This window comes from Baekduia sp. (genome assembly GCF_035685985.1).
Taxonomy (GTDB): Bacteria; Actinomycetota; Thermoleophilia; order Solirubrobacterales; family Solirubrobacteraceae; genus Baekduia.
This window is the reverse complement of the sequence record NZ_DASRZV010000038.1, coordinates 1-56,517: the sequence shown is the minus strand read 5'-3', so window position 1 is coordinate 56,517 and position 56,517 is coordinate 1. Positions and strand designations below refer to the sequence as shown.

The window sequence follows — 56,517 nt, the reverse complement described above, 5'->3', positions numbered from 1 at the left end:
GGCGCCAGCGGCGCCTTGCGCCCGTTCGGGGACAGCAGCCAGTCGATCGTGTCGCCACGACCGCGATGCGCCCACTTGCGGGCCTCGTGCTCGGTGGCGCCGAACCCGGCGCGCCACAGCGCACGACGCACGTGTGCCTCGTTCCACCCCGCCACTGCACGGCTCACGGTAGCTCGGTTTCGGCGCGCCGGCCCGTCAGCCCTTCGTCAGCGGACCACTTTGCACAGCTTCGAACGCGGATCCGGGGACCTGGTTGAGCGTGTGCAGGTCGTCGTCGTGCCAGCGGCGGTCGGGCGCGCCGGTGACGTACCAGGGCGAGCCGTGGTCGGCGACGATCATCCCGTAGCGCTTCAAGGCCTTCAGGATGACCAGCGCCTGGCCGTGGAAGCGCGAGGTGTCGAACGACGCCTTCAGCCGCAGGCGCAGGCCCATCGGCGGGAGGTCGGGGTCGCTGTCGGAGGACGCGAAGTGGCGCGCGGGCGACACGTAGGCCTTCTGGGTGCGCGGGACGGTGACGCGCAGCGCGTGGGCGATCGCGCCGGGACGCGCGAGGCCGGGCAGGATCGGCAGGCCGGCGGCGTCGGCCGACGTCCAGCCCTTGGGGCGCGGCCTGCCGGTCCTGAGGTCGAACCTGGCGCCGGAGGCCGCGGTCCAGCCGCGCCCGTCGCGGTGGGCGCCGAACAGCTCGTAGAGCGTGCACGTGCCCTGCTGGAGGACGAGCACGTGGCGGTCCGAGCCGCCCTCGACCGGCGCGGTCGGCGGGATCGGGTACGGCCCCTTGTCGCTCTCGTCGCCGTAGTCGGTGAAGCGGATCGGCACCCGCTTCTGCGTGCGCGGCACGATCCGGAACGGGATGCCGTAGGTGCGCGAGGCGAAGTCCGGGTGCAGGTGCGCGGCGAGCCCGATCGAGCGGACGTAGGCGTCGGAGCGCGGGTCGACCGGCGCGCGCGAGATGTCGCGGTTGAACGCGTTGTCGCGCGGGAGGACCGGGCAGCCGCCCAGCGTCGTCCCCGGGCCGGGCGTGCCGATCGCCAGCGCGGCGGCGGCCGCGGTGGCGGCGAGCGCGGGAAGCATGCGCGCACGCTATCGACCCCGCACCGCAACCCTGGACGCCGCGCGTGGTTCGGACTGGAGTCCCCCCGCGCCGTTGCCGATACTCCCGACTGGATGCCCCCTCGCGCCCTCCCCTGCCTGCTCGTGCTCGCCGCGCTGCCCATCGGCGCGTGCGGCAGCGCGTCGTCGAGCGGGACCGTGCGGGCGTGGAAGGTCGAGGATCCCTACCTGCCGCCGCCGGATCCGTCCACGCTGGCCAAGGCGAAGACGGACGCGCCGGCGGCCGAGGCCGAGCCGACGTCCACGCCGACCGTCGCGCGCGGCGACGACGCCCCCGCCATGGGCGCGCCCAGCGACGCGCAGATCGCCGCCGAGCTGAGAGAGGCCTACGGCGGCAAGGGCGGCACGAACCTCGACCAGGCCGCGATCGACGCCAACGGCCTGGCGATCGTCCCCGACACCGCGCCGCGCAAGCTGGTGGCCTTGATGCACGCCGCCAACGACGTCGCCAAGAAGCCCTACGTCTACGGCGGCGGCCACGGCCGCGTCGCGGGCGAGATCTGGACCGACAGCGCCTACGACTGCTCGGGCAGCGTCTCCTACGCGCTCGCCGCCGCCGGCTACCTCAAGGGCCCCGAGACCTCCGGCACGCTGATGTCCTTCGGCAAGCCCGGCCCCGGCAAGTGGGTGACGATCTACGCCAACGCCGGCCACACCTTCATGGTCGTCGCCGGCCTCCGCTTCGACACCTCCGGCCGCCAGAACACCGGCACCCGCTGGCAGCCCGCCAACGCCCGCTCCTACGCGGGCTTCACGGTCCGCCACCCGGTCGGGCTCTAGGCGCGGCGCGCCGCGCCCGGTGGGCGCCGCTACTCGGCCTGGCGGCCGAGGATCGCGACGAAGCGCTCGATGCGGCGGCGCTCCGCCTCGGGCAGGGCGCCGTCGTGCTCGACGAGGAGCGTCATCGGGCCGCGGTCGTGGGCCCAGGTGCGGGCGGTGTCGCCGAAGGTCGGCGCGACCCAGACGAGGGCGAGGCCGGAGGCGAACGCGCGGACGGTCGCCTCGGCGGCGTCGGGCGTCGCCTCGCGGCGCAGCACGGTGACGGCGGGCTGGTCCAGGGCGCGGGCGACCGCGTCGATCGCGGTCAGCTCGCCCGCGTCGAGGGACAGGGCCAGCTCGCCCTGGCGCAGCAGGTCGACGGCCCAGCCGGCGGGAGCGGCTTCGAGCGCGGAGGCCGGGGCGACGAGGCGGAAGACGGGGTCGGTCACGGCGCGAACCGTACCGCCACCGGCCCCCTAGCCCGTCGCCGCCCGGTCGGACGCGGGGCGCGCCGCGCCGTCGAGCGCCGGCGACCGCAGCGCGCGGCGCAGCCGGACGGTCGAGCCGTGCGGCGCCAGCTCCAGCGTGACCTCGTCGGCCAGCGCGCGCATCAGCTCGATGCCGCGGCCGCGGTCGGGGTCCGAGGGCGAGCGGTCGCGCGAGCCGGCGTCGCGGACGGTGATCGAGACCTCGCCGTGGGGATCGACCTCGAGGTCGACGTCGACGGTCGTGCGGGCGAAGTTCGTGCCGTGCTCCAGCGCGTTCTGCCACGCCTCGTTGGCGGCCATCACCAGGTCGTGCACCTCGTCGGGCTCGGCGCCGGTCTCCCGCAGCCAGCGCGCGGTCAGCCGGCGCAGCGACGTCAGCGCGTCGGCGTCCGGCGAGAGCTTCAGCCGCGCGACCGGACCCAGCCGCGCCTCGCCGCGCACCGCGACGAGCGTCACGTCGTCGTCGGCGCGGTCGGCCTCGGTGGCCGCCAGCGCCGCGGCGACCATCGCCTCCGGGCTGCCGCCCCGCGCCACCGCCTCGCGCAGCCGCTCCAGGCCCGCGTCCAGGCGCTCGCCGCGCCGCTCGACCAGCCCGTCGGTGTACACCAGCGCGGTCGTCCCCGGCCGCAGCGACGCGACGCGCTCCTCGTAGCGCCACGTGTCCATCACGCCCAGCGGCGGCCCGGCGCCGTGGACGATCTCGGTCGCGCCGTCCGGACGCACGATCAGCGGCGGCGGATGGCCCGCGTTGACGAAGCGCAGCGTCCCGGAGTCGATCTCCAGGATCGCGAACAACATGGTGGTCATGAGGTCGGCGCCCAGGCCGACGTGGTAGCCGTTCATGCGCTCGACCAGCGCCACCGGCGCGTGGCCCTCCAGCGCGTAGGCGCGCGCGACCGATCGCAGCTCGCCCATCCGCGCCGCGGCGTCCACCCCATGGCCCGCGACATCTCCTACAACAACGCCCAGGCGCCCGCCGGGCAGCGCGATCGCGTCGTACCAGTCGCCGCCCACGCGGGTGCCGCCGCCGCCCGGCGCGATGTGCGCCGCCAGCGAGACGCCGACGATCGACGGCAGCCGGTCGGGCAGCAGCGCGCGCTGGAGCGTCGCGGCGATCTGGCGGTCGCGCTCGTCGGCCACCTGCACCAGCAGCTGCTGCGGCGTGCCGTGCACGTCGCGCACCGACACCACCGTGACGGTCACCGGGAACGGCGTGCCGTCGTCGCCCATCACGTGCGCGGTCCACGGCTCGCCGCCGTCGCCGTGCGTGGCCGCCGCCAGCAGGCGCTCGGCCAGCTGCGGGCGATCGCGCTCGTGCAGGACGTCGTGGACGAGCGTCCGCGCCAGCGCCGCCTCGCCCCGCCCGGTCAGCCGCTCCAGCGCCGGGTTGACCTGGAGCGCCAGGCCGTCGAGGTCGCACAGCGCCATCCCCGACGTCGCCGCCGCGAACGCGTTGCGCACCAGCTCGTCGGAGCGCCGCAGCTGGCGGCGGTGGCGGTCGAGGTCGGCGAAGACCTTCACCTTGGACCGCAGCACCAGCGGGTCGAAGGGCTTGAGCAGGTAGTCGACCGCGCCCGCCTCGTAGCCGGCGAAGACCTCGGCCAGGTCGCTCTCGGCCGCCGTCAGGAAGATGATCGGCACGTCGCGCGACCGGTCGCGGGCCTTGATCAGCTCGGCCGTCTCGATGCCGTCCATGCCGGGCATCTGGACGTCGAGCAGGATCACCGCGAAGTCCTGGGTCAGGACCTCGCGCAGCGCCTGCTCGCCGCTGTCGGCCTCCACGACCTCGACGCGCAGCGGCTCCAGGACGGCCTGGAGCGCGATCCGGTTCTCACGCCGGTCGTCGACGAGCAGCACGCGTGCGGGATCGACCTCGACCATCAGCGATGCAGCCAGACCCGCATCAGCGACAACAACTGCTCGACGTCGACCGGCTTGGTGACGTAGTCCGACGCGCCCGCGCTGATCGACTTGTCGCGGTCGCCCTTCATCGCCTTGGCGGTGAGCTGGATGATCGGCAGCGCGTCGAACCGCGGCATCGCGCGGATCGCTCGGGCCGTCTCGTATCCGTCCATCTCGGGCATCATGACGTCCAGGAGCACGAGGTCGGTATCGGGCTGCTCGCGCAGCCGCTCGATCCCCTCGCGCCCGTTCTCGGCGAACGCCACCTTCATCCCGCGCGTCTCCAGGGCCGACGCGAGCGCGAACACGTTGCGGATGTCGTCGTCGACGATCAGCACGCGCTTGCCGTGGAAGACCTGGTCGGCCGTCCGCAGCTTGGCCAGCAGCTTGCGCGTCGGCTGCGGCAGCTGGGTCTCCAGCCGGTGCAGGAACAGCGCGGTCTCGTCGATCAGGCGATCCGGCGAGGCGGCGGTGCCGACGACCAGCCGCGACGACGCGGCCTCCAGCGCGACGCGCTCCTCGGGCGCCGGCGGCTCGGGGACGTGCAGGACGATCGGCAGCTCGCGCATCGCCGGGTCGGCCTCCAGCGCCAGCAGCACGTCCAGCGGCCACTTCGCCCCGCCGCGGACGACCACGACCGCGCAGTCGGCGCCGTCGGAGCGCAGGCGCGCCGCGGCGTCGTCGGGCCCGACGATCAGCACGTCGACGTCGTCCCCCGCGCCGAGCAGCTCCAGCGTCTCGTCGTCCAGGCCGTCGCCGTCCTGGACGATCGCCAGCCGCTTGACGCTGCGCGCGCTCAGGCGCTCCAGCGCGTTGAGCGCCGCCAGCGCGGCGCCGCCCGGGTGCGTGGGCCCGAGCTTCTCGGTCGTCGCCTCGTCCACGTAGGCCGCGGCGCCCGCGCGCAGCGCGGCCAGCCGCCCGCCCGCCGGGCCCGCGACGACCACCGGCCGGTGGCGCGTCTCCGGATGCGACTTCAGCTGGGCCAGCAGGCGCTCGCCGCGCCCGTCGCCGGCGAACAGCAGGACGACGTCGGGCCGGTACTCGCGCGCCAGCGCCAACCCGAGCGGCGTGCGCCGGGCGACCAGGCCCTTGAAGCCGTGCTCGCGCGCGACGGCCAGCGCGCCGGCCGCGTGGTCGGCGTCGTGGGCGATGACCAGCAGCACGCGGTCGCCGGCGACGATCGAGCCGCGGTCGTCCTCGACGCCGTCGTAGGGCAGCAGCGCCGCGGACTCGGCCGTCGCCTCGGCGGGCGCGGCCAGCGGCGGCTCGGCGGGCGCCTCGATCTGCGCCGCCTCGCCGGTGCGCCGGGACAGCGGCAGGACGAGCGTGAAGCACGAGCCCTCGCCGACCTGCGACGTCACGCGGATCTCGCCGCCCAGCAGGCGCGAGATCTCGCGGCTGATCGACAGGCCCAGGCCCGTGCCGCCGTACTTGCGCGACGTCGTGCCGTCGGCCTGCTGGAAGGCCTCGAAGATCGACGCCAGCTTGTCGGCCGCGATGCCGACGCCGGTGTCGGCCACCGAGAACGAGATCCGCTCGTCGGCGTCGCGCGCCACCTTCAGCGCCACGGTGCCGTTGTGCGTGAACTTGAACGCGTTGGACAACAGGTTGCGCAGCACCTGCTGCAGGCGCTGCTCGTCGGTGACGATCGAGGCCGGCAGCGCGTCGTCCACGTCGATCGTGAAGTCCAGCGACTTCTCCTCGGCCATCGGGCGGAACGAGCGCTCGACGTCCTCGCAGACGTCGGCCAGCGCGACCGGGCCGAGGTCCAGCTCCATCTTGCCCGCCTCGACCTTGGAGAGGTCCAGGATGTCGTTGATGAGCGCGAGCAGGTCGTTGCCCGCGGAGTGGATCGTCGCGGCGAACTCGACCTGCTGCTCGGTGAGGTTGCCGTCGCCGTTGTCGGCCAGCAGCCGCGACAGGATCAGCAGCGAGTTCAGCGGCGTGCGCAGCTCGTGGCTCATGTTGGCCAGGAACTCGGACTTGTACTTGGAGGACAGCGCGAGCTGCGTGGCCTTCTCCTCCAGGCCCGCGCGCGCCGACTCGATCTCGGCGTTCTTGGCCTGCAGCTCGCGGGCCAGCGACTGCGACTGGGCCAACAGCTGCTCGGTGCGCATGTTCGCGCGGATCGTGTTGATGACGACGCCGATCGTCTCGGTGATCTGCTCCAGGAACGCCCGGTTGATCTCGCTGATCGACTGCAGCGACGCCAGCTCGATGACGCCCAGCACCTGCTCCTCGAAGACGACCGGCAACACGATGATGTTGCGCGGCGGCGCGTCGCCGAGGCCGGAGGAGACCTTGATGTAGTCCTTGGGTACGTCCTCGACGACGATCGGCTTGGCCTCGACCGCCACCTGCCCGACGAGGCCCTGGCCGAGCGCGAGCTGGTCGCGGATCGAGCCGCCGTCGCCGCCGTAGGAGGCGACCAGCCGCAGCTCGCGGCGCTCGTCGCCGGGCGCGCCGTTCTCCACCAGGTAGAACGCGCCGTGCTGCGAGGTGACCAGCGGCGTCAGCTCGCTCATGATCAGGCGCGTGACCTGGCCCAGGTCGCCCTGGCCCTGGAGCATGCCGCCCATCCGCGCGAGGTTCGTCTTCAGCCAGTCCTGCTCGACGTTGATCTGCGTCGTCTCGCGCAGGTTGGCGATCATCTGGTTGATGTTGTCCTTCAGCTCGGCGACCTCGCCCTGGGCCTCGACCGTGATCGACCGCGTCAGGTCACCCTGCGTCACCGCCGTGGACACCTCGGCGATCGCGCGCAGCTGCGTCGTCAGCGTCGACGCGAGCTGGTTGACGTTCTCGGTCAGGTCGCGCCAGCGGCCCCGGACGCCCTCGACCTCGGCCTGACCGCCGAGGGATCCCTCGGTACCCACCTCGCGCGCGACACGGGTCACCTCGTCGGCGAAGGACGACAGCTGCGACACCATCGTGTTGATCGTGTCCTTCAGCTCCAGGATCTCGCCGCGCGCGTCGACGGTGATCTTCTGCGACAGGTCGCCGTTGGCCACCGCCGTCGTGACCTGGGCGATGTTGCGCACCTGGCCGGTCAGGTTGTCGGCCATCGAGTTCACCGACTCGGTCAGCGACCGCCACGTGCCCGACACGCCCTCGACCTGCGCCTGGCCGCCGAGCTTGCCCTCCGTGCCGACCTCGCGCGCCACGCGCGTGACCTCCGCCGCGAACGACCGCAGCTGGTCGACCATCGCGTTGACCGTCTCGGCCAGCGCGGCGACCTCGCCCTTGGCCTCGACCGTGATCTTCTTGGACAGGTCGCCGTTGGCCACCGCCGTCGTCACCGTCGCGATCCCGCGCACCTGCTCGGTGAGGTTGGCGGCCATCGAGTTCACCGACTCGGTCAGCGAGCGCCACGTGCCGCTGACGTCCTCGACCTCGGCCTGGCCGCCGAGGCGGCCGTCGGTGCCGACCTCCTTGGCCACGCGCGTCACCTCGGCCGCGAACGACCGCAGCTGGTCGACCATCGTGTTGATGGTGTCCTTCAGCTCCAGGATCTCGCCGCGCGCGTCCACGGTGATCTTCTTGGACAGGTCGCCCTGGGCCACCGCCGTCGTCACCTGGGCGATGTTGCGCACCTGGTGGGTCAAGTTGTCGGCCATGAAGTTGACGTTCTCGGTCAGGTCGCGCCACGTGCCCGAGACGCCCTTGACCTCGGCCTGGCCGCCGAGCTTGCCCTCCGTGCCGACCTCGCGCGCGACGCGCGTGACCTCGTCGGCGAACGACGACAGCTGGTCGACCATCGTGTTCACGGTCCGCTTCAGCTCGAGGACCTCGCCCTTGACGTCCACGGTGACCTCTTGGGTCAGGTCGCCCTTGGCCACCGCCGTCGTCACGCGCGCGATGTCGCGGACCTGGTCGGTCAGGTTGCGCGCCATGACGTTGACGGAGTCCGTGAGGTCCTTCCACGTGCCCGCGACGCCCGGCACGACCGCCTGGCCGCCCAGGCGGCCCTCCGTGCCGACCTCGCGCGCCACGCGCGTGACCTCGTCGGCGAACGAGCGCAGCTGGTCGACCATCGTGTTGATGGTGTCCTTCAACAACAGGATCTCGCCGCGCGCGTCGACCTCGATCTTCTGCGACAGGTCGCCCTGGGCCACCGCCGTCGTCACGAGCGCGATGTTGCGTACCTGACCCGTCAGGTTCTCCGCCATCGAGTTCACCGACTCGGTCAGGTCCTTCCACGTGCCCGACACGCCCGGCACCTCGGCCTGGCCGCCGAGCTTGCCCTCGGTGCCGACCTCGCGCGCCACGCGCGTGACCTGCTCGGCGAAGACCGACAGCGTGTCGGTCATCGCGTTGATCGTGTCGGCGAGCGCCGCGACCTCGCCCTTGGCGTCGACCGTGATCTTCTGCGTCAGGTCGCCCTTGGCGACCGCGCCCGCGACCTGGGCGATGCCGCGCACCTGGTCGGTCAGGTTGCGCGCCATGAAGTTGACGTTCTCGGTCAGGTCGCGCCACGTCCCGGAGACGCCGCGCACCTCGGCCTGGCCGCCGAGCTTGCCGTCCGTGCCGACCTCGCGCGCCACGCGCGTGACCTCGTCGGCGAAGCCGCCGAGCTGGTCGACCATCGTGTTGATGGTGTCCTTCAGCTCCAGGATCTCGCCGCGCGCGTCCACGGTGATCTTCTGGGTCAGGTCGCCGTTGGCGACCGCCGTCGTGACCTGGGCGATGTTGCGGACCTGGCCGGTCAGGTTGTCGGCCATCGAGTTCACCGACTCGGTCAGGTCGGCCCACGTGCCCGACACGCCGGGGACCGCGGCCTGGCCGCCGAGCTTGCCGTCGGTGCCCACCTCGCGCGCGACGCGCGTGACCTCGTCGGCGAACGACGACAGCTGGTCGACCATCGCGTTGACCGTCGTGCCGATGCGGGCGAACTCGCCCTTGACCGGCTGGCCGTCGATCTCCATCGCCATCTTCTGGCTCAGGTCGCCCTCGGCCACCGCGACGATCACGCGCGCGACCTCCGTGGTCGGGCGCACGAGGTCGTCGATCAGGCCGTTGATGATCTGGACGCGGGCCAGGTAGTCGCCCTTGGCGTCCTGCGGCGCCCGCGCGCGCTCGGTCATCCGACCCTCGCGGCCGATCGTGCGGGCGATCCGGCCGAACTCCGCGGTCTGGCCCTCGCTGTGCTCGGCCAGGCGGTTGAACGTGACCTCCAGCTCGCCCAGCAGCCCCTTGCGCTTGGCGGGGAGCCGCTTGGAGAAGTCGCCGTCGGCCGCCGCGCTGAGCGCTTCGAGCAGGCGCCGCAGCGCCGTCGGGTCGAGCTCGCCCTGCTCGTCGTCTCCACGCTTGCGCGAACGTCCCTCGTCGGCAGCCAGGGTCCCGGCCATCGATCCTCCTTGGGTGGGTGGTCGCCGGGCGGTCGGGCGGGGCCCAGACGCACGGCCTTGCGCCGCTACCCAGTCTTGCGGAGGAAGAAACGCCGTGCAGCCCAGATGTCCGTGCGGGCGGGGTTGTGCAACGCGCGCGGCGCTAGCGACGCCCGCCCAGCTCGTCGAGGCGCTGCCGGGCGTCCTCGGCGCGCTCGCCGTGGCGGGCGGCGGCGTCCTGGGCGCGCGTGAAGCGGGCCTCGGCGGCGTCGGCGGCCTGCTCGTGCTGGGCGGCCTCGCGCTCGTGGAGTCGTGCCTGCTCGGCGTGCTCCTCGGCGGCCGCGCGGTGCTCGCGGGCCTCGGAGGCCGCGGAGCCGGCGCGGTCGACGATCGCGTCCTGCTCCTGCCGGTGGCCCTCCAGCTCGCCGGCGATGATCTGGCGCTCGCGGTCGACGCGGGCCCGCTCGGCGGCCTTGCGCCGGGAGGAGACGCCGGCCGCGGCGGCGACCACGAGCAGGACGGCGATGATGATGAGGATCGCGACCATGGCCGCCGGTGTACCCGCGCGATCGCGATCCTGCTCATCGCTCAGCGAATCGCCCGCTCCGTCTCGGGGTCGAAGAGGTGCAGCCGCTCGGTCTGGACGACCGCGCTCAGGCGCTCGCCGGGCCGCACGCGCGTGCCGGGCGGCAGGCGCAGCGTCATCCGCGCGGTGGCGGTCAGCGGGACGTCGGCGGCCAGCTCCTCCTGGTCGGCGGTCAGGACCATGTGCGCGTCGACGTCGGCGTGCACGAGCACGTCGGAGCCCAGCGCCTCGACCAGCGCGACCGTGACGTCCAGCGTGGCGCCGTCGCCCGCCGTGCCGCCGAGCGCCATCGCCTCCGGCCGCAGCCCGAGCACGACCGGGCGGTCGGCGTAGGCGCGCAGCCCCGGCCGGGCCGCGAGCAGCGCGTCGGGCACGCGAAGGCGCTGCCGGCCGACGACGACGTCGAAGGAGCCGTCGCCGGCCGGCGCCGGCCGCGCCTCGAGGAGGTTCATCGCGGGCGAGCCCATGAAGCCGGCCACGAACAGGTCGGCGGGCTCGTCGTAGAGGGTCTGCGGCGCGCCGCACTGCGCCAGGCGCCCGTCGCGCATCACCGCCACGCGATCGCCCATCGTCATCGCCTCGGTCTGGTCGTGCGTGACGTAGACGGTCGTCGTGCCCAGCTCGTGGTGCAGGCCCGCGAGGTAGGCGCGCATCTCGACGCGCAGCTTGGCGTCGAGGTTGCTCAACGGCTCGTCCATCAGGAACGCCGCCGGGTCGCGGACGATCGCCCGTCCGAGCGCGACGCGCTGGCGCTGGCCGCCGGAGAGCTGCCGCGGGCGGCGCTCCAGCAGCGCCTCGATCCCGAGCTTCTCGGCCGCCGCCTGGACGCGCCGGGCGATCTCCTCGCGCGGCGCCTTCTGCATCTTCAGCGCGAAGCCCATGTTCTCGGCCACCGTCATGTGCGGGTACAACGCGTAGGACTGGAAGACCATCGCCAGGTCGCGGTCCTTGGGGTCGAGGTCGTCGACCACGCGATCGCCGATCGTGATGTGGCCGTCGGTGTTGACCTCCAGCCCGGCGAGCATCCGCAAGGCGGTGGACTTGCCCGAGCCCGACGGACCGACCAGCACCATGAACTCGCCGTCGCGGATCTCCAGGTCGAGGTCGCGCACGGCGACCGTTCCGTCGTCGAAGGCCTTGGTGACCCCGTTGAAGCCGATGCTCGCCATGGTCGTCTACGACCCCTTCCGCGCGCGGTCGATGTAGTCCTTGTAGAACAGCGCGCTGGCCTTCGGCGTGCGCGCCTGGGTCTCGAAGTCGACGTGGACGATCCCGAAGCGCTGCGCGTAGCCGTCCTCCCACTCGAAGTTGTCCAGCAGCGACCAGACGAAGTAGCGCGTGACGTCGGCGCCGTCGGCCAGCGCCTCGCCGATCGCGGCCAGGTGGCCGGCCAGGTAGGCGCGCCGCTGCGGGTCCTCGACCACGCCGTCGGCGGGCTCGGCGTCCTCGAAGGCCGAGCCGTTCTCGGTGATCATGATCGGCAGCGACGTGTACTCCTCGCGCACGCGCGCGAGGATCTGCTTGAGCCCGTCCGGGTCGATCTCCCAGCCCATGCCGGTGACCGGCCCGACCGACTCGGCGTCGCGCACGTGCAGCGGGCCGTCGGGCGACGGCTCGACGCGCATCGGGTTGTAGTAGTTGACCCCGAAGAAGTCGCACGGCGCGGCGATCGCCTCCAGGTCGCCGTCGCGCACGGCGTTCAAGGGGCCGACCTCGCGCTCGTAGCGCTCGACCATGTCCTCCGGGTAGGCGCCCTTGAAGACCGGGTCCAGGAACCAGCGGTTGACGTAGCCGTCGCGGACGCGCGCCGCCTCGCGGTGCGCCTCGTCGTCGACGGCGGGCAGCACCGGGAAGAGGTTGAGCGCGATGCCGACCTCGCCGCCGCCGGGCAGGACCGAGCGCAGCGCCTCGGTCGCGCGGCCGTGGGAGAGCAGCAGGTGGTGGCTGACGCGCAGCGCGGTGGCCCAGTCGGTGAGGCCCGGCGCCTTGCGGCCGATCGCGTTGCCCAGGAACGCCGTGCACCACGGCTCGTTCTGGGTGATCCAGCTCGCCACCACGTCGCCCAGCTCGTCGCCGACGACGCGCGCGTACTCCGCGAAGCGCTCGACGGTGTCGCGCCGGTCCCAGCCGCCGCCGTTCTGCAGCGCCTGCGGCAGGTCCCAGTGGTAGAGCGTGGCGACCGGCTCGATCCCGCGCTCGCGCAGGGACTCGGCCAGGCGCTTGTAGAAGTCCAGGCCGCGCCGGTTGACCGTCCCGACGCCGGTGGGCTGGATCCGCGGCCAGGCGATCGAGAACCGGTAGGACTCGACGTGCAGCGAGTCCATCAACTCGACGTCGGAGCGCCAGCGGCGGTAGTGGTCGCAGGCGACGTCGCCGGTGTCGCCGTCGGCCACCTTGCCCGGGGTGTGCGCGAAGCGATCCCAGATCGACTCGCCGCGGCCGTCGGCCAGCGTGGAGCCCTCGATCTGGTAGGCCGCCGTCGCGACGCCGAAGCGGAACCCGGGCGGCGGCGCGAACGGCTCGGCGCCGGCCTCCGCGGTCGTCCCGGCGCGCGCGTCGACTGCGGTCATCCCTTCACCGCCCCGGCCGTCAGGCCCTGCACGAGCCACCGCTGGGTGGCGAAGAAGGCGAGCATGACGGGGATCGTCGATACGACGCCGGCGGCCATGAGCTGTGCGTACTCCTCGGTGTAGTTGCCAATGAAGTTGTGGATCCCGACGGGGATCGTCTCGGCCCGGTCCTGCGTCAGCGCCGTGGCGAACAGCAGCTCGTCCCACGCGAGCAGGAAGGCGTACACGAACGTCGCGACCAGGCCGGGCGCCGCGCTCGGCAGGACGATCCGCCAGAACGCGCCGAAGCGCGTGCAGCCGTCGACCATCGCGGCCTCCTCCAGCTCCGGCGGGATCGCCATGAAGAAGTACCTCATGAACCAGATCGCCACCGGCGTGAAGAACGCGGTGTAGACGAGGATCATCCCGAGCTGCGTGTCGAGCAGGTGGATCGGCGTGTTCTGCTTGAGCCAGATGAACCCCAGGAACACCGGCAGCAGGAACATCGAGCCGGGCACGATCTGCGTGCCGACGACCGCGCCGCCGAACGCCCTCTCGCCGCGGAACCGCAGGCGCGCCAGCGCGTAGCCGGCGCTGGAGGCGAACGCCGTGGCCAGCCCGGCCGACGCGGTGCAGATGATCAGCGAGTTCCTGAGGTACTTGCCGAAGTCCACCGACTTCCACATCTGCGAGAACGCCTTGACCGTCGGGTGCAGCAGGTCGTAGTCGCCGGAGGCCAGCTGCCCGCGCGTCTGCAGGCTGGACGCCACCAGCCACAGGATCGGCGCGAGCATGATCAACAGCACCGCGTAGGTCAGCGCGTTCAGCGACCAGTTGGTCAGCGTGCGTCGCGAGGCCATCAGGCTTCAGCTCCCTGCAGGTCGCGGCGGAACGCCCGGAACCAGACGCCCACCCAGATCAGCATCACCACCATGAGCAGCACCGACGCGGCGGCGCCGAAGCCGAACAGGTTGTTGGAGAACGACTGCCGGACGATCAAGGTCATGATCAGGTCCGCGTCGTTGCCCGGGTTGCTCCCGAGCATCACGTAGGGGATCGTGAACTGGTAGGTGGAGTAGATGACGCCGAACAGGAGCTGGATCGCGATCAGCGGCCGCAGCAGCGGCAGCGTGATGTAGCGGAACCGTCGCCACGGGCCGGCGCCGTCGATGGCGGCCGCCTCGTGCAGCTCCTTGGGCATCGACTCCAGCCCGGCCAGGAAGATCAGCATGGCCAGCGGGATCCCGCGCCAGATCGACGGGATGATGATCGCCAGCAGCGAGTTGTGGCCCAGCAGCCACGTCGGCCGGTCGTGGAGGATCCCGGTGTAGTCGACCAGGATCTTGTTGATGATCCCGGAGTCCGACTGCCACATGAAGCCCCACAGCACCGCGACGACGAAGCTCGGCACGACGTAGGGCGCGAGCATCAGCGTGCGCACGGTGCGCCGCCCCGGGAACTCGCGCGCCATCAGCAGCGCGATGCCCAGGCCGCCCGCCAGCGTGCCGACGTTCACCGCGACCGTGTAGATCGCCGTGTTGCGGACGGCGTCGACGAACCCGGAGTGCAGCGGGTTGGCCGAGTCGAAGAGGATCGCGTTGTAGTTGTGCAGCCCGTTCCACGGCGCGCCGAACAGCTCGCGGAACGTGAAGGTGTTGAGGTTCTTGAAGGACAGCGCGACCCCGGCCAGCGACGGGATCACGTGGACCAGGACCATGAAGGCCAGGGCCGGCGCGATCAGCCAGTAGGCCAGGCGGTGGCCGGAGCCACGCGGGCCGCGGCCGCGTCCGCCGCGGCGGCGACGGCGTCGGGCGGGCTCGGCCTCGGGCGCGGAGCCGACCTCGGTGGGGTTGACGACGGTGCTCATGCGTGGGGAAGCGTCGGGTGCGAGACGCCGACCGTCTCGCACCCGGTGCGCGATTGCGACCTAGGACGTCGCCTGGGACAGGAGGCCGTCGGCCTCCTTGGCGGCCTTGTCGAGCTGGGACTTGATGTCGGCGTCCGACAGCTGGCCCTTGCTCGCCGCCTGGTCGAGGATCTGCCCGAACTGGTTCTTGTAGGCGTTCTCGACCTGGGCCCACTGCGCGATCGGCGCGTAGGAGCGACCCTGGTCCTTGATGGCCGCGTAGAACGCCTCGTGGTCGGCGTCCGCGGTGCCCAGCGCCTCCTGCGGCTTGAGCCGCGCGGGGAACATCCCCATCAGGTTGGCGTAGTCGGTCTGGACCTGGTCCTGGGACAGGTACTTGATCAGCTCCCAGGCCGCGTCCTTGTGCTGGGAGGACTTGAACATCATCAGGTTGGACCCGCCGATGAACGTGTAGCCCTTGTTGCCCTCGCCGCCGGGCATCGGCGCGACCGCGACGTTCTTGCGGGCCGCGGCCGACCAGGTGTCGTCGTCGGCGCGCTTGGAGGCCTGCAGGACCCACGGGCCGCCGATGAAGACGGCCAGGCGGCCGCCCTTGAACTGGTCCTCGACCTGGTTGCCGTCGCGCTCGAGCATCGACTTGTCCCACAGGCCCTCGCCCACGAGGTCGGTGGCGAACTTGACGCCCTGCACGGCCTGCGGCGAGTTGATCGTCGACGTCTTGTTGTCGTCGCTCAGCTCGGTGCCGCCCGCGTCCCAGACCCACGGCATCAGGTTGTGGACCAGGTCATAGGCCTTCTTGCCCGGGCCGCCGAACGGCGAGATCGGCTTGCCGCCGACCTCCTTGACGGCCTTCAGCTTCTCCAGCGTCGCCTTCAGCGCGTCCTGCGAGGCGAACGCGGTCTTGGGGTCGACGCCCGCGGCCTTCAACGCGTCCTTGCGGTAGTAGATCGTGCGGGCCTCGGTGAACCACGGCACGCCCCACACGCCGTCCTGGCCCTCGACCTGCGAGGTCTTCCAGATGCCGGGCGCGTAGGCGGACGCGCCGCCGATGTCGTCGACGCGGCCGCTGAGGTCGTCGAAGCCGCCGAGCGCGGCGAAGAACGGGACCTGCGTCGTGCCGGCCTGCGTGACGTCCGGGCCCTCGCCGCTGACCGCGGCGTTGCGGATCCGGTCCAGCTGGACGTCCCAGCCGACGAGCTCGACCTTGACGTTGATGCCGGTCTGCGCCGTGAACGGCTTGAGGATCCGCTGCGTGTCGGCCACCGGCGAGGGGCCGTTGTTCATGATCCAGAGGCGGACCGTCTGACCCTTGAGGTCCTTGGCCTGCGTGCCCGAGGCGGTGTCCTTGGCCTGGGCCTTGTCGTTGCTGTCGCCGTCGTCGCCGCCACACGCGGCGAGGACGAACGTCAGTGCCATCAGGGCGACCGCCAGCAAAGCGGTCACGCGACTCCTGCGCATCTCTCTCCTCCTGCTCCCCAACAGTTTGACTCTCGAAGTGACTCTTACGAAAACGTTTACGACCCTGCGGACGGGCAAAGCGGGGCTAGGGCGGTCGTGGCAGCACCTCCGCTAGCTCCGGCTCGTAGGCGCCGCGGTGGTCCCGCGGACGACCAGCTCGATCGGCAGCGTGACGGCGGCAGGCGCGTTGGCCGCGTCGCCGTCGATGTGCGCCATCAGCCACCGGGCCGCTGCCGCCCCGAGGCCCTGCTTGTCCTGGGCGAGCGTGGTCAGCCCGGGCTGCAGATGGGCGGCGAGCATGATGTCGTCGAAGCCGACGACGCTGAGGTCGCCGGGGACGCTCAGGCCCGCCTCGGCCGCCGCGCGCAGCGCGCCGACGGCCATGAAGTCCGAGGCCGCGACGATCGCCGTCGGCGGCTCGTCGAGCGCCAGCATCCGCGCGGCGGCGGCGTGGCCGGAGTCGACGTAGAAGTCGCCGCCGAGGACGTACTCGTCGCGGAAGCCCAGGCCGGCCGCGGCCAGGCCCTCGCGGTAGCCCTTCAGGCGCCGCGCGCCGGCGACCGTCTCGACCGGGCCGTGGATCGTCGCGATCCGCGTGTGGCCGAGCCGCGCCAGGTGCTCCACGGCCTGGCGGCTGCCCGCGACGTTGTCGGAGGTGACGAACGCGGTGTCGCGGCCGGTCAGCTCGACGTCGACGCCGATCGTCGGGATCGACGAGGCGCAGAGGCGCCGGACGTCCTCGTCGCGATGCTCGACGCCCATCAGCACGACGCCGTCGACGTTGTGGTGGCGGCAGCGCTTGACGTAGGAGTGCGCGCCGTAGCCGTTGCCGGGGTTCTCGGTCGCGAACAGCAGCAGGTCGTAGCCCGCCGCGCCCGCGGTCTCCTGGACGCCGGCGAGCACCTCGTGGAAGAACGGGTGCTGCAGGTCGGGGTGGCCCTCGCCCGTGTTGAGGAACACGCCGACGACGTGCGAGCGCTGGGTGACCAGCGCGCGGGCCGAGGCCGACGGCGTGTAGTCCAGCTCCTCGGCGAGGCGGATGATCCGCTCGCGGGTCTCGGGCCGCACGTCGGCGTAGCCGTTGAGCGCGCGCGACACGGTGCCGATGGACACGCCGCTCAGGCGGGCCAGCTCGCGGATGGTGGTGCGCTCGGATGGCATGGTCTCTCTCGGTCTGTCGCCGAAAACGTTTTTGGCGACGCCGGGATCCTAACCACACCGGTGAGGGGCTTGTCAAGGGCGACCGGTCACCGCGGCAAGGACATGGTGGCGGAACGCGGCCGCCGCGGGCGTCGGCGCCTCGTGGTCGCGCCACAGCATCGAGACCGGGACGCGCACGCGCGGGTGCAGCGGGCGGACGGCCAGGACCTCGGCGGGGACCCCGCCGACGACCGACGCGGGCATCAGCGTGACGCCGAGCCCGAGCGCGACCAGCTCGCGCAGCGTCTCCAGCTCGTTGGCCTCGGCGATGACGCGCCCATCCGGCGCGACGCGCTCGAGGTTGCGCCGCAGCGCCGAGCCCGCGACGTGGGCGACCAGCGGGCGGTCGGCGAGCGCCGCGTGCGGGACGCGCTTGCGCGCGGCCAGCGGGTCGTCGGGCGCGCAGATCAGCACGAGCTCCTCGTGCAGCAGGTGGCGGCCGGTCAGCGACGGCGCGGTGTCGGCCGGGTCGACGAGCGCGAGCACGAGGTCCAGCGCGCCGTCGGCCAGCTCGTCGAGGAGCGTCGCGGCGACCTCCTCGCGGATCGTGATGTCGATGCCCGGATGCGCGCGGCCGAACTCCGCGATCAGCGCCGCGGGGTGCAGCCCGCCGATCGGCGGGACGCCGCCGATGCGCAGGCGACCGCGGACGAGGCCGTGCAGCGCGTCGAGGTCGGCCGCGATCGCGTCGGCCTCGGCCAGCGCGCGGCGGCCGCGGGCCAGGACCAGCTCGCCGGCCTCGGTGACCTCGACGCGGCGGGTCGTGCGGCGCAGCAGCTCGACGCCCAGCTCGCGCTCGAGCTTGGCGACCTGCTGGGAGAGCGCGGACTGGGCGACGTGGAGGTCGAGCGCGGCGGCGGTGAAGGACCGCGCGCGGGCGACCGCGTCGAGGTATCGAAGCTGGCGAAGTTCCATCTCGTTTGGCGATGGGTGTGCGCACATCTTCGCATTGCGCGATGGCGTTCGCGAGCGGACACTGGATCCATGACCTCCATCTCCCCTCCCCACCTCGCCGGCGTGACCCTCCGCGCCGCGCGCCCGGACGACGCCCCCGACGTCGCCCGCCTCGCCGCGCTGGACTCCCGCCGCGTGCCCGCCGGCCCGCTGCTGCTGGCCGAGGAGAACGGCGTCCTGCGCGCCGCGCTGGCGACGACGACGGGCGAGGCCGTCGCCGACCCCTTCGCGCCCACCGAGCACCTCCTCGCGCTCCTGCGCCGCCACGCCGTGCGCCGCGACGCGCCACCCGGCTGGTCGGTCCCGGCGCGCGGGACGCGGCTGCCGCGCTTCGCGCTGCGGGCGGGCTGACGACCGCGGCGCGCCGCCTCCGGGTGGGCGGCGCGCCCGGGGGCCCGCCCCGTGCCGGGCGGGGCCGTTGGCCGTTCAGGCCACCTGCCGGACCGAGGATGCCGCGGTCCGGAAGACCGTCTCCCAGCGGTCGGCGTGAACGGCGATGTGGTGGGACTTGGCCCACTCCTCGGCGCGGCGGCGCAGCTGTCGGCGACGGAAGCGGGCGCCGGCCATGGCCAGCAGGGCGTGCTCCCACCCGTCGTCGGAGACCAGCACGCCGCCTTCCTCTTCGCCGAGCCCCAGGTACGGGCCGCGCGCGGACGCCACCCACGGGACGCCGGAGGCCGCGTACTCCTTGAGGGTGATGCGCGTCCGTGCCGCGGTCGTCGGTAGCTCGGCCATCGGCGCGATCGCCACGTCGAACTGGCGCACGTGCCACGCCAGCTCCTCGACCGGGAGGAACTTGTGATGGGTGTAGCGGTCGCCCGCGTCGGCCAGGTCCAGCTCGACGCCGACGGTCTCGACCTTGATCCGCTGGTCGCGCGCCATCACGCGCCGCAGGACGTCGGCGATGCCGAGCGCCTCGGCGTCCAGCGCGTCCTCGGGCTCGCCGACCCAGCCGACGATCACGCCGGTGTGAGTCTTGGGCTGCCAGACGTACTCCTCGTCGCCGAGGTAGTCCTCGATGACCACGACCGCGCCGTCGGTCACCGCCGCGCAGCGCTCCGCGATCACCTCCGAGCCGGTGGTGACGACGTCGGCGCGGGCCGCCATCGCCTTCTGGCCGCGCAGCTCGCGCGCCCGGCGGTAGCCGCCCAGCGGCGCCAGGCCGTCGACGTCGGCCGGCAGCAGCGCCGCCGGGTCGTCGGTGTCCCACGTGATCCCGACGCCGCGGGCGCGCAGCTCGTCGACGCAGGCGATCAGGTCGCGCTCGGACCGGCGATGGATGTGCACGACGTCGCAGTCGGCGAGCCGCTCGGGAGCGACGTGGCCGCCGTGGTCGGGCTGGACCCAGACGACCTGGTGCCCGCGCCGTGCCAGCTCTCTCAAGGGGACGACCACCCGATGGTGGACGTTCGTGAGATCGCTGTTGAACACCGCTCCGATCTTCACAGTGGTTCCCTCCGCTCCTCCGCTCGCTGGAGGGCCGAGGGTAGACCGGCCCCGAAGCCCGGGGCAAGGGCATGTGCCGCCTTGTCAAGGACCGGTCGGGCCGTCGGGCTCGGCCTCCTGCTCGGGGTCGACCTCGGCGGTGCCCTCCGAGAGCGTCCGACGGGCCGGGACGCGGGCCGCGGCGGCGTCCAGGCGCTCGCGGACCGCCTTGGCGGCCGGGCCGACGATCGCCCGCTCGGGCGCGCTCATGTCGGGCCAGCGGCCGCGCAGGTCGGCGAGGTGGTCGGCGGCGCGGTCCAGCGCGTCGCGCGCGGTGTCGTGCGCGTCCTCGGCCAGCGCCTCCTCGGCGGTGGAGATCTCGTGGCCGGCGTCGGCGGCGAGCTTGAGCAGGTCGTCCATGGCGCACGCGATGCTACGCACCGATCTCACGCCAACGGCGCGCGGGACGTTGAACCTCTCATGAAGCAGCACACGCTCACCGGCCGCGACGGCCGGCCCTACGCGTCGTCGACGCCCGGCACGCTCGGCGGCCATCGCCGCGGGCGCGTCTACGGGCGCCTGGACTGCCCGGGCGCGCTGCGCGCGATCGCCCGCGGCGGCTACGTCGCCGAGCGCGTGTTCTTCGCCGACGAGCCCACCGCGATCGCCGCGGGCTACCGCCCGTGCGCGACCTGCCTGCCCGCCGCCCACGCCACCTGGAAGGAGCGCCGTTCCGTGCCGCTGACCCACACCACCGTCGAGTCCCCGATCGGCGAGATCGCGCTGCTGGCCGACGGCGACGGGCTCTGCGAGATCCGCTTCTCGGTGAGCGACGTCCCGCCGGACTCGCCGCGCGCCGACGACGACCCGGTCCTGCGCGAGGCCGCGCGCCAGCTGCGTGACTACGCCGAGGGCCTGCGCGAGACGTTCGACCTGCCGCTGAAGCCGCGCTTCGGCACCGACTTCCAGCGCGCGGTGTGGGACCACGTCGCGCGCGTGCCGTACGGGACGACGACGACCTACGGCGAGATCGCCGACGCGCTCGGGGTCGGCGGCGCGGGCGCCCGCGCGGTCGGCGCGGCCAACGGCGCCAACCCGCTGCCGATCGTCGTCCCGTGCCATCGCGTGATCGGGGCGCGCGGCGCGCTGACCGGCTACGCGGGCGGCCTGGACCGCAAGCGGGCGCTCTTGACACATGAGGGCGCCCTGCTGGCGGTGTGAGCGCACTGAGGCGGCGGTCCGCACGCCGCCTCTATGCTGCGACGTCAGCCCGTGTCGCACGAGCCCTCCCTGCCCACCCCGCCCCGTGAGCGCTGGCCCCTGGCGGTCGCGCTGGCCGCGCTCGTCGCCGGCGCCGCCCTGCTCGGCGTCGCGCTCGGCGGCGTCTTCACCAAGCACAGCCACGCGCGCCTGCCCGCGCCGCCGGCCGCGCCCGCCGTCGTCGTGATGACGCCGGCGCCCGCGCCCGGCGCGGCGGCCGCCGTCGACACGAGCGCGGTCACCGGCCCCGCGACCGCCGCGCAGGGCCAGCAGCAGGCCAAGCAGAGCCCGGCCACGCAGAAGGCCGACGCCAAGCGCTTCACGATCAACGACCGCACCCACGTGGCCGCCGACTGGGTCTCCGGGTTCTACGGGATCTACGCCGAGGCCCAGAAGGTCTACGGCGTCAACTGGCTGCTGATCGCGTCGGTCCACAAGCAGGAGACCGCGTTCTCCACGCACCCGACGACCTACCACGGCCTGAACTTCGCCAACTGCTGCGCCGGGCCGATGCAGTTCAACGTCACCAACGGCCCGGTGTCGACGTGGAAGCGCTACAAGGACTCCTTCGCGCGCGGGACGCGTCCGGCCGACTACCCGCACAAGACCGCCAAGCACCCGTCGATCTACGACGACTACGACTCGATCATGGCCGCCGCCGCGCTGCTGCGCGACTCGGGCGCCGGTCGGGACCTGGACGCCTCGGCCTGGCAGGCGGCCTACGACTACTACGGCCACGACGCCACGGGCGTGTCCTACGCCGACGAGGTCATGGCGCGCGCCATCGGCTGGGGGCAGAAGTCGTTCTGCATCAACTGCCTGACCGACAGCGGGTTGATGAACGCCGTGGACGCCGCCTGGGGCGCGCCCGCGCGGACGGCGCTGGACGCGGCGGCGGCCGCGAAGGACGAGGACGCGGTGGCGCTGGCGGCGTCGAAGAAGTCGTCGTCGTCCAAGTCCTCGTCGAAGAAGAAGTAGCGGCGCGCCAGCCGCCCTGGCGTTTGAGCGCGGGGCGTTCACCGTGGGTGCGAGGCTGGCATGGCCGAGATCATCGACGGCGGCGAGCGAGGGTGGCGTGGCGGCCGGGGTCGCTCTCCGCGGGCGAGGGTGTCGGGTTCCGGGCATCCAGACATGAATCCGGGCCGTGTTGGTGGGGCTCGGCGGGGTGGTCGTGGGTGCGGGGCGAGTTTGCCGGGATATGTGCGGAGAACTCGACCCGCATCCTCGGTTCGGGATCCGGGGCGGTCTATGACGAACTATTCGCCATAGAGCGACCCCGACGCCGGGATTCATGTCTGGATGCCCGTCCACCACGCACGCCCGCGGAGACAAGACCCCGGTGGCGCCGCCACCCTCGCCTGCCGCCATTGATGAGCTTGGCCATGCCGGCCCCGCACCCACGCGAACGGTCGCGCACCTACGCCAAGGCGGTTCGCGCCAAGGCGTGGAGCGGCGCCCGGCCGCGCTTCCCGGCGTCGACGAGGACCTCCATGCCGCGGAGGCAGTAGGCGACGCGCTGGGCCAGGACCATCCGACAGCCGAGGGCGGCGGAGAGCTCGCGCGTGGTGAACGCGCCGGCGGCGACGAGCGCCGGAGGCAGCAGCGCCGCCGCGTCGGACGGCGACGAGAGCACCTCGGAGCCGACCACCTCGACGAGCCGTCGCTCGCCCGGGTCGCGCCGTCGGCGCCCGGACCGCGAGCGGCCCGCCTCGGGCGCGCGGATGTGGTCCTCGGCGCACAGCAGCACCTCGACCGTCAGGTTCGGGTGGGCCAGCAGCGACGGGAAGGACACCAGGCGATCGAAGACGTCGAGCACGCCGCCACGCAGGGGCGACCGGCGCGACGACAGCACCTCGCCGTGCGCGTCGACGCGCACGATCCGCCGCCGCGCGGCGACCGGGTGCACGATCCGCATCCGGTGGTCGTCCAGCAGCGCGTCGAGCTTCGGCCCCAGCGGCGAGAAGCCGCCGGTCTGGACCTCGACCAGCTCGCCGTCGGCGCGCACGAGATCGATCACGAAGCGACCGAACTTCACCTCGGCCCGGTCGCCCGGCGACGCGAGCAGATCCTTGACCGCCGCGTGCAGCGGGCCCTCGCGCAGAACGCCGATCCCGGACACCGCGTGAAACCTTATCGGCGCCGGTCTCGTCACCGGTCTGATGGGCGCGGTCGTGCAGCACCGCGACTCTTCGTACCTAGCCTTGTTCCGAGATGACGATGCCCCGCTTCCGCCCCCTGCTGAGCACCGCCCTCGCCGCCGCGGCCACCGCCGCGGTGGCCCTCCCCGCCACGGCGAGCGCCGACTGCCCCGGCACGTCCGGCACCTGCCCGTACACGTCGGTCGTCCAGAACGGCCAGCGCGGCGGCGGCGTGCTGCGCTTCCCGCAGGCCGTCGCCGTCGGCCCCGACGGCGCGGTCTACGTGGTCGACCAGGGATCGCACCTGATCCAGCAGTTCACGCCCCAGGGCCAGTGGCTGCGGGACATCGGGTCGGCCGGGACGCGGCCGGGCGAGCTGAGCGCGATCGGCGCGGTCGCGGTCACCGGCGACAACCAGGTCGTCGTCGCCGACGGCGCCTCCAACCGCATCGTCCGCTTCGACAGCACCGGCAACCTGATCGACTCGTGGGGCGGCAACGGCACCGCGCTGGGTCGGTTCCACTTCGGCGCCGGCGGCGGCAACGACGCGGCGGCGGGCGGCGGCCTGGCGGCGTCGGGCTCGACGCTCTACATCGTCGACACCGGCAACGACCGCGTCGTGCGCTTCAACGCCGCGGGCGGCAACGGCGCCGAGATCGTCCCGCCCGGCACGCTGCAGAACCCGCGCGGCGTCGCGGTCCGCGGCACGCGCATGCTCGTCGCCGACGACCAGCACCACCGCGTCGCCGCGTTCGACACCGGCGGCCACCTGCTGGCGTCGATCGGCGCCGGCCAGGGCGCGGGTCCCGGCCAGCTGAACTTCCCCTACGGCGTCGCGATCGACCCGCAGGGCCGCGTGTTCGTCGCCGACGACATGAACCAGCGCATCGTGCGCTACTCGACGCCGGCGACCAAGTACCAGTACAAGGCGCGCTGGGGCTCCTACGGCACCGGCCCCAACAACCTCGCCTACCCGCGCGGCCTGGCGACCAACGGCAGCGGCGAGCTGTACGTCGCCAACACCGGCAACGACCGCATCGACGTCTTCGACGTCTCCGGCACGTTGAAGCGCTCGTTCGGCATCTCGGGCCGGGCGACCGGCCAGTTCGACTCACCGGTCGGCGTCGCCGCCGACGCCTCGGGCGTCCGCGCGGTCACCGACGCGCTCAACGGGCGCGTGCAGCTCATCAACCCGGACGGGTCGCTCGCCACGGTCTGGGGCTCGCCGAACCCGGGCCCGACGATCCTGCCCAACCCGGTCGCGGTCGCCTTCGACCAGGCCGGCAACGGCTACGTGCTCGACGGCCGGCGCGGCCGCATCGTCGTCTTCGACCGCGCGACGGCGACGACCAGCCGCTCGATCGGCAGCCTCGGCTCCGGCCCCGGCCAGCTGCAGTCGCCGCAGGCGCTGGCCCTCGACGCCTCCGGCAACATCGCGGTCGCCGACACCGGCAACCTGCGCGTCGCGCGCTTCGCGGCCGACGGCTCCTACCTGGGGTCCTTCGCGGTCAGCGACGCGCCGCGCGGGATCGCGGTCACGCCCGACGGCAGCCGGATCTACGTGTCGGACACGCGCAACCGCATCACGGTCTACGACGGCGGCGGCACCCAGCTCGACCAGTTCGGCGGCACCGGCTCCAAGCTCGGCAAGCTCAACGCCCCGGCCCAGCTCAGCCTCGACCAGGGCGGCAACCTGTGGGTCGCCGACCGCGGCAACAACCGCATCCAGGAGTTCGGCCCCAACGGCGAGCGCCTGCAGGCGATCGGCGAGCGCGGCATCGGCGACGGGCAGTTCATCCACCCGACCGGCGTCAGCGCGGACTGCAACGGCAAGGTCACGGTGACCGACAGCGACAACAACCGCGTGACGACGCTGACGCTCACGACCCCGACGCCCGGCCTGGCCTGCCGCCCGCTCGGCCCGATCGGCGCGCCGCCGGCGCTGAAGTTCCCGACGCTGCCCGAGCCCCTCGGCCCGCAGCTGAGCGTGAAGGTCCTCCGCAAGGCCGGGCTGCTGAGCGCGCGGAACCTGCCGGTCCGCGTCGGCTGCGACACGACCTGCGCGCTGACCGCGTCGGCGACGATCGTCCAGCGCGGCACGCCGCGCACGGTCGGCAAGGGCAAGAAGAAGCACACGGTCAAGCCCGTGTCGATCGACCTCAAGCAGATCAAGCTGACGATCCCGGCGGGCTCGTCGAAGATCGTGCGGCTGACGGTCTCCAAGGCCGACGCGGCCAAGCTGAAGAAGGCGCTGAAGGGCAAGAAGGGCCTGGACGTGGCCCTCCAGCTGGAGGCGACCGCCGCGGCCGGCCAGCCGACGTCGGAGACGACGCGCCTGCAGGCGACCGCGTAGTTGTAGATCTAGTTCGCGAAGATCTCCCCGACGACCGCGTCGAGGGCGCCGACCACCGTGTCGACGTCCTCGATCGTGGTCGCCGGGCTCATCAAGGCCATGTTGTGGAACGGGGTCAGCATCACGCCGCGGTTCAGCAGCGCGGCGTGGATGAGGTCGTCGAGCAGGTGGTCGATCGCCGCCAGCGCGTCGGCGCCGGTCGCGTGCGGCGCGGGCGTGTAGCCGAACTCCGCGCGGGCCCCGAGCGCGACGACGTGCCACGGCGCGCCGTGCTTGGCGAAGACGTCGCGCACGCCCGCCACGTAGCGGTGGCAGGTGAGCAACATGGAGGTGTAGGCCTCCTCGGTCAGCACCTGGTGGAGCGTCGCGCGCGCGGCGGCCAAGGACAAGGCGTTGCCCGCCAGCGTCCCGCCGACGCCGCCCCAGTCCAGGTAGTCGCCCTCGGTGTCGGCCAGCACGCGGTCGCGCAGGTCCGCGCTCAACCCGTAGGCCCCGATCGGGACGCCGGCGGCCAGCGCCTTGCCGAGCGTCACCGCGTCGGGGCTCAGGCCCCACGCGCGCACGCAGCCGCCCAGGCCGGTCGACATCGTGTGCGTCTCGTCGTAGATCAACAAGGTGTCGGTCTCCGCGCACGCCTCCTCCAACCCCTTCAGGAACCCGTCGGCGGGCAGGACCATGCCGACGTTGGTCATCGCGGGCTCGGCGAGGACGACCGCGACGTCGCGCGGCGCCAGCGCGGCGCGCACCGCGTCGAGGTCGTTGAAGGGCACCACCTTGGTCGTCAGCGCCGGGTCGACCGGCGCGCCGACGTTGCCCTCGCGCGGGACCACGCGGCCCGAGGCGTCGAGCGTCGCCACCGTCTCGTCGACGGTCCCGTGGTAGGCGTGGAGGAAGATGAGGATCTTGCTCCGGCGCTGCACCTGACGGCACATGCGCAGCGCGAAGCGGTTGGCGTCGGTCGCGCTCAGCGCGAACTGCCACGCGGGCACGCCGAAGCGGCGGCCGAGCTCCTCGCCGACGGCGATCGCGTCCTCGGTGGGCATCATGGTGGTGATGCCGCCGCGGTCCCGCGCGCGCGAGACGATGGCCTCGACCGTCGGCTCCGGCGAGTGGCCCGGCAGCGACCCCGTGTCGCCCAGCGCGACGTCGACGTACTCGACGCCGTCGACGTCGGTCACCCGCGCCCCGCGCGCCTCCGCGAGGTAGACCGGCGTGCCGCCCGCCCACTTGGCCATCCACGGCATCGGGACGCCGTGCAGCAGCGCGTGCGACGCGCGCCGCGCGAGCTGGACCGAGCGCGGGTGCTCGGCGGCGAAGCGCGCCCGCTCGCGATCGAGCAGGGCCTGGAGGCGGGTGCGGTCGAGGTCGGCGGCGGCGTGGGGCATCGCGGCGAGCCTAGCTCGCCGGAACGCGTCCCTCCGCACGAAGCCAGGCCTCGGTCCTCGCCATCCCGTCCTCCAGCGAGACCGCGGGCGCGTAGCCGAGCACGTCGCGCGCCCGGGCGATCGAGTAGGTCCCGGTGCGCGCGAGGTAGCGCGCGGCCGACGCGTTGATCTCGGTCTCCTGGCGGGCGACCCGCGCGCCGAGCGCAGCGGCCGAGGCCAGCGCGCGCGACGGCCCGGTGGGCAGCGTCGCCAGCCGGCGCCCGAGCATCCGCGCGTAGTGCCCGAAGAACTCGGCGGTCGTCACGCCGACGCCGTCCGACAGCGTGAAGACGCCGCCCGCGCCGTCGGGGTGCGTCGCGGCGAGCACGATCCCGTCGACCAGGTTGTCGATGAACACCGGCGAGAACACGCCGCGCCCGCGCGCCGGGAGGACGAACCGGCGCCGCTCGATCTCCTCCACGGGCAGCAGCGTCCACGGGCGCGAGCGCGGGCCGTAGACGTCGCCCGGCCGGACGATCGCGCACGGGACCTCGCCCGCCGCGTGCGCGCGCAGGACGAGCGCCTCGGAGGCGATCTTCGTGTCGACGTAGGGCACGCCGTTGGGCTCGGTCGGATAGGACTCGTCGACGCCGTCGGGGAACGCGAAGCCGAAGACCGTCACCGACGACAGGTGCACCACGCGCGTCGCGCCGCCGGCCGCGCGGGTCGCCGCGTCGAGCACGTGCTTGGTCCCCAGCGCGTTGACGCGCCAGACCGCGCGCGGGTCGGCGCCGCTCATCGAGACGATCGCCGCCGTGTGGATCACGAGGTCGCTGCCCGCGGCGTGGTCCTGCCAGGCGCCGGGCGCGCCGACGTCGCCGGCCACGACGCCGCGCGCCGGGTCGGCGGCGACGTCCACGCCGCGCACCTCGTAGCCGTCGCGCGCGAAGCGGTCGCCCAGCGCGCGGCCGATGAAGCCGCTCGCGCCCGTGATGAAGACGCGGCCGCTCACGACGACGCCCGCGCCGGCTCGGCCTCCGGCCCGCGCGGGTCGCGCGGGTCGCGCGGGTCGTGCTCGTGCGACGTGGAGGTGATGCCCGCCGCCTCGGCGGCGTGCGTGGCGGTGGTCTCGCGTCCGGCCATGTCGGGCCGATCGTACGCGTTGACCGACCCCTACAGGTTGAGCACCGCGTGGCCCCACACGTGCACCACCTGGGTCTCCCCCAGCCGCTGTGCCCGACGGGCCGGCGGCGGCGTGTGGCCGTGCAGGTGCAGGCGCGGCGCGACGCGCAGGACGTAGTCGCGCAGCGCGTCGAAGCCCTCGTGGGCGCGGTCGCCGGGCTCGTCGTGGACGCCGCGCGGCGGCGCGTGGGAGACCAGGACGTCGGCGGGCGGCAGGCGCTTGGCGAGCTTGGACGCCGCGCGCTGGGTGTGCTGCAGCGGCGCGCCGCCGGGCGTGTAGCGGACGCAGCCCTCGAAGCCCGCGAACGTCACGCCGGCCAGCGTCAGCGCGCGCAGGTGCAGGTTGGTGGTGTTGGCCGCGTCGAGGTAGCGGCCGTCGTCGTGGTTGCCGTAGACGCCGATCACCGGAAGGTCCGGGAAGCGGCCGAGCGGGTCCAGGACGTCGGGCTCGAGGTCGCCGAGCGTGACGACCGCGTCCGGCTCGTGCGAGCGGACCAGCGCGGGCAGCGACAGCCACGACGGGTCGTCGGCGAGGATCAGCAGGCGCATGCGCCGGCGAGCGCGTCGGGCGCCAGGAGCAGGCCGGCCGGATGCTCGCCCGCGACGACCAGCGCCAGCGACGCGAACACCTGGTGCAGGACGCCGAACGCGCCGCGCACCGGCGCCGGGTCGAACGGCGTCAGCCGGCACGACGGGCCCTTGAGCGCCCGCAGCGTCCGGGCCAGCGCCGCCAGCCGCGCCCACGCGGCCTCGGCGGCGACCGGGCGCGTGCGCTCGTTGGTGTAGGCCTCGATCAGCGCGGGGTAGCCGACGGCCTGCTCGCCCAGCTCGGCGCGCAGCGCGTGCCGCACCGCCGCGGTCCGCGCCGCGTCCGCGGGATCGGGGCGCAGCTCGTCCTGGGCGCCGTCGGCCCAGGCCAGCACGTCGAGGGGCACGGCGCCCGACGTCCGCTGCAGCCACAGCAGGACCTGCGGGTCGGCGGTCCAGCGCGCGAGCTCCTCGGCGGTCGGCACCAGCGGGTCGCCCGCGTCGTCGGCCAGCAGCGCCAGCGCCTCGCCGATCCCCTGCAGGTACTCGGCGCCGACGTCGGCCTGCGCCTCGAACGGCAGCGCCGCCCGCAGCGCCCGGCGCTCCTCGAAGGCCAGCCGCTGCGCCGCCGCCTGCGCGCCCAGCAGCGGGACGATCCGCGCGCGCAGCTCGGCCTGCGCCACGCGCTCGCGCTCGTCCAGCAGCTCCGGCAGCGCCCGCATCCCGGCATGGCAGGCGGTCACGACGCGCCCCAGCGCGTCGAGGGCGACCGACCGGGAAGGTGGCTGCGCCGCGGGCATCAGAGCACCTGTTCCCCGGGTGGGTGGCGTGAAACGGGCGCGCACGCGGGGAAGACCGCGGCTGGCGGCCGCGATGGCGCTCGGTTAGGATCACCGCGATCGGATCACTTAGCGGACCTCACTGACCAGATCCACGGATGGCCGAACCCCTGCTGACGGGTGCCGCGACGAAGGTCGGCGGCAAGCTGGCCGGTGCGGCGTCGCGTCGCGGGCGGGACTTCTGGCGCGAGGAGCGAGAAGGCCATCGCCTGCTCGAGCGGATCGCCGCCGCCGTCAAGGCCGACGCCGACGTCCACCACGCCGTTCGGCTGCCGCTCGCGAAGGTCGTCCAGAAGAAGCTGGAGACGAGCCCGGACGCGCAGGGCGCGCTCTCGCTCCTGCTCGACGGCGAGGACGTCCCCGAGGCCGCCGCGGCGCTGGCGCAGATCACCGCCCGACTCGTGGCGGACGAGGTCGACTGGCCCGACGCCTTCGACGCCCGGCGGTTCGGCGCGCTCGTCGCCGAGCACGCGCGCGCGTCGGTCAACGCCGTCAAGGCGACCGACCGCGCCGCGGCGCACGTCGACGCCAAGGAGACGCGCGAGCAGGTCGAGCGCATGACGCGCAAGGTGGCCGAGGCGCTGGAGGGCCGCGACCGAGGAGCCGTCCCGCCCGGCCTCCCGCTGCTGCCGCCGTTCTCGCCCGGCGCCGGCCCGATCGAGGTCACGTCGCACGCCTCGCTGCTGGAGGTCCTGCGCTCGTCCGAGCAGCGGTTCCCGCTCGTCGGCCGTGGCGACGTCATGGACGAGGTGGCGGAGTGGCTGAGCACGCCGCCGCCGGGCGCGGGCCGGCCCGACCACCGTGTGATGGTCATCCACGGACCGGGCGGGGCGGGCAAGACGCGTCTGGCCGCGGAGGCGCTGCACCTCGCCCAGACCGCGGGCTGGGTCGGCGGCTTCCTCGGCCCGCAGGACGCCGGCCGGGTGGACTGGGCGGCGCTCTCGCACCCCCAGTTCCCGCTGGCGGTCGCCGTCGACTACGCGGAGGCGCGGCGCGGCGACCTGCAGCACCTGCTCCAGGAGGCGCCGATCGGGCGCGCCGCCGACGCCCCGCTGCGCGTGATCCTCGTCGTCCGCGAGGGCAAGATGCAGCGCGAGAGCTGGCTCGGCCGCCTCGCCGGGCCGGCGGACCTCGGACGCCGGGCCGGCGAGCTGCTCGACGAGGACGCGATCTGGTCGGTGTCGCTGGAGGAGAGCCTCCCGGAGGTCGACGATCGCCAGGCGCTCTGGTCCTCGGCGCGCGAGGTGCTCGGCCGCCCCGGCGAACCGCCCGAGCACCTCGCCGGGCCGCTGTTCGAACGCCCGCTGTACGTGCTGCTCGACGCCTCCCAGGAGATGGTGCTGGAGGACGGCGACGAGGTGGGCGACGTCGCGCCGACGGCGCAGCAGCTGCTCGACCGCGTGCTCCGCCACGAGCGCAAGTACTGGACCGAGGCCCGGCGCGAGCTCGACCTCCGCCTCGACGAGCGCGAGATGAACGACGTCGCGATCGCCGCCACGCTCGTCGGCGGCGTCCCGCGGCCGGCCTTCGAGCGCGCGCTCGCGGCCCTCGAGTGGCTCCAGGATCCCGGCCAGCGCCGGCGGGTCGCCGACTGGTGGTGCGCGGTGTACGCGACGAGCTCCGGCAACGTCCGGGGGATCGAGCCGGACATCGTCGGCGAGTACCAGATCGTCCGGGCGCTCACCGAGCCCCACGGGCCGCGCGACCAGCTCGGCGGGTCGTGGCCGCCCGAGCGGTTGACCGCGCTGGTCGCCACGGCGTCGCTCTCCGGCCGTCAGCGGATCCTGCACGTGCTCACGCGCATCGCGGCCAGCGAGGACACCGCGGGCGTGCGGACCGCGCGCGCCGTGCTGAGCGAGGTCCTCAGCCGGCACCTCGACGAGTTCCTGCCGGGCGCGCTCGACCGGTCGCAGGTCGAGCTCCACCACCACGAAGGGCGCGCCGGCGAGTCGTTGGCGGCCACGGTCGCGTCGGCGGTCGTGGCCGCGGACAAGCTCGAGCTGGTCACGCCGGACCTCGGCCAGGGCCACGAGCGCCGTCGCCGTGTCACCGACGACCCGGGCATCGCCGCGCGCGCGGCCGCGATGCAGATCGTGCGCCGCCAGATCGAGCGCATCGCCGAGCGCGAGTACCGCGACGGTCGCTGGACCGTCGACAGGTACCTCGTCGTGATGGCCTGGACGGTGGACCTCGACCTGCGCTCCGGCCTCGACCAGCTCGCGCTGGCGCGGATCGACGAGCTGGCGCGGATCGTGCCGAGACCGGACCTGCTGCTCGCGCACATCAACCTCCGCTCCGGACGCCGGCTCGAGACGGCTCGGCACCTCGACGCGGCCGAGGCGTGCTACCAGCGCGCCCTGGCCGAGCTGACCGCGCTCGGCGAGCAGGACACGCACCTGGCCTACGTCGTGTGGCACGACCTCGGGGACATCGCGAGCGCGCGCGGGGACCTCGACGAGGCGATGACGCGCTACGAGACGGCCTGGAAGGGCAAGCAGCGGGTCGCCGGCGTCGGCGACGAGAGCACGATCACCACCTTGCTCGCGATCGCCCGCCTCCTGGCCAAGCGCGACGTGGAGGCCGCGCGCGACCTGCTCCGCCGCGGCGAGGAGTCCATCGCCGGCGAGCCGGAGGAGCAGCCGGCCCGCCTGCGCGACTTCGTGCCGGACCTCATGCTGGTGGCGGGTCGTCAGGCGGAGCGGGAGGATCGCCTCGCGGAGGCCAAGGACCTCTACGAGCGCGGCCTGCGCGAGATGGAGGCGCGCGGGCGTGGCGCCGACGATCCGCTGACCTACATCTTGCTCCGCGACCTCGGCGACGTCGCACGGGCCGCCGGTGAGCGGTCCGCGGCGAAGAAGCTCTACGAGCGGGCGCTGGAGGGCAAGGCGCGGCTCGCCGGCGCGCCCGACGAGGACACGGTCAACACGCTGACGCTCCTGGTGCAGACGATCGCCGAGGAGGATCTCGACGCCGCGCTCGCGCTGCTGGCCGACCGCGGGCAGCGGATCGCGGCCGACGCGCCGCTCGACCTGCAGCTGCGCCTCCGGTACCTCGAAGCCGACCTCCTCTCGGAGCATCACCGACACGACCAGGCCATCGAGGTCGCCCGGGAGATCCAGGACTCGTTCGTCACCCACGAGGTGCGCCAGGCGATCCTGGACGTCAGCGCCGACCCGATCGTCGACGAGGTGAACTCGGTCTCGATCGCGATCGACGGGCTGCGGCTGGCCCGCCGCGCGTTCGGCAGCGGCGACCCGCGGCTGCCCGCGTTGGGCGCGCGGCTCGCGGTGACGCTCGCGCAGACCGTCGGCTCGCTGATCATCTCGAAGCTCAGCCTCGCGGAGACCAGCATCGACGAGGCCATGCGGGCCTCCTCGAACGTCCCGGACCCGAACCGGTTCCCCGAGGTCGCCCGGCTGCGGGACGAGATCGAGACGCTGGTACCCGACTACGGGTCGTTCATCGTCGAGGCGGACGCGCGGATCGCCGACGCCGTCGCGCAGGTCATGGCCGAGCCGATGATGGTGCCGCTGGCGTCCCCGCCGAGCGGCACGCCCGACGTTCGCGACGACGTCGGGAGCCGGAACTGGCTCGTCGGGCTCCTCTGCTCGAAGTGGGACGGGACCCAGGACATCGGCGCTCAGGCGGCGCCGATCCTGACGCTGTACGTCGCCGACGCGCTCGGGTACGGCAACGAGCTGGTCGACGACGACGAGGTCTGGCTCGACGAGCGCAGCGCCGACGCCGCCGCCCCGGCGGTCCGCCTCCTGGCCGCGGACCTCCTCGCGACCGGCTCCGTCGACGCGCGACAGGCCGACGAGCTCGCGCGGGCCGCGCATCGGCACGCGGTCGCCGGCGCCGCGGAGCGCGCGCACGGCCGCGAGGACCTCGCGCGCGCCGAGCGGCTGTGGCTGGAGGTCATCGCCCTGAGCCCCGAGCGTTCCACCTCGACGAGCGCCACCTGGAGCAGGCTCGCGGGCCTGTCGTTCCAGCGCGGCGACGAGGCCGAGGAGCTCGAGCGCCTGTGGCGCTCCGCCGAGTCCATGGCCTCCCTCGAGGTCCTCGCGGACACGCGCGCCGCGAGCGTCGTCCGCAGGCTGATCCAGCTCGCGGCCCGGCACGACCCCGACCGGGCGTCCGCCTTCCTGAAGGCCTTGCTCGCCGAGGCCGACGCCGCCGGCGAGGCCGGTCCGAGGCAGCGGCTGCGGGAGCTCGAGGTCCAGCTGCTGGTCGACACCGGCGAGCGGGAGCGTGCCGCCGCGCTGGCGGACGACCACCTCGACGAGGCCGTGCGCGCCGCGCTGCGCCAGGCGATCGCGACCCGCTCGCCGGAGCCGCCCGCCACCGCGCCGGTCACCCCCTCGGCCGAGCTGGCCCTCGCCGCGGCAGGCGCCTTCCGCCCCACGGACCCGCGGCTGCCGCGCTTCGCGAGCGCCCTGCTGAACGTCGCCGAGACGGCGGGCAACGAGGCGATCCTCGCGACCTACGGCTCGCAGGCGGGCGAGCGGACCGACGATCACGAGCGGATCGTCTGGCTCACCGTCGAGAAGATCTCATCGCTTGTCCGGCGCGCGGCCACCGACCTGCTGCCGGTCGACGACGACGCGCCGGACGACGGTGGCGACCTGCTGCGGAGCTGGCTCCTCCGCGCGACGCTCGAGGCGGAGAAGGCCGAGCTGGTCGACCACCTGGCCACCGTGCTGACGCTGCTCGTCCGGCTGTCCGACGGGACGACCCCGCGCGGTTCGCGCCTGCCGCTGCTCCAGGTGGAGATCTGGTCGTCTCCGACGAGCGACGCGCGGGTCGAGGCCGAGGGCGCCCGCCTGGCGCGGTTCCTGGCCGACGCCACGCCCGATCCGCAGGCCGCGGCGGCGGTGGTGGCGGAGGCCCACCGGTACGCGGTGGTCCGAGCGGGCGTGATGGCCGGCGACCTCGGCCGGATCGACGAGGGCGAGGCGCTCCTGCGGCGGGCGCTGGAGATGGTCGACGGGCCGAGCGCGCCGCAGGGCTCGCCGCTGAGGATCAGCGTCGTCGAGGGCCTGGCCGACCTCGCCCTGGCCCGTGGCGACGTCGCGGCCGCGATCCTGTCCCTCGAGCAGGTCCACGAGCGGGCGGCGGCCAAGCACGGCCCCACCCATCCCAAGGCCGTCGCCGCGCTGCGGCGGCTCGCCGACGCGATCGCCACGACCGACGCCGACCGTGCGGGAGCGCGGATCGAGCGGGCGATCGAGGACGCGGGCGAGGACGGCGAGCGGCTCGCGCGGATGCTCGCCGAGCCGACCGCGGACGCGACCGGCTAGGCCAACGTCAGGCTCACGCCGCCGTCGGTGCGCTCCGCGCGCAGCCGGACCGAGGAGGGCGTCAGCGAGACCAACGGCGTCGCGGGCACGACGTGGTGGACCGGCGTGAGCGCGGGCGTGGCGTGATGGGGATGGCCGGCGTCGGCGGTCGCGGTGGCGGGGACCAGCGCCGAGAGCGCGATGGAGGACTTGGCGAAGAGGAGGTTGGAGGTCATGGCGAGGATCTTCCGGCCGGCGACCGGGAGCGGCCTGGGTGGTTCCTGGGCGATCCGTGAGACGGCGGCGGCCGCCGCGGCGGCGGCGCGTCACCCCGCGCGGGCGATCCGCCGTCACCCGCGCGGCGCCTACGGTCCGCCCATGGGTGAGGCGATCGGTCAGTCGTTGCCGCTGGCGATCGGCGTGGCGATCAGCCCGATGCCGATCGTGGCGGTCGTGCTGATGCTGGTCACGCCGCGGGCGCGGACCAACGGCCCGGCGTTCCTGATCGGCTGGCTGGCCGGCGTCGGGATCCTGGGCGCGATCCTGCTGGTCGTCGCCGACCCGGCCGGGGCCAGCCACCACGGCGCGCCCGCGACGTGGGTCAGCTGGGTCGAGCTCGGGCTCGGCCTGCTGCTGCTCGCCGTCGCCGTGCGCCAGTGGCAGCACCGTCCGCACGCCGGCGACGACGTCGCCGCGCCGAAGTGGATGTCCGCGCTGGACACGTTCACGCCGGCGCGCTCGTTGGCGGTCGCCGCGGCGCTGGCCGCCGTCAACCCCAAGAACCTGCTGTTGATCGTCGCCGGCGCGGCGGCGGTCGCGCAGACCGGCGCGTCGTCCGGCGACCAGGTCGTCGCGTGGGTCGTCTTCACGATCGTCGCGTCGATCGGGGTCGGCGCGCCGGTGGCGATCTTCTTCTCGATGGGCGACCGCGCCGCCCACGTCCTGGACGAGCTGAAGACGTGGATGGCCACCAACAACGTCGCGATCATGGCCGTGGTCTGCCTGGTGATCGCCGCCAAGCTCGTCGGCGACGGGATCGCCGGGCTGTCCACCTGAGCGCCACGGTCACGCCACCGCAACATCATCGCCTTGCGGCTCCGGGATCCTGGCGCCCGTGCGGCAGGCCCTCGTGCTGTCCGGATGCGCCCTGCTGCTCGCCGGCGCGGTGGCGGCGACTGGCTCGGCTCCGGCGACCCGCTGCGCGGCGGCGCGCTGGCGCGGGCCGGCGACCGGCTCGTCGCGGGCCTGGCCGCGGCCGCGCCGGCGTGGATCGCGATCGACCTGATGCTCTTGGTCCTCGGCTACCCGCTGCCGGCGCGCTTCCTGATCCCGGCGTCCGCCGCGGCGGCGGCGCCGATCGGCGTCGGCGTGACCACGCTGGGGGCTCGGCGCGCTCCTCGGTGACGTCGATCCGGGCGGCGTCCTGGCCGGGATCGTGGTCGTCCTGGTCTACCGCCGCCTGCGGCGCGGGGCCGACGCGGGCTAAGCGCGCCACCGTCTCGGCCACCCGCTAGCGTCGCCCGCCGTGTCGGTCTCCGCCCCACCCCGCGACGCCACCGCGCTGGGGCGGTCCTTCACGTGGCTGTGGGCGGCCTACGCGGTCAGCACGTTCGGCACCTGGGTCGCCTTCGACGCGTTCCCGATCCTCGCGATCACCCAGCTGCACGTCGGCCCGGCGGCGGTGTCGGCGCTGGCCGTGGCGGGGATGGCGGTCGCCGCGCTGATCGCCGTGCCGCTCGGCCCGTGGGTCGAGCGACGGCCCAAGCGCCCGGTGATGATGGCGATGGACCTCGTCCGGCTCGTGGCGCTGCTGACCGTGCCGGTCGCCTACGCGCTGGGCGGGCTGACGTTCGCGCAGTTGGTGGTGGTGTCGGTGGTCGTCGGCGCGGCGGACATCGCGTTCCGCTCGGCGTCCGGCGCGTTCCTGAAGGCCTTGGTCGCACGCGAGGGCCTGCTGGCGGCCAACGGGCGCTTCGAGTCGACGACGTGGACGGCGACCGCGCTCGGCCCGCCGCTGGGCGGCGCGGCGATCGGCGTGCTGGGCGCGGCGACGACCGTGGTCGCCAACGCGGTGAGCTTCGGGGCGTCGGCGCTGGCGCTGCGGGCGATCGGGCCGGGCGGCGAGGACGAGGCCGCAGGCCCGGCGCCGCCCGCGCGCCTGCGCCGCGGCGACCTGCTCGTCGGCTGGCGGACGATCCGCGCCGACGCCGACCTGCGCACCCTGTTCGTCAACAACGCGCTGGTCAGCGCGCTGATCCTGGCGCCGGGCCCGGCGCTGGCGGTCCTCATGCTCGGCGAGCTGGACTTCGCGCCGTGGCAGTACGCCCTGGCCTTCGGCGCCCCGTGCGTCGGCGGGCTGGCGGGCGCGCGGCTGTCGCGCCGGGCCGTCGCTCGGCTCGGGACGCGCCGCGTCCTGCTCGTCTTCGGCACGCTGCGCGCGTGCTGGCCGATCGGGCTGGCGCTCGTGACGGCCGGCGCGGGCGGGCTGGCGCTGGTCATCGCGCTGCAGCTCGGCCTGGTCACGTGCATGGGCGTCTTCAACCCCGTGCTGGCCACCGAGCGCCTCCAGCGCACGCCCGACGACCGCGTGGCGCGGGTGCTCGCGGCCTGGAACCTGTCGAGCAACGCGACCCGCGCGGCGACGACCGCGCTGTGGGGCGTCCTGGCGGCGCTGACGTCCGCCCGCGCCGCCGTGGCGGTCGCGGGCGGGCTGCTGCTGCTGACGCCGCTGCTGCTCGGGCGCTACCGCTCCGTGTCGAAGTAGAACCCGGCGCGCAGGTCCTCCAACAACCCGGGGTGCGTCGGCTCCCAGCCCAGCAGCGCGCGGGTCTTGGCCGACGACGCGCGGTTGTCGAGGCTCACGAGCCGCCCGAGGAAGCGGAAGTGCTCGGGCTCACGCGACTCGACGGGCACGTCGAGCTGCTCGCCGATCGCCGCCGCGATGTCGCGGAACGGGATGCCCTCCTCGTCGTTGGCGTGCAGGCGCTGCCCGGCGGGCGCGGACTCCAGCGCGAGCCGGAACAGGCGCGCGGAGTCGAGCGTGTGGCCGGCGGGCCAGTGGTTCGCGCCGTCGCCGACGTAGCCGGAGGCGCCGGTCTCGCGCGCGATCTGGATCAGCGTCGGGACGAAGCCGTGCCGGTCGGCCTCGCTGTGGACGGTCGGCGCGAGCCGGACGACCGAGGAGCGCACGCCGCGGTCGGCCAGCGCGATGACCGCGTTCTCGTTGGCGACGCGCCCGCCGCCGTCGCCGTGGTCGTCCTCGGTGCCGGCCCGCCCGGTGATGCCGAGCATCGCCAGCATCAACGTGCCCGTGGTGCCGACCAGCGGCTTGCCGCTGTCGGCGAGCGCGTCGCCGATCGCGTCGATGGCGGCGCGGTCGACGGCCACCGACCGGTCCATGTCGCCCGCCGCCATCAGGTCGTGGCGGTAGGCGAGGTGGATGACGCCGTCGGACTCGGCGGCGGCCGCGCGCAGGACGTCGAGGTCGTCGAGGTCGCCGCGCACGACCTCCGCGCCGGCCGCCTCGAGCTGGGCGGCGGAGGCGTCGGAGCGAGCGAGGCCGAGGACCGTGTGGCCGTGGCCCAGCAGCTCGGGGACGACGGCGGAGCCGATGTGACCGGACGCGCCGGTGACGAAGACCTTCATGGGGAGAACCTCCGGGAGGAGTGATGACACTTGGTGCCGTCACGGTAGCACCCGCGATGACACCTGGTGACATCGCTTAACATGTCCGGCCCGATGGCCCGCTGGCAACCCGACGCACGCAACCGCCTCGCCGCCGCCGCGCTCGACCTCTACGAGGAGCGCGGCTTCGAGGGCACGACCGTGGCCGAGATCGCGGAGCGGGCCGGGCTGACCAAGCGCACGTTCTTCCGCCACTTCGCCGACAAGCGCGAGGTGCTGTTCTCGGGCACCGACGAGCTGGAGCGGCTGATCGTCGACGGGATCGCCGCCGCGCCGGCCACCGAGGCGCCGCTGGACGCGGTCGTCGCCGGGCTGGCCGCCACGGCGGAGGTGTTCGACGCCGAACGCCTCCCCTACGCGCGGCGGCGGGCGGCGATCGTCGACGCCAACCCGGACCTGCGGGAGCGCGAGCTGATCAAGATGGAGCGGCTGTCGACGTCGATCGCCGCCGCGCTGGGCGAGCGCGGCGTCGCCGAGCCCGCGGCCTCGCTGGCCGCGCGCGCTGGCGTGACGATCTTCCACGTGGCCTTCGGGCAGTGGGTCGGCGGCGAGGAGCAGCGGGACTTCGGCGCGCTGATCGAGCGGACGGCGCGGGAGCTGCGGGCGGTCGCTCTAGCCTGAAGGGCATGAGCGTTGCCGCCGCGCCGCAGCTCCTGGACTTCCAGCACACCTACGCCGACGCCTTGGAGGGGCTCTACGTCCCCTGGCAGGGCGCGGTCGCGCCCGAGCCGCGGTTGTTGGTGCTCAACGACGCGCTGGCGCGCGAGCTGGGCGCCGACCCCGAGGCGCTGCGGGCGCCGGAGGGCGTCGCCGCGCTGGCGGGCTCGGTCGCCCCGGCCGGGTCGCGGCCGATCGCGATGGCCTACTCCGGCCACCAGTTCGGCTCGCTGTCGCCGCGCCTGGGCGACGGGCGCGCGCTGCTGCTCGGCGAGGTGCTGGATGTCGAAGGGCGCCGCCGCGACCTGCACCTGAAGGGCTCGGGGCGCACGCCGTTCGCGCGCGGCGGGGACGGCAAGGCGGTCGTCGGGCCGATGCTGCGCGAGCACGTGGTCGGCGAGGCGATGCACGCGCTCGGGATCCCGACGACGCGCGCGCTGGCGGTCGTCGCCACCGGCGAGCGCGTCCGGCGCGAGACCTCGCTGCCCGGCGCGGTCCTCGCGCGCATCGCCGCGAGCCACCTGCGCGTCGGGACGTTCCAGTACGCCTCGCTGACGGGGAACGTCGAGCTGGTCCGGCGGCTGGCCGACTACGCGATCGCCCGCCACCACCCGGACGCGGCCGCCGCGGACAACCCGTACCTGTCGCTCCTGGCGTCGGTCGTCGACGTCCAGGCCGCGCTGATCGCCCGCTGGATGTCGGTGGCCTTCGTCCACGGCGTGATGAACAGCGACAACATGACGATCTCGGGCGAGACCATCGACTACGGCCCGTGCGCGTTCATGGAGGCCTTCGACCCGGCGGCGACGTTCAGCTCGATCGACCACGGCGGCCGCTACGCCTACGGGATGCAGCCGGCGCTGGCGCAGTGGAACCTCGCGCGGCTGGCCGAGACGCTGCTGCCGCTGGTCGCCGACGACCAGGAGTCGGCCGTCGCCGCCGTCACTCCGGTCCTCGAGTCGTGGTGGACGCGCTACGACGCGGCGTTCTTGGACCGCCTGCGCGCCAAGCTCGGGCTCGGGGGCGACGATGGCGGCGACGACGAGCTGGACGCGACGCTCGTCGCCGACCTGCTCGGCCTGCTGCGCGCCGACCGCGTCGACTTCACCACGTTCTTCCGCGCCGCCGCCGCGACCCTGCGCGGCGACCGCGCGCGCGACGCGCGCGGCCTGCTCCTCAGCCTCCCGGCCTGGGACGCGTGGGAGGCGCGCTGGCGCGAGCGGCTCGGCGAGGCGGGCCGCTCCGACGCGGGCGCCGCGGCCACCGCCGACGCGATGGACGCGATCAACCCGGTGTACATCCCGCGCAACCACGCCGTCGAGGACGCGCTGACCGCCGCGACCGTCGGCGACCTCGCGCCGCTGACGCGCCTGGTCGACGCCGTCACGCACCCGTTCGTCGAGCGCGCCGACCTCGCCGACCTCGCCGCGCCCGGCCCCGAGGACGACATCTACGTCACCTACTGCGGCACGTAGCGGCGGCCGGCCGGCGATGGCCGGTCAGCCGATCGCCACCGGCGTGCCGGGCAGGTTCGCCCGCCCGACGCGCCGGACGATCGCGCCGATCGCGCGGTTGTCGAAGCGGACGCAGCCGTGGCTGGCCGCGGTGCCGAGCGGGTCGCTCAGCGACGCGCCGCCACGGCCGTGCAGCGCGACCTGGCCGTCGCCGCCCTCGAACGTCGTCAGCACCTCGCTGTGGGCGCTGAGCGCGAGGATCCACGCGCCGGCGAAGCTCGACGCGGGCGTGCGGTAGCCCGCCTGGATCGCGAACAGCCCGCGCGGCGTCGGGGTCGACGGCTTGCCGACGACGACCCGCCAGCGCCCGACCGCGCGGCCGTCTCGCAGCAGCGTGGCGCGGCGCTCGGCGCGCGCGACCTCGATCCGCCAGCGGGTGCGCCGGACGACCACGCGTTCCGCGGCGACCCAGCCGTGCGCGGTGTTGGGACGGCGATCCAGGCGCACGCGCAGCAGGCAGCCGTGCGCGGTCGGATGGGCGCGCAGGACCAGGCGCCACGAGCCGTAGAGGGTCGCCGGCGCCCGGTCGACGGGCTCGGCGAGGCGGGTGCGCACCGGCGTCCCGCCCGGCACCCAGACGCGCAGCGCGGAGGCCCGCGACGGCGCGGCGTGCCGCGGGCAGGCGGCGGGCGCGCCCGCGCTCGCGCTGCCCGCCGCGCCGCCGGGCAGCGCCCACGGCAACCCCATCATCAACGTCCCGGCGACGACCGCTCGACGCATCGCGGCGCCCAGGGTGGCGCGCGCGAGGATGACCGCACGTCACCCCCGGCGGGGGATCGTCAGCGCGCCGACAGCGCCTCGGGCGTGAGGTCGGCGATCGACGCGTAGCCGTCGACGGCCATCAGCAGGTCGGCCTCGGCCAGCAGCGAGCGCAGGACGTGGACGATCCCGTCCTCCCCACCGACGGCCAACCCGTAGGCGTACGGACGGCCGACGCCGACGGCCCGCGCGCCCAAGGCCAAGGCCTTGACGACGTGCTCGCCGCCGCGCACGCCGGAGTCGAAGACGACCGGGACGTCGCCGGCCGCCGCGACGACCGCGGGGAGCAGGTCGATCGCCGCCGCGCCGCCGTTGGCCTGGCGGCCGCCGTGGTTGGAGCAGTAGATGCCGTCCACGCCGCCGTCGACCGCGCGGCGCACGTCCTCGGGGTGGCCGATGCCCTTCAACAGCAGCGGCAGGTCGGTGAGCGAGCGCAGCCACGCGAGGTCGTCCCAGCTCAGCGCCGGGTCGGAGAACCCGAGCGCCCAGGCCAGCGCGGCCGCGCGCGGGTCCTCCTCGGGCGTCTTGTCCAACTTGGCCCGGAAGACCTCGTCGCTGAAGTAGTTGGCCAAGCACTTGCCCTGCAGCTGCGGGAACGACGCGAGCGCGAGGTCGCGCGGGCGCCAGCCGAGGATCTGCGTGTCGAGCGTGACGACGATGCCCTGGAAGCCCGCGGCCTCCGCGCGCCGGACGAAGCTCGCGGCCAGCTCGCGGTCGGCCGGCGTGTAGAGCTGGAACCAGCCGGGCGTGTCGCCGAGCGCGGCGGCGACGTCCTCCAGCGGGTCGGCCGAGAGCGTCGAGGCGATCATCGGCACGCCGGTCCGCGCGGCGGCGCGCGCGGTCGCCAGGTCGCCGTGGCCGTCCTGCGCGCACAGGCCGATCACGCCGACCGGCGCGAGCATCAGCGGCGAGGCCAACGACAACCCCAGCAGCTCGACCGACAGGTCCCGCTCGGCGGCGCCGGCGAGCATGCGCGGGATCAACCCATAGCGGTCGAACGCCGCCACGTTGAGGTCCTGCGTGTGCTCGTCGCCGGCGCCGCCCGCGACGTAGGAGAACACCTCCTGGCTGAGGCTCGCCTCGGCGCGCCGGGCCAGCTCCGCGTAGGTCATCGGCAGCGACGGCCGCACGCCGGCCAGGCCCTGGAGGTAGATCTCCAGCTGGAAGTCCCCGTAGTTCGGCATGGCGGGGATCCTCGCCGATCCCCGCCATGCGCGTCGCGATCGCTACGCCTTCAGGTCGAAGCGATCCAGGTCCATGACCTTGGCCCAGGCGGCCACGAAGTCGGCCACGAACTTGTCGGCGGCGTCGTCGCCGGCGTACACCTCGGCCAGCGCGCGCAGCTCGGAGTTCGAGCCGAAGACGAGGTCGGCGCGGGTGCCGGTCCACGTGACCTGGCCGTCGAGGCGGGCCTCGTAGGTGCCGTCGCCCGCCGGCTTCCAGTCGGTGCCGAGGTCGAGCAGGTTGACGAAGAAGTCGTTCGTCAGCACGCCCGGGCGCTCGGTCAGGACGCCGTGCGTCGAGCCGCCGGCGTTGGCGCCCAGCACGCGCAGGCCGCCGACCAGGACGGTCATCTCCGGCGCGCTCAGCGTCAGCAGGTTGGCCCGGTCCAGCAGCAGGTACTCGGCCGGCAGGCGGTGGCCCGGCTTGGCGTAGTTGCGGAAGCCGTCGGCCGCGGGCTCGAGCCACTCGAAGGACTCGGCGTCGGTCTGCTCGTCGGTCGCGTCGACGCGGCCGGGCGAGAACGGCACGACGACCTCCTGGCCCGCGTCGCGCGCGGCCTGCTCGATCGCGGCGTTGCCGCCGAGCACGATCAGGTCCGCCAGCGAGACCGGCTTGTCATAGGCCTGCTGGATCTCCTCCAACGTGGCCAGGACCGTCGCCAGCTCGGCCGGGTCGTTGGCCTCCCAGTCCTTCTGCGGGGCGAGGCGGACGCGCGCGCCGTTGGCGCCGCCGCGCTTGTCGCCGCCGCGGAACGTGGACGCCGAGGCCCACGCCGCCTTGACCAGCTGGGACACCGTCAGGCCCGAGGCCAGGATCTTGGCCTTCAGCGCCACGACGTCCTCCGCGCCGATCGTCTCGGCGGGCGCCGCGGGCAGCGGGTCCTGCCAGATCAGCACCTCCTCGGGGACCTCGGGGCCGAGGTAGCGCTCACGCGGCCCCATGTCGCGGTGCGTCAGCTTGAACCAGGCGCGGGCGAACGCGTCGGCCAGCTCGTCCGGGTTCTCCAGGAAGCGGCGCGAGATCTTCTCGTAGGCCGGGTCCACGCGCAGCGAGAGGTCGGTCGTCAGCATCGTCGGGCGACGTGCGGGCGAGTCGGCCGCGGGGCCCGGGACGACGGCCTCGCTGTCCTTGGCGACCCACTGCTTGGCGCCGGCCGGCGACTCCTCGAGCTCCCACTCGTACTTGAACAGGTTCTCGAAGAAGTTGTTGGACCACTTCGTCGGCGTGGTGGTCCAGGTGACCTCCAGGCCGGACGTGATCGCGTCCTCACCCCGGCCCGACTTGTAGGAGTTGCTCCAGCCCAGGCCCTGCTCCTCCAGCGAGGCGCCCTCGGGCTCGGGGCCGACGTGGTCGTCAGGGTCGGCGGCGCCGTGCGTCTTGCCGAACGAGTGGCCGCCCGCGATCAGCGCGACCGTCTCCTCGTCGTTCATCGCCATGCGGCCGAACGTCTCGCGGATGTCGTGCGCGGCGGCCACCGGGTCCGGGTGGCCGTTGGGGCCCTCCGGGTTGACGTAGATCAGGCCCATCTGGACGGCGCCCAGCGGCGTGTCGAGCTTGCGCTCGCCGGTGTAGCGCTCGTCGCCCAGCCACGTGGTCTCCGGGCCCCAGTAGACGTCGCCGTCCGGCTCCCAGACGTCCTCGCGGCCGCCGGCGAAGCCGAACGTCTCGAAGCCCATCGACTCCAGCGCGACGTTGCCCGACAGGACCAGCAGGTCGGCCCAGGACAGCGACTGGCCGTACTTCTTCTTGACCGGCCACAGCAGGCGGCGAGCCTTGTCGAGGTTGGCGTTGTCGGGCCAGGAGTTCAGCGGCGCGAAGCGCTGCTGGCCGGCGCCCGCGCCGCCGCGGCCGTCGGTGATGCGATAGGTGCCGGCGCTGTGCCAGGCCATGCGGATGATCAGCGGGCCGTAGTGGCCGAAGTCGGCGGGCCACCAGTCCTGCGAGGTCGTCAGGACCTCCTCGATGTCGGCCTTGACCGCGGCCAGGTCGAGCGAGTTGAAGGCCTCGGCGTAGTCGAAGTCCTCGCCCAGCGGGTTGGCGACCGCGGGGTTCTTGGCGAGGATCTTCAGGTTGAGGCTGTTGGGCCACCACTCGCGGTTGGCGTCGCCGGCCGTCGGATGAGGCGCGACGCCGTGGGCGAACGGGCAGCCGTCGTTGGCCTCGGGCGAGTCGACGTTCATCTCGCCGACGACGGCGTCAGGGTGCTGGTGATGCTCGGACAAGGGGAACCTCTTGTGCGTGGGTGGTGATCAGGAGGGGTGCGCGGCCGTCGTCGCCGCGCAGTCGGGGCAGAGGCCGCGGTACACGACCTCGGCCTCTTCGATGACGTAGCCGTGGTCGTCGGCGGCCTCGAGGCAGGGCGCGGCGCCGACGGCGCAGTCCACGTCCTCGATCGCGCCGCACACGCGACAGACCAGGTGATGGTGGTTGTCGCCGACCCGCGACTCGTAGCGCGCGAGCGAGCCCGGCGGCTGGATCCGCCGTACCAGGCCCGCCTCGTCGAGCGCCCGCAGGACGTCGTAGACGGCCTGGTGGGAGACGTCGCCGAGGTCGGCGCGCACGTGGTCGATGATCGTGCCGGTGTCGGCGTGCGGGTGGTCGGCGACCACGCCCAGGACCGCGACGCGCGGACGCGTGACGCGCAGGGACGCCCCGCGCAGCATGCGCTCGAGTTCTGGACTGGCCGGCACCGCGGGGCAGTCTGACAGGAAATCTTGAATGAGTCCAGAACAGCCTCCGCCGGCACCGCGCCCCGCGCGCCGACCATCTAGGTTGGCGTGCATGCTCGCTCCCCTCGACGGACGGCTGTCGTGCGCCTACGGCGAGAACGCCGCGCAGGCCCCGGCCGCCCTCCTGGTCACCGACCTCGACGACCCGCTCGCGCTCGGGAGCTTCACGCAGGTCGAGGGCGCGGCGTTGAGCTACAACAACCTCGCCGAGCTGGACCGCCAGCTGCAGACGATCACGCACATGGCGGCGGCCTACGACCGGCCGGGCGCGGCGGCGGGCGCGGGCGCGGCACCGGCGCTCGCGCTGGGCACCAAGCACGGCAACGCCTGCGGCGCGGCCGCCGCGGCGACGCCCGCCGACGCGATCCGGCGCATGCTGGAGGGCGACCTGCGCGCGATCTTCGGCGGCTGCGTGATGTTGGGGTTCTCGGTCGGCGCCGAGGAGGCCGAGCTGCTGCTGAGCCACGCCGTCGAGGGCGGCCGGCGCCTGCTGGACCTCGTCACCGCCGCGTCGTTCAGCGACGAGGCCGTCGAGCTGCTCGCGCGCAAGCACGGCAAGTGCCGCCTGCTGGCCAACCCGGCGCTGGGCGCGCTGGACCGCTCCTCGCTGGACGCCGCGCCGCGCACGCGCCCGGTCCGCGGCGGCGTGCTGGAGCAGCCCAACTACACGTTCGTGCTCGACCTCGACGCGCCCGAGGTCGAGGCCACCGCCCCGCTGAGCGACGCCCAGCGCCACGACCTGCTGCTGGCCTGGGCGGTCGGCGCCACGAGCAACTCCAACACCATCACCTTGGTTCGCGACGGCGCGCTGATCGGCAACGGCGTCGGCCAGCAGGACCGCGTCAGCTGCTGCGCGCTGGCGATCACCCGCGCGACCGACGCCGGCCACGCGATCGCGGGCGCGGTCGCCTACAGCGACAGCTTCTTCCCGTTCCCCGACGCGCCCCAGACGCTGATCGACGCCGGGATCGCGGCGGTCTTCAGCACCAGCGGCTCGGTGCGCGACGACCTCGTGCGCCAGGCATTCCGCGACGCCGGCGTGCCGCTCGCGCAGCTGCCCGACCGCGCGGCGCGCGGGTTCTACGCGCACTGACGCGGGGGTCGAGGCGTAGGCGATCTCGCCGGCGGGCCCGGGGTCCGACGGGCCGCGTGGTCCTCCGCTACCCGCGCGAGGCGCAGGTCGTGTACCGGCGCGCGATCCTGATCGTGTGCCCCTGCTTGGTCTTGATCGTCACGCGCAGGGTGTAGGTGCCGGCGCTCCGGCCGCGCAGGTCGACGGTGATCGTGCGCCGGCGCGGCGAGAGGTGCCCGATGACCTTGCCGTTGAGCTTGGCGGTGCCGGAGCGGATCGCGCGCGTGAGGCTCTTCGACACGGTGAGCTTGCGCCGGGAGGAGCAGGCCTGCGGCGTGGGCTTCGCGGTCGCGGCGGGCGGCGCGGGCGCGGCGGGCGGGGTCGGCTGCGCGGGCGTGGGCGCTGGCGGCGCGGGCGCGGGCTGCTCCGGCATCGGCGCGGGCGGGTCGGGATCCGGGTCGGGCTCCGGCGCGACCGTCGCGCGCAGCGCCGGCGCGGTGGCGCCGTCGGCGTTGTCGTCGATCGCCAGCCGCGCGGCGCGGGGCCCGGCGGCACCGCTCGCGGTGAAGCGCACGCGCACGACGCACGACGCGCCCACCGCGACCGTCTGCCCGTCGCAGCCGTCGGCGACGATCGCGAAGGCGCCCGCGTCGGCCCCGGCCAACGCGACGCCGTCCACCCACAGCGGAAGCGTGCCGCTGTTGGTGACGGTCAGGTCGCGCTCGGACGTGGCGCCGACGCGCAGCGCGCCGAAGTCGGCGTCGGCGACGGTCCGCTCGGTCGGCGGCGTCCACAGCTCGGCGGTCGCCGTGCGCACGCCACCGACGACGCCGCCCGCGATCAGCACATGGCCGTCGGGCAGCGCGGTCAGCGTCGGCAGGTAGCGCTGCGCGGCCGTGCTCCCGGCAGCGCGGAGCGTCCCGCCCGCCGGGTCGAACACCGCGGCGTCCGTCCCGCCGCCCGCGTTGACGACCAGCCCGCGCCCGTCGGGCAGCGCGGCGCCCATGGAGACGTCGCTGTCGGCGGCCGTGGTGCCCGCCGGCGACCAGGTGCCGCCGGCCGGGTCGTAGCGCTCGACCGATCGCACGAAGCCGGCGTGGCTGATGCCGCCGGCCGCCAGCACGGTGCCGTCGCCCAGCGCGACGGACGCCATCTGGGCGCGCGCGGTGGCCAGCGACCCGGTCGGCGACCAGCTGTTGGACGCGGGGTCGTAGAGCTCCGCGCCGGCGACGAAGTGGGTCGACGAGTCGCTGTAGTCGCCGCCGGCCACGAGCACCCGGCCGTCGGCCAGAAGCTCCTCGACGTGGTTCTCGCGCGCCGTGGCCATGGTGCCCGCCGACGACCACGTGCCGGTGGCCGGGTCGTACAGCTCGGCCGTGTCGACCGGCGCCCTCAGCCCGGCGTCGCCGCCGGCGACCAGCACCTTCCCGTTGGGCAGCAGCGTCGCGCCGTGCCCGGTGCGCACGTCGGCCATCGCGCCGGTCGCCGTCCAGGTGTCGGCGCTCGGGTCGTACAGCTCAGCGCCGCGGCTGGGGCCGCCCGCGGTGTAGCCGCCGGCGAGCAGCACGCGGCCGTCGGCCAAGCGGGTCAGCGACGCGTAGTGGCGGCCGGCCAGCGGCGGCGCGGCCACGGCCCACGTGCCGGTCGCCGGGTCGTAGATCTCGGCGTCCGCGACCTCGCCGGGGCCGCTGGACCCGCCGGCGACGAGCACGCGGCCGTCCGCGAGCAGCGCGGCCTGGGCGGCGCTGCGCCCGAGCGCCATCGCGCCGGTCGGCGCCCATCCCGAGGACGCGGCCGACGCCGCGGGCGCGAGCACGAGCACGAGCGCGCACGCGATCGCCGCGCACAGCTTCTTGATGAACAACGTGGTCTCCCTCACCGCTTGCCGCTGGACGCGGCAGACGGTATCGGAGCGTCCCGCGTGCGTCGATCAGCCGGCCACGGCCGCGTAGTCCGCGAGGTGCTCGCCGGTCAGCGTCGAGCGCGCCGCGGCCAGGTCCGCCGGCGTGCCCTCGAAGACCACGCGGCCGCCGTCGTGGCCGGCGCCCGGGCCGAGGTCGACGATCCAGTCGGCGTGGGCCATGACCGCGAGGTCGTGCTCGATGACGATCACCGACTTGCCGGACTCCACGAGCCGGTCCAGCAGGCCGAGCAGCTGCTCGACGTCGGCCAGGTGCAGGCCCGTCGTCGGCTCGTCGAGGATCAACACGTCGCTCTTCTCCGCCATCTGCGCGGCGAGCTTGAGGCGCTGGCGCTCGCCGCCCGACAGCGTCGTCAGCGGCTGGCCGAGCGCGAGGTAGCCGAGGCCGATGTCGGCCAGGCGCTGGAGGATCCTGTGCGCGGCGGGGGTCTTGGCCTCGCCGTCGGCGAAGAAGCCCACCGCCTCGGCGACCGGCATCGCCAGCACCTCGCTGATGTCGCGGCCGCCGAGCCGGTACTCCAGCACGGCCGCGTCGAAGCGCTTGCCCTCGCACTCCTCGCACGGGGTCGCGACGCCGGCCATCATCGCCAGGTCGGTGTAGATCACGCCGGCGCCGTTGCAGGCCGGGCACGCGCCCTCGGAGTTCGCGCTGAACAGCGCGGGCTTGACGCCGTTGGCCTTCGCGAAGGCCTTGCGGATCGGGTCCAGCACCCCCGTGTAGGTCGCCGGGTTGCTGCGGCGCGAGCCGCGGATCGGCGTCTGGTCGATGGCCACCACGCCGTCGCGGTCGGCCAGCGACCCGTGGATCAGCGAGGACTTGCCCGAGCCGGCCACGCCGGTGACGACCACCAGCACGCCGAGCGGGACGTCGACGTCGACGCCCTGCAGGTTGTGGGTGTCGGCGCCGCGGATCTCCAGGACGCCGGCGCGCTCGCGCACCTGGTCCTTCAGCGCGGCGCGGTCGTCGAGGTGGCGCCCGGTGACCGTCCCGGCGGCGCGCAGGCCGTCGACCGACCCCTCGAAGCAGACCGTGCCGCCCGACCGGCCCGCGCCGGGGCCGAGGTCGACGACGTGGTCGGCGATCGCCATCACCTGCGGCTCGTGCTCGACGACCAGCACCGTGTTGCCCTTGTCGCGCAGCGCCAGCAGCAGGTCGTTCATCCGCTGGACGTCGTGCGGGTGCAGGCCGGTCGTCGGCTCGTCGAAGACGTAGGTGACGTCGGTCAGCGAGGACCCGAGGTGGCGGACCATCTTCACGCGCTGGGCCTCGCCGCCCGACAGCGTCCCGGACGCCCGGTCCAGCGACAGGTAGCCGAGCCCGATCTCGACGAACGAGTCGAGCGTCTGGCCCAACGCCTCCAACAACGGCGCGACCTCCGGCGCCTCCAGGCCGCCGACCCAGTCGGCGACCGCGCGGATCTCCATCGCCGAGACGTCGGCGATGCTGACCCCGTCGATCTTCGACGAGCGCGCGGCCTCGCTGAGGCGCGTGCCATCGCAGTCCGGGCAGGTCGTGAACACCACCGCGCGCTCCACGAACGCGCGGATGTGCGGCTGCAGCGCGTCGACGTCCTTGGACAGCATCGACTTCTGGATCTTCGGGATCAGCCCCTCGTAGGTGAGGTTGATGCCGTCGACCTTGATCTTGGTCGGCTCGCGGTAGAGCAGGTCGTTGCGCTCGCGCTTGTTGTACTTCTTGATCGGCTTGTCGGGGTCGAAGTAGCCGGCGCCGCGGAAGATGCGGCCGTACCACCCGTCCATGCTGAAGCCGGGGATCGTCAGCGCGCCGTCGTTGAGCGACTTGTCCTCGTCGTAGAGCGCGGTGAGGTCGAAGTCGCTGACCGCCCCGCGCCCCTCGCAGCGGGGGCACATGCCGCCGACCCGGCTGAAGCTCGCGCTCTTGGTGATCGTCTTGTCGCCGCGCTGCACCGTGATCCCGCCGCTGCCGTGGGCCGACGCCACGTTGAACGAGTACGCGCCCGGCGAGCCGATGTGCGGACGGGCGAGCCGGCTGAAGAGGATCCGCAGCATCGTGTCGGCGTCGGTGACCGTGCCGACCGTCGAGCGAGGGTTGGCCCCCAGCCGCTGCTGGTCGACGAGGATCGCGGTCGTCAGGCCGTCGAGCACGTCGACCTCGGGCCGCGCCAGCGTCGGCATGAAGCCCTGGACGAAGGCGCTGTAGGTCTCGTTGATCAACCGCTGCGACTCGGCGGCGATCGTGCCGAAGACCAGCGAGCTCTTGCCGGAGCCCGACACGCCGGTGAACACGGTCAGCCGGCGCTTGGGGATCTCGACGCTGATGTCCTTCAGGTTGTTGGCGCGGGCCCCGACGACGCGGATGACGTCGTGCTGGTCCGCGGCGGCGGGAGCGGCGGCCACGGATCAGGCGAGCTGCTGGATCCGCACCATGTTGCCCGCGGGGTCGCGGAAGGCGCAGTCGCGGACGCCGTAGGGCTGGTCGGTCGGCTCCTGGACGACCTCGCCCGCGTCGCCCGCCTGGACGCGCTCGAAGACCTGGTCGAGGTCGTGCGTGGCGAGGTTGACCTGGCCGAAGGTGCCCTTGGCCATCATCTCGGCGACCGTCCGGCGCTCCTCGTCGGTGAGGCCCGGGTTGCCCGCGGGCGGGAAGAGGACGATCGACGTGTTGGGCTGGCCGGGCGGCCCGACGGTGATCCAGCGGATCTGGTCCTGGCCGACGTCGCCGCGGACCTCGAAGCCGAGGGTGTCGCGGTAGAACGCCAGCGCGGCGTCCGGATCGTCATGCGGAAGCATGCTCGAGTGAATGCTGATGTCCATGTCGGTCACGCTAGCTCCGGCGCGGTGGTCCGCGCTTCTCGATTCCTGACCGGCCTGGTCACCTGCTTCTCCAGGCAGGCGGGGATCGCGCCGGCGGCGGCGTCCGCGTTCCGCTTGCGGTAGGCGCTGGGCGACACGCCGACCAGCTCGGTGAAGCGGCTGCTGAACGTGCCCAGCGACGCGCACCCGACCGCGAAGCAGACCTCGGTGACGTTGAGGTCGCCGCGGCGCAGCAGCGCCATCGCGCGCTCGATGCGCCGGGTCATCAAGTAGGAGTACGGCGTCTCGCCGTAGGCGGCGCGGAACGAGCGGCTGAAGTGCCCGGACGACATGTGCGCGTCGCGAGCCAGCGCGTCCACGTCCAGCGGCTGGTCGTACTCGCGGTCGATCCGGTCGCGCACCCGGCGCAGGAGCGCGAGGTCGCGCAGCCGCTGCTCGTCGGCGGGCGTGGGGCTGGACACGTCCCCGATCGTACGCGTCAGGCCGCGCGCGCCTCCAGCAGCTCCAGCGTTCCGGCCGCCGTGCGGACGCGGCGGACCGTCGCGGGCGCGGTGAAGCCGGTCTGGGCGACGAGGTCGGCGACGATGCCGTCGGCGTGCCCGGCGGTCGTGGGGCCGTCGACCAACCGGATGATCCGGAAGGCCAGCGCCATCGCGGGGTCCTGCGGCGGGCCGAAGTCGGCGACGAGCAGCAGGCCGCCGGGGCGCAGGACGCGGCGGGCCTCGGCCAGCGCCGCGCGCTTGGCGTCGGTCGGCAGGTGGTGGAGGACCAGCGCGGTGACGACGGCGTCCTGCGTGGCGTCGGGCAGCGGCAGCGCCTCGGCGCGGCCGGGGCGCCAGGCGATGTCCGCCGCCTTCGCGGACGCCGCGGACGCCGGAGCGGGCGCGCGCCGCCGCGCGATCGCCAGCGCGCGCTCGTCGGGGTCGACGGCGGTGAGCGTGACGGTGCCGGGCAGCGCGGCGCGCAGCAGGTGGGTCAGCGATCCGGTGCCCGCGCCGAGCTCGACGACCGCGCCGTGCGGTGGCGTGACGGCCGCGACACGGGCGGCGAGGTCCGGCCGCCAGCGGCGCTCGCGCATCGTCAGCCGCGCGGCGGTGTCGTAGGCGGCCAGCGGGAGGAAGCGACCGGCGGCGGGGAGGAAGTCGGGCATGCGGCCGCACGCTACGGCCGGGCCGGCTCAGGGGCTTGAACGCAGCAGCCGCATGCGCCGCAGCGCCGACGGCGGCAGCCCGAAGCTGCGCTGGAACGTGCGGCTCAGGTGCGCGGAGTCGCTGAAGCCGGCCGCGGCGGCCGCCCAGGTGAGCGTCGCGCCCTCCGCGACCTCCTCGACGACCCGACGCAGGCGGCGCCACGCCACGTAGCGCTTGAACGGCAGCCCGACCGCGGGCGTGAAGACGTGGGTCAGGCGCGAGGGCGACAGGTGCGCGGCGGCGGCCGCGCCCGCGAGCGTCGGGCGGGCGTCCAGCGCGGCGTCGACGTAGGCCAGCGCCGCGGCCACGGGCGGCGAGAGCGGCGCCGGCACCGGCAGCGCGCCCATCGCCTCGGCGGCGAAGCGGTCGACGTCGGCGGCGTCGGCGGGCGGGCGCGGCGGGGGTGCGGGCGGCGCGGTCGGCGTCGGCGGCGGCGCGGCGGCGGCGTCACGGGCGCGCTGGTCCAGCGCGCGCCCCGCCGCGCTGACGTGGTCGACGAAGACCACCGCGAGCTGCCGCGCGCGCGAGTCGAGCGTGTGGCGGACGCCGCTGGGGACGATCACGCGCGGGCCGCGCAGCGTCCGGTCCGGGAGCTCGACGGTCAGGGGCGCGTCCCACGCGACGGCGAGCTGGACGGCGGGATGCGCGTGCGGCGCCGCCGGCCCGGCCGGCCCGAGGTAGACCACCATGAAGTCGCCGAGGAAGAGCGTGCCGTCCCACATCCGGCGCGGACGCTACCCGGCTCAGATCAGGCCCGGCGGCGATACAGCGACTCGATGACGTCCCGCTTGCGCGGGCCGTCGACGTGCCAGACCACGCGCAGCGCGTCGTCGGACTCGACGGCGTAGGTGCCGCGGTAGAGGTCCTCGCCGCAGGGGTGGGTCGCGTCGCAGTGGCCGGAGGTCAGCTGGAGCGTGTGGAACGGGCGGTCGTCGACGAAGCGGACGTCGAGGCCGCCCGCCCCGTCGCGGACGAGGAAGAGCGTGCGCGAGGCCGGGCCGGAGTAGGCGTCCAGCACGAGGTGGCCGGTCTCGGCCCAGCGCATGCGCGACGCGTCCTCGCGCGTGAAGCGCGCGGTCCCGGTGAACGCGTGCTCGCGGCCGTTGATCGCGCGGTCGACCGACCATTCGCCCTCCAGCCAGGCGAGGAGGTCGGTCGGGGCGAGCGCGCTCATCGGGCCCCAAGGCTATGTCACCTCACGCGCAGCCTCCGGCTGGAGCGCAGCACCCGCTTGCCGTCCTGCACGAGCGAGACCGTCACCGTGTAGGTCCCGGACGGCAGGCCCTTGACGGAGCCCAGGCCGAGGTCGACCGTCGAGCCCGGCAGGACCGCGGTCGCGCGCACGGTCCCGGTGCGGCTGCCCAGGGCGCCCTTGATGCGCACGTCGCCGGTGATCGGCGCGACCGTGTTGCCGGCGTTCCTGACCGGCACGACGATCGACCGGCCGCTCACGCGCGGCGCCGACGCGCGCAGGGCGAGGCGACGCCGCGACCGCGGCGGGTTCAGGCGCAGGGTGCTGACCAGGCGGTAGGCGGCCGTGATGCCGTTCTTCTTGGCCGCTGCGGTCGGGAGCCCGATCGTCTCGATCGCGCCGTACAGCGAGCCCGACGACGGCAGGCTCTTGACCTTCAGCGTCACCACGCGCCGGCCGCCGGCGGCCAGCGTGAACGAGCGGGCGTCCACGCCCACGCGCGCGAGCAGCGTCTTGTGGCGGTTGGGCGCCACCGCCCCGCCGCGCGACTGCGTCCACGGGCGCGGCGTGACGGTGATCTTCAGCGGACGGCTCGTGCTGTTGACGAGCTGGACGGACGTCGCGTCGCCGCGAACGGCGGTGCGCTCGATGACGGCCGGGGTGACCGACAGGCCGCCGGCGGCGTCGGCGGCGACCGAGGACGCGTTCGACAGCACCGCGGACGCGACGGCGGCGAGGGCGACGCGGGACAGCTGGCTCATGGACATCTCAGGGGGTCGTGGCGGAGAGGGTGATCAGGACGGTCGACGCCGCGCGCGAGGCGGACCTCAGGCGCAGCGTCGTCGCCCGGCCGGCGAGCACGTCGTCCCAGGCGACGAGCGTCAGGCCGAACGCCGGGTCGAGCGGCGCGTACGGGCCGGACACCGTCGCGCTGAGCCCGGAGCGGCCGTCGGAGGGCGCGACGCTCAGCCGCGAGTCCGGCTCGGTGGTGGTCACGACCGCGCGCACGGTCGCGCCGGTCTGCCGGAGGTCGAGCGACAGCGTGCTCGCGACCGAGCCGCCGATCCGCGTGCCGCCGCCCTGCTCGTCGGCCCGCGCCGGGGACGTCGCGAGGGACAGGCCCGGCGCGCCGGCCAGCAGCGCGGCGAGCGTCATGAGGGAGCGTCGCATCAGCGCGCCTTCTTCTTGGTGGTCTTGGCGGTCTTGGTGGTCTTGGCCGCGACCGCGATCCGCAGGCGCACGCGCGTGGTGGTGCCGTCGACCGACGTGTAGCGGAACTCGAGCACGCGCGCGCTCGGGGCGGCCAGGATGACCGTGGCGCCGCCGTCGGACCGGGTCGCGACGCCGTTCTTGGCGACCGTGCGCCCGCCGAGCTGGGCGCGCACCCCGATCACGACGCCGGACGGCGCGTGGACGCGGCGGCCGGCGACCGCGCAGGTCAGCGTGCCGCCGTAGCGGTAGCGCCCGCCGCGGCGCAGCACCGGGACGCCCTTGGCGACCCGCAGCGGCTTGTCCTTCAGGAACATCGACAGCCGCGGCGCCAGGCACACGGGTCGGGTGCCGGAGCCGGTGGCGCCGCCGCTCCCGGCACCGCCGACCGCGCCGGCGCCGCCGGCGCCCGTGCCGCCGGCGCCCTGCCCGTCCGGGGCGCCCGGCGTCGAAGCGTCGCCGCTGCCGAGCGTCAGCACCGCCGTGCTGTGCTGCTCGGGCGGCGTGTTGTTGAAGACCAACGCCTGGTCGACCAGCACCGCGCGGTCGCCCGCCGCGTCGGTCACGCTGACCTCGAGCCGGTGGACGCCGTCGCCGAACCGCGCGGTCGGGACCGCCAGCGGGACGTCGTCCACCGACGACGGGCAGCCCGCGCCGTCGGCGCACCCGGCGTCGCCGAGCGCGACCGCGTCGACCACCGCGCCGTCCACGCGCGCCTCGGCGCGCGCCAGGCCGACGCCGTCGTCGACCGCTCGCACGCTCAGCGTCAGCGTGCCGGACGCCGGGCTGGAGATGCCGCCCACCGCGCCGCGCGGCGCGGCGTCCGCGGTCGCGGTCGCGAGCGCGCCGCCGAGCGCGAGCCCGGCCAGGACGCCCGTCGCCCCGCGCGCGATCGACCTGGTGGTCATGCGACCGCCCCGTCCACCCGCGGCGGCGCGGCGGCGCCCGCCTGCCGCCGCCGGCGGCGCAGCCCGGAGCGCAGCGCCACGGCGCCGAGGCCGAGGACGACGACCACGACGAGCAGCAGCGTCCACGGCACCGCCCACGCGTGCCCGGCCGCCTTGGTGGCGGGCAGCGGCGCGATCGAGCCGGCCGCGTCCGCGAGCAGCGGCGTGAGCGTGACGGTCGCCCTCAGCCGCAGCGCCGGCGCCACGTCGCGCAGCGACGCCGACGCCTTCCACGTGCTCCCGGGCAGCAGCGGCGGCGAGTCGGCGACCCGTCCCGCGTGCCGGGACCAGGTCCCGAACGGGCCCGACGCCGACACGGCCTGGCGGGCGGTGAGAATCGCGTTGCCGGTGTTGCGGATGGTGTAGGACACGGTCGCCTCGCCCCGGCCGAGCGGGCTCGCGGTGCCCCCGTAGCGCACGTGCACGTCGCCGACCGCGAGCCTGGGCTTCAGCGGCCCGGACACCCGCAGGCGGATCCGCACGCCGCGCCGCGCGGCGCCGCTCCCGGCGGCCGTGCCGACCGGCGTGGCGACGATCCCGCCGACGTGGTCGCCCGCCGCGGCGCCCCGGGGCGGCGACACCGTGAACGGCACCGCCACCGACGCGCCCGGCGCGACGCTGACGACGGCGCGCGCCGGCCGCACCCAGGCGGCGATCCCCGCGGCCCCCGCGCCGCGGTCGACGAGCGCGATCCGGCCCGCGGGCGTGAGCACGCCCGCGGCCGGGCGCACCGCGAGGCGCAGCGTCGCGTCGCCCTGGTTGGCGATCACGAGCGCGTCGCGCACGCTGCCGCCGGGGCTCAGGGTGTAGCCGAAGTCCTTGCGATCGGCACCGAAGCGGTTGGCGGCGGTCTCGACCGTCCAGCGGGCGCCGTCGCCCGCCGCGGCCGCGACCGCGGGCCGGGCGATCGCGCCGAGCAGCCAGAGGGCGCCCAGCGCCGGCAGGGCCGCGCGGAGTCGTGTCGGATGCAACGTGATGATCATCGATCGGTCCTTCGAAGCGTGGTGAAACAGGTGGGTGGTGGGCGCCGCGCGGCGCCCACCCCCCGGGGCCGG

50 protein-coding genes (1 of these 50 only partly in view) are annotated in these 56,517 nt (G+C 74.4%); 12 read left to right on the top strand and 38 right to left on the bottom strand.

Annotation, left to right across the window (positions count from 1 at the left end; translation table 11 throughout):
- Positions 1-131: the 5' end (the start) of a DUF1800 domain-containing protein gene (locus VFG42_RS26415; protein ID WP_324911848.1), read on the bottom strand. It extends 1,165 nt beyond the left edge of the window; 131 of the gene's 1,296 nt are visible here — the first part of the coding sequence; the start codon lies at positions 129-131; its stop codon lies beyond the left edge, outside the window.
- A gap of 64 nt (positions 132-195) precedes the next feature.
- Entirely contained in the window at positions 196-1,074 is an 879-nt protein-coding gene (locus tag VFG42_RS26410) for a hypothetical protein (RefSeq protein WP_324911847.1), read from the bottom strand.
- 93 nt (positions 1,075-1,167) lie between these two features.
- On the opposite strand from VFG42_RS26410, the gene VFG42_RS26405 reads away from it, so the two are divergent.
- Entirely contained in the window at positions 1,168-1,893 is a 726-nt protein-coding gene (locus VFG42_RS26405; RefSeq protein ID WP_324911846.1) for a hypothetical protein, read from the top strand.
- 29 nt (positions 1,894-1,922) lie between these two features.
- Here the strand turns inward: VFG42_RS26405 and VFG42_RS26400 are convergent, their stop codons facing one another.
- From VFG42_RS26400 to VFG42_RS26350, 11 genes are all read right to left on the bottom strand, one after another.
- Positions 1,923-2,321 (bottom strand): hypothetical protein, encoded by a 399-nt coding sequence (locus tag VFG42_RS26400; RefSeq protein WP_324911845.1) that lies wholly within the window; start codon positions 2,319-2,321, stop codon positions 1,923-1,925.
- A gap of 27 nt (positions 2,322-2,348) precedes the next feature.
- Positions 2,349-4,241, bottom strand: coding sequence for a SpoIIE family protein phosphatase (locus tag VFG42_RS26395; RefSeq protein WP_324911844.1), 1,893 nt, complete (start codon positions 4,239-4,241; stop codon positions 2,349-2,351).
- Entirely contained in the window at positions 4,241-9,607 is a 5,367-nt protein-coding gene (locus tag VFG42_RS26390; RefSeq protein ID WP_324911843.1) for a HAMP domain-containing protein, read from the bottom strand. The genes VFG42_RS26395 and VFG42_RS26390 overlap by 1 nt, the downstream gene beginning before the upstream one ends.
- A 142-nt stretch (positions 9,608-9,749) precedes the next feature.
- Positions 9,750-10,133 (bottom strand): hypothetical protein, encoded by a 384-nt coding sequence (locus tag VFG42_RS26385; RefSeq protein WP_324911842.1) that lies wholly within the window; start codon positions 10,131-10,133, stop codon positions 9,750-9,752.
- Positions 10,134-10,174: 41 nt separating this feature from the next.
- Complete coding sequence (locus tag VFG42_RS26380) at positions 10,175-11,341, bottom strand: sn-glycerol-3-phosphate ABC transporter ATP-binding protein UgpC (protein ID WP_324911841.1); 1,167 nt, start codon at positions 11,339-11,341, stop codon at positions 10,175-10,177.
- 6 nt (positions 11,342-11,347) lie between these two features.
- Positions 11,348-12,742: a GH1 family beta-glucosidase gene (locus tag VFG42_RS26375; RefSeq protein WP_324911840.1), complete on the bottom strand. Its 1,395-nt coding sequence runs from the start codon at positions 12,740-12,742 to the stop codon at positions 11,348-11,350.
- Entirely contained in the window at positions 12,739-13,581 is an 843-nt protein-coding gene (locus VFG42_RS26370) for a carbohydrate ABC transporter permease (protein WP_324911839.1), read from the bottom strand. The genes VFG42_RS26375 and VFG42_RS26370 overlap by 4 nt, the downstream gene beginning before the upstream one ends.
- Positions 13,581-14,588, bottom strand: coding sequence for a sugar ABC transporter permease (locus VFG42_RS26365; RefSeq protein WP_324911838.1), 1,008 nt, complete (start codon positions 14,586-14,588; stop codon positions 13,581-13,583). The genes VFG42_RS26370 and VFG42_RS26365 overlap by 1 nt, the downstream gene beginning before the upstream one ends.
- Before the next feature lie 60 nt (positions 14,589-14,648).
- Entirely contained in the window at positions 14,649-16,046 is a 1,398-nt protein-coding gene (locus VFG42_RS26360; RefSeq protein WP_324911837.1) for an extracellular solute-binding protein, read from the bottom strand.
- 111 nt (positions 16,047-16,157) lie between these two features.
- The gene (locus tag VFG42_RS26355; RefSeq protein WP_324911836.1) at positions 16,158-17,207 is read right to left on the bottom strand and encodes a LacI family DNA-binding transcriptional regulator; all 1,050 of its coding nucleotides are present in this window, start codon (positions 17,205-17,207) and stop codon (positions 16,158-16,160) included.
- A gap of 72 nt (positions 17,208-17,279) precedes the next feature.
- Positions 17,280-18,161, bottom strand: a complete 882-nt coding sequence (locus VFG42_RS26350) for a LysR family transcriptional regulator (protein ID WP_324911835.1) — start codon at positions 18,159-18,161, stop codon at positions 17,280-17,282.
- A gap of 69 nt (positions 18,162-18,230) precedes the next feature.
- On the opposite strand from VFG42_RS26350, the gene VFG42_RS26345 reads away from it, so the two are divergent.
- Positions 18,231-18,551: a hypothetical protein gene (locus tag VFG42_RS26345; RefSeq protein WP_324911834.1), complete on the top strand. Its 321-nt coding sequence runs from the start codon at positions 18,231-18,233 to the stop codon at positions 18,549-18,551.
- Positions 18,552-18,626: 75 nt separating this feature from the next.
- Here VFG42_RS26345 and VFG42_RS26340 read toward each other — a convergent pair whose 3' ends face one another.
- Together VFG42_RS26340 and VFG42_RS26335 are read right to left on the bottom strand one after the other, a co-directional pair.
- Complete coding sequence (locus VFG42_RS26340) at positions 18,627-19,646, bottom strand: hypothetical protein (RefSeq protein ID WP_324911833.1); 1,020 nt, start codon at positions 19,644-19,646, stop codon at positions 18,627-18,629.
- An 84-nt stretch (positions 19,647-19,730) separates the two neighbouring features.
- Entirely contained in the window at positions 19,731-20,045 is a 315-nt protein-coding gene (locus VFG42_RS26335; RefSeq protein ID WP_324911832.1) for a hypothetical protein, read from the bottom strand.
- Between the two features lie 60 nt (positions 20,046-20,105).
- Between VFG42_RS26335 and VFG42_RS26330 the strand changes: the two genes are divergently transcribed.
- Together VFG42_RS26330 and VFG42_RS26325 are read left to right on the top strand one after the other, a co-directional pair.
- Positions 20,106-20,846, top strand: a complete 741-nt coding sequence (locus tag VFG42_RS26330) for a methylated-DNA--[protein]-cysteine S-methyltransferase (RefSeq protein ID WP_324911831.1) — start codon at positions 20,106-20,108, stop codon at positions 20,844-20,846.
- Between the two features lie 51 nt (positions 20,847-20,897).
- Entirely contained in the window at positions 20,898-21,863 is a 966-nt protein-coding gene (locus VFG42_RS26325; protein WP_324911830.1) for a hypothetical protein, read from the top strand.
- Positions 21,864-22,302: 439 nt separating this feature from the next.
- Here VFG42_RS26325 and VFG42_RS26320 read toward each other — a convergent pair whose 3' ends face one another.
- Positions 22,303-23,004: a hypothetical protein gene (locus VFG42_RS26320; protein ID WP_324911829.1), complete on the bottom strand. Its 702-nt coding sequence runs from the start codon at positions 23,002-23,004 to the stop codon at positions 22,303-22,305.
- A gap of 92 nt (positions 23,005-23,096) precedes the next feature.
- Between VFG42_RS26320 and VFG42_RS26315 the strand changes: the two genes are divergently transcribed.
- Positions 23,097-25,376 carry an NHL repeat-containing protein gene (locus VFG42_RS26315; RefSeq protein WP_324911828.1) on the top strand — a complete coding sequence of 760 codons (2,280 nt, stop codon included), beginning with the start codon at positions 23,097-23,099 and terminating at the stop codon, positions 25,374-25,376.
- Between the two features lie 8 nt (positions 25,377-25,384).
- Here VFG42_RS26315 and VFG42_RS26310 read toward each other — a convergent pair whose 3' ends face one another.
- From VFG42_RS26310 to VFG42_RS26290, 5 genes are read right to left on the bottom strand one after another with little or no spacing between them, the layout of a single operon-like run.
- Complete coding sequence (locus VFG42_RS26310; protein ID WP_324911827.1) at positions 25,385-26,761, bottom strand: transaminase; 1,377 nt, start codon at positions 26,759-26,761, stop codon at positions 25,385-25,387.
- Between the two features lie 10 nt (positions 26,762-26,771).
- Complete coding sequence (locus VFG42_RS26305) at positions 26,772-27,752, bottom strand: NAD(P)-dependent oxidoreductase (RefSeq protein ID WP_324911826.1); 981 nt, start codon at positions 27,750-27,752, stop codon at positions 26,772-26,774.
- Positions 27,749-27,883, bottom strand: a complete 135-nt coding sequence (locus VFG42_RS26300) for a hypothetical protein (RefSeq protein WP_324911825.1) — start codon at positions 27,881-27,883, stop codon at positions 27,749-27,751. Before VFG42_RS26300 ends, VFG42_RS26305 begins: the two co-directional genes overlap by 4 nt.
- Positions 27,884-27,913: 30 nt before the next feature.
- Entirely contained in the window at positions 27,914-28,471 is a 558-nt protein-coding gene (locus VFG42_RS26295) for a metallophosphoesterase family protein (RefSeq protein WP_324911824.1), read from the bottom strand.
- The gene (locus VFG42_RS26290) at positions 28,459-29,250 is read right to left on the bottom strand and encodes a hypothetical protein (RefSeq protein WP_324911823.1); all 792 of its coding nucleotides are present in this window, start codon (positions 29,248-29,250) and stop codon (positions 28,459-28,461) included. The genes VFG42_RS26295 and VFG42_RS26290 overlap by 13 nt, the downstream gene beginning before the upstream one ends.
- A 137-nt stretch (positions 29,251-29,387) precedes the next feature.
- On the opposite strand from VFG42_RS26290, the gene VFG42_RS26285 reads away from it, so the two are divergent.
- On the top strand, positions 29,388-34,589 hold the full coding sequence (locus tag VFG42_RS26285) for a hypothetical protein (RefSeq protein WP_324911822.1): 5,202 nt from the start codon (positions 29,388-29,390) through the stop codon (positions 34,587-34,589).
- Here VFG42_RS26285 and VFG42_RS26280 read toward each other — a convergent pair.
- Positions 34,586-34,804: a hypothetical protein gene (locus VFG42_RS26280; protein ID WP_324911821.1), complete on the bottom strand. Its 219-nt coding sequence runs from the start codon at positions 34,802-34,804 to the stop codon at positions 34,586-34,588. The genes VFG42_RS26285 and VFG42_RS26280 overlap by 4 nt on opposite strands.
- 142 nt (positions 34,805-34,946) lie before the next feature.
- Here VFG42_RS26280 and VFG42_RS26275 point away from each other — a divergent pair, with 142 nt between their 5' ends.
- The 3 genes from VFG42_RS26275 to VFG42_RS26265 all read left to right on the top strand — a co-directional run bounded on the left by VFG42_RS26275 (position 34,947) and on the right by VFG42_RS26265 (position 37,332).
- Complete coding sequence (locus VFG42_RS26275; RefSeq protein ID WP_324911820.1) at positions 34,947-35,624, top strand: GAP family protein; 678 nt, start codon at positions 34,947-34,949, stop codon at positions 35,622-35,624.
- An 84-nt stretch (positions 35,625-35,708) separates the two neighbouring features.
- A complete protein-coding gene (locus VFG42_RS26270; protein WP_324911818.1) occupies positions 35,709-35,972 on the top strand; it encodes a hypothetical protein in 264 nt (87 codons plus the stop codon).
- Between the two features lie 121 nt (positions 35,973-36,093).
- A complete protein-coding gene (locus tag VFG42_RS26265) occupies positions 36,094-37,332 on the top strand; it encodes an MFS transporter (protein ID WP_324911817.1) in 1,239 nt (412 codons plus the stop codon).
- On the opposite strand, the gene VFG42_RS26260 is transcribed toward VFG42_RS26265, so the two are convergent.
- Positions 37,311-38,213 carry an SDR family oxidoreductase gene (locus VFG42_RS26260; RefSeq protein ID WP_324911816.1) on the bottom strand — a complete coding sequence of 301 codons (903 nt, stop codon included), beginning with the start codon at positions 38,211-38,213 and terminating at the stop codon, positions 37,311-37,313. The two genes, VFG42_RS26265 and VFG42_RS26260, sit on opposite strands and share 22 nt — an antisense overlap.
- A 93-nt stretch (positions 38,214-38,306) precedes the next feature.
- Here VFG42_RS26260 and VFG42_RS26255 point away from each other — a divergent pair, with 93 nt between their 5' ends.
- Together VFG42_RS26255 and VFG42_RS26250 are read left to right on the top strand one after the other, a co-directional pair.
- Positions 38,307-38,873, top strand: coding sequence for a TetR/AcrR family transcriptional regulator (locus VFG42_RS26255; protein ID WP_324911815.1), 567 nt, complete (start codon positions 38,307-38,309; stop codon positions 38,871-38,873).
- A gap of 5 nt (positions 38,874-38,878) precedes the next feature.
- Complete coding sequence (locus VFG42_RS26250; RefSeq protein WP_324911814.1) at positions 38,879-40,384, top strand: protein adenylyltransferase SelO; 1,506 nt, start codon at positions 38,879-38,881, stop codon at positions 40,382-40,384.
- A 24-nt stretch (positions 40,385-40,408) separates the two neighbouring features.
- On the opposite strand, the gene VFG42_RS26245 is transcribed toward VFG42_RS26250, so the two are convergent.
- The 4 genes from VFG42_RS26245 to VFG42_RS26230 all read right to left on the bottom strand — a co-directional run bounded on the left by VFG42_RS26245 (position 40,409) and on the right by VFG42_RS26230 (position 45,069).
- Entirely contained in the window at positions 40,409-41,143 is a 735-nt protein-coding gene (locus tag VFG42_RS26245; protein ID WP_324911813.1) for a L,D-transpeptidase, read from the bottom strand.
- Positions 41,144-41,202: 59 nt separating this feature from the next.
- Positions 41,203-42,366, bottom strand: coding sequence for an alpha-hydroxy-acid oxidizing protein (locus VFG42_RS26240; protein ID WP_324911812.1), 1,164 nt, complete (start codon positions 42,364-42,366; stop codon positions 41,203-41,205).
- A gap of 42 nt (positions 42,367-42,408) precedes the next feature.
- Entirely contained in the window at positions 42,409-44,586 is a 2,178-nt protein-coding gene (gene katG, locus VFG42_RS26235; protein ID WP_349260465.1) for a catalase/peroxidase HPI, read from the bottom strand.
- 69 nt (positions 44,587-44,655) lie between these two features.
- Positions 44,656-45,069 (bottom strand): Fur family transcriptional regulator, encoded by a 414-nt coding sequence (locus tag VFG42_RS26230; protein ID WP_324911810.1) that lies wholly within the window; start codon positions 45,067-45,069, stop codon positions 44,656-44,658.
- A gap of 118 nt (positions 45,070-45,187) precedes the next feature.
- Here VFG42_RS26230 and VFG42_RS26225 point away from each other — a divergent pair, with 118 nt between their 5' ends.
- Complete coding sequence (locus VFG42_RS26225) at positions 45,188-46,228, top strand: hypothetical protein (protein WP_324911809.1); 1,041 nt, start codon at positions 45,188-45,190, stop codon at positions 46,226-46,228.
- A gap of 67 nt (positions 46,229-46,295) precedes the next feature.
- On the opposite strand, the gene VFG42_RS26220 is transcribed toward VFG42_RS26225, so the two are convergent.
- Genes VFG42_RS26220 through VFG42_RS26170 form a run of 11 tightly spaced genes read right to left on the bottom strand, consistent with a single transcriptional unit; the run spans position 46,296 to position 56,445 of the window.
- The gene (locus VFG42_RS26220) at positions 46,296-48,086 is read right to left on the bottom strand and encodes a kelch repeat-containing protein (protein ID WP_324911808.1); all 1,791 of its coding nucleotides are present in this window, start codon (positions 48,084-48,086) and stop codon (positions 46,296-46,298) included.
- A 51-nt stretch (positions 48,087-48,137) separates the two neighbouring features.
- Positions 48,138-50,507, bottom strand: a complete 2,370-nt coding sequence (locus tag VFG42_RS26215; RefSeq protein WP_324911807.1) for an excinuclease ABC subunit UvrA — start codon at positions 50,505-50,507, stop codon at positions 48,138-48,140.
- A 3-nt stretch (positions 50,508-50,510) separates the two neighbouring features.
- On the bottom strand, positions 50,511-50,924 hold the full coding sequence (locus VFG42_RS26210; RefSeq protein ID WP_349260463.1) for a VOC family protein: 414 nt from the start codon (positions 50,922-50,924) through the stop codon (positions 50,511-50,513).
- A gap of 5 nt (positions 50,925-50,929) precedes the next feature.
- Positions 50,930-51,385: a helix-turn-helix transcriptional regulator gene (locus VFG42_RS26205; RefSeq protein WP_324911805.1), complete on the bottom strand. Its 456-nt coding sequence runs from the start codon at positions 51,383-51,385 to the stop codon at positions 50,930-50,932.
- A 17-nt stretch (positions 51,386-51,402) separates the two neighbouring features.
- A complete protein-coding gene (locus tag VFG42_RS26200; RefSeq protein ID WP_324911804.1) occupies positions 51,403-52,074 on the bottom strand; it encodes a class I SAM-dependent methyltransferase in 672 nt (223 codons plus the stop codon).
- 27 nt (positions 52,075-52,101) lie between these two features.
- The gene (locus VFG42_RS26195; RefSeq protein WP_324911803.1) at positions 52,102-52,836 is read right to left on the bottom strand and encodes a helix-turn-helix domain-containing protein; all 735 of its coding nucleotides are present in this window, start codon (positions 52,834-52,836) and stop codon (positions 52,102-52,104) included.
- Between the two features lie 26 nt (positions 52,837-52,862).
- Entirely contained in the window at positions 52,863-53,288 is a 426-nt protein-coding gene (locus VFG42_RS26190; RefSeq protein WP_324911802.1) for a DUF6314 family protein, read from the bottom strand.
- Between the two features lie 17 nt (positions 53,289-53,305).
- A complete protein-coding gene (locus VFG42_RS26185) occupies positions 53,306-54,067 on the bottom strand; it encodes a hypothetical protein (RefSeq protein ID WP_324911801.1) in 762 nt (253 codons plus the stop codon).
- Positions 54,068-54,074: 7 nt separating this feature from the next.
- Positions 54,075-54,476, bottom strand: a complete 402-nt coding sequence (locus tag VFG42_RS26180; RefSeq protein WP_324911800.1) for a hypothetical protein — start codon at positions 54,474-54,476, stop codon at positions 54,075-54,077.
- Positions 54,476-55,423, bottom strand: coding sequence for a hypothetical protein (locus VFG42_RS26175; protein ID WP_324911799.1), 948 nt, complete (start codon positions 55,421-55,423; stop codon positions 54,476-54,478). The genes VFG42_RS26180 and VFG42_RS26175 overlap by 1 nt, the downstream gene beginning before the upstream one ends.
- Complete coding sequence (locus tag VFG42_RS26170) at positions 55,420-56,445, bottom strand: hypothetical protein (protein ID WP_324911798.1); 1,026 nt, start codon at positions 56,443-56,445, stop codon at positions 55,420-55,422. Before VFG42_RS26170 ends, VFG42_RS26175 begins: the two co-directional genes overlap by 4 nt.
- Positions 56,446-56,517 lie beyond the last annotated feature (72 nt).

Bases quoted from the DNA above. Each gene is read 5' to 3' on its own strand.
- VFG42_RS26410 (WP_324911847.1), bottom strand. From the start codon at position 1,074: ATGCTTCCCGCGCTCGCCGCCACCGCGGCCGCCGCCGCGCTGGCGATC.
- VFG42_RS26405 (WP_324911846.1), top strand. From the start codon at position 1,168: ATGCCCCCTCGCGCCCTCCCCTGCCTGCTCGTGCTCGCCGCGCTGCCC.
- VFG42_RS26395 (WP_324911844.1), bottom strand. From the start codon at position 4,241: ATGGTCGAGGTCGATCCCGCACGCGTGCTGCTCGTCGACGACCGGCGT.
- VFG42_RS26390 (WP_324911843.1), bottom strand. From the start codon at position 9,607: ATGGCCGGGACCCTGGCTGCCGACGAGGGACGTTCGCGCAAGCGTGGA.
- VFG42_RS26385 (WP_324911842.1), bottom strand. From the start codon at position 10,133: ATGGTCGCGATCCTCATCATCATCGCCGTCCTGCTCGTGGTCGCCGCC.
- VFG42_RS26380 (WP_324911841.1), bottom strand. From the start codon at position 11,341: ATGGCGAGCATCGGCTTCAACGGGGTCACCAAGGCCTTCGACGACGGA.
- VFG42_RS26375 (WP_324911840.1), bottom strand. From the start codon at position 12,742: ATGACCGCAGTCGACGCGCGCGCCGGGACGACCGCGGAGGCCGGCGCC.
- VFG42_RS26370 (WP_324911839.1), bottom strand. From the start codon at position 13,581: ATGGCCTCGCGACGCACGCTGACCAACTGGTCGCTGAACGCGCTGACC.
- VFG42_RS26365 (WP_324911838.1), bottom strand. From the start codon at position 14,588: ATGAGCACCGTCGTCAACCCCACCGAGGTCGGCTCCGCGCCCGAGGCC.
- VFG42_RS26360 (WP_324911837.1), bottom strand. From the start codon at position 16,046: ATGCGCAGGAGTCGCGTGACCGCTTTGCTGGCGGTCGCCCTGATGGCA.
- VFG42_RS26355 (WP_324911836.1), bottom strand. From the start codon at position 17,207: ATGCCATCCGAGCGCACCACCATCCGCGAGCTGGCCCGCCTGAGCGGC.
- VFG42_RS26350 (WP_324911835.1), bottom strand. From the start codon at position 18,161: ATGGAACTTCGCCAGCTTCGATACCTCGACGCGGTCGCCCGCGCGCGG.
- VFG42_RS26345 (WP_324911834.1), top strand. From the start codon at position 18,231: ATGACCTCCATCTCCCCTCCCCACCTCGCCGGCGTGACCCTCCGCGCC.
- VFG42_RS26335 (WP_324911832.1), bottom strand. From the start codon at position 20,045: ATGGACGACCTGCTCAAGCTCGCCGCCGACGCCGGCCACGAGATCTCC.
- VFG42_RS26330 (WP_324911831.1), top strand. From the start codon at position 20,106: ATGAAGCAGCACACGCTCACCGGCCGCGACGGCCGGCCCTACGCGTCG.
- VFG42_RS26315 (WP_324911828.1), top strand. From the start codon at position 23,097: ATGACGATGCCCCGCTTCCGCCCCCTGCTGAGCACCGCCCTCGCCGCC.
- VFG42_RS26310 (WP_324911827.1), bottom strand. From the start codon at position 26,761: ATGCCCCACGCCGCCGCCGACCTCGACCGCACCCGCCTCCAGGCCCTG.
- VFG42_RS26300 (WP_324911825.1), bottom strand. From the start codon at position 27,883: ATGGCCGGACGCGAGACCACCGCCACGCACGCCGCCGAGGCGGCGGGC.
- VFG42_RS26295 (WP_324911824.1), bottom strand. From the start codon at position 28,471: ATGCGCCTGCTGATCCTCGCCGACGACCCGTCGTGGCTGTCGCTGCCC.
- VFG42_RS26290 (WP_324911823.1), bottom strand. From the start codon at position 29,250: ATGCCCGCGGCGCAGCCACCTTCCCGGTCGGTCGCCCTCGACGCGCTG.
- VFG42_RS26285 (WP_324911822.1), top strand. From the start codon at position 29,388: ATGGCCGAACCCCTGCTGACGGGTGCCGCGACGAAGGTCGGCGGCAAG.
- VFG42_RS26280 (WP_324911821.1), bottom strand. From the start codon at position 34,804: ATGACCTCCAACCTCCTCTTCGCCAAGTCCTCCATCGCGCTCTCGGCG.
- VFG42_RS26275 (WP_324911820.1), top strand. From the start codon at position 34,947: ATGGGTGAGGCGATCGGTCAGTCGTTGCCGCTGGCGATCGGCGTGGCG.
- VFG42_RS26270 (WP_324911818.1), top strand. From the start codon at position 35,709: ATGCGCCCTGCTGCTCGCCGGCGCGGTGGCGGCGACTGGCTCGGCTCC.
- VFG42_RS26260 (WP_324911816.1), bottom strand. From the start codon at position 38,213: ATGAAGGTCTTCGTCACCGGCGCGTCCGGTCACATCGGCTCCGCCGTC.
- VFG42_RS26255 (WP_324911815.1), top strand. From the start codon at position 38,307: ATGGCCCGCTGGCAACCCGACGCACGCAACCGCCTCGCCGCCGCCGCG.
- VFG42_RS26250 (WP_324911814.1), top strand. From the start codon at position 38,879: ATGAGCGTTGCCGCCGCGCCGCAGCTCCTGGACTTCCAGCACACCTAC.
- VFG42_RS26245 (WP_324911813.1), bottom strand. From the start codon at position 41,143: ATGCGTCGAGCGGTCGTCGCCGGGACGTTGATGATGGGGTTGCCGTGG.
- VFG42_RS26240 (WP_324911812.1), bottom strand. From the start codon at position 42,366: ATGCCGAACTACGGGGACTTCCAGCTGGAGATCTACCTCCAGGGCCTG.
- katG (WP_349260465.1), bottom strand. From the start codon at position 44,586: ATGAACGTCGACTCGCCCGAGGCCAACGACGGCTGCCCGTTCGCCCAC.
- VFG42_RS26230 (WP_324911810.1), bottom strand. From the start codon at position 45,069: ATGCTGCGCGGGGCGTCCCTGCGCGTCACGCGTCCGCGCGTCGCGGTC.
- VFG42_RS26225 (WP_324911809.1), top strand. From the start codon at position 45,188: ATGCTCGCTCCCCTCGACGGACGGCTGTCGTGCGCCTACGGCGAGAAC.
- VFG42_RS26210 (WP_349260463.1), bottom strand. From the start codon at position 50,924: ATGGACATCAGCATTCACTCGAGCATGCTTCCGCATGACGATCCGGAC.
- VFG42_RS26200 (WP_324911804.1), bottom strand. From the start codon at position 52,074: ATGCCCGACTTCCTCCCCGCCGCCGGTCGCTTCCTCCCGCTGGCCGCC.
- VFG42_RS26195 (WP_324911803.1), bottom strand. From the start codon at position 52,836: ATGTGGGACGGCACGCTCTTCCTCGGCGACTTCATGGTGGTCTACCTC.
- VFG42_RS26190 (WP_324911802.1), bottom strand. From the start codon at position 53,288: ATGAGCGCGCTCGCCCCGACCGACCTCCTCGCCTGGCTGGAGGGCGAA.
- VFG42_RS26185 (WP_324911801.1), bottom strand. From the start codon at position 54,067: ATGAGCCAGCTGTCCCGCGTCGCCCTCGCCGCCGTCGCGTCCGCGGTG.
- VFG42_RS26180 (WP_324911800.1), bottom strand. From the start codon at position 54,476: ATGCGACGCTCCCTCATGACGCTCGCCGCGCTGCTGGCCGGCGCGCCG.
- VFG42_RS26175 (WP_324911799.1), bottom strand. From the start codon at position 55,423: ATGACCACCAGGTCGATCGCGCGCGGGGCGACGGGCGTCCTGGCCGGG.
- VFG42_RS26170 (WP_324911798.1), bottom strand. From the start codon at position 56,445: ATGATCATCACGTTGCATCCGACACGACTCCGCGCGGCCCTGCCGGCG.